At 65.0% G+C, this 40629-nt stretch carries 40 protein-coding genes and 1 pseudogene; 20 read left to right on the forward strand and 21 right to left on the reverse strand.

Features of this window, described 5'->3' with window-relative positions; all coding sequences use genetic code 11:
- From AX729_RS12150 to AX729_RS12160, 3 genes are all read left to right on the forward strand, one after another.
- The coding region (locus AX729_RS12150) for a PH domain-containing protein (protein WP_156456902.1) at positions 1-304 on the forward strand (304 nt) is incomplete at its 5' end.
- Positions 305-318: 14 nt separating this feature from the next.
- Positions 319-1086: a bifunctional 2-polyprenyl-6-hydroxyphenol methylase/3-demethylubiquinol 3-O-methyltransferase UbiG gene (gene ubiG, locus AX729_RS12155; protein WP_061023290.1), complete on the forward strand. Its 768-nt coding sequence runs from the start codon at positions 319-321 to the stop codon at positions 1084-1086.
- Positions 1087-1288: 202 nt separating this feature from the next.
- Positions 1289-2188, forward strand: a complete 900-nt coding sequence (locus AX729_RS12160; RefSeq protein ID WP_061023292.1) for an EamA family transporter — start codon at positions 1289-1291, stop codon at positions 2186-2188.
- On the opposite strand, the gene AX729_RS12165 is transcribed toward AX729_RS12160, so the two are convergent.
- From AX729_RS12165 to AX729_RS12185, 5 genes are all read right to left on the reverse strand, one after another.
- The gene (locus tag AX729_RS12165) at positions 2171-2848 is read right to left on the reverse strand and encodes a tetratricopeptide repeat protein (RefSeq protein WP_156456903.1); all 678 of its coding nucleotides are present in this window, start codon (positions 2846-2848) and stop codon (positions 2171-2173) included. The genes AX729_RS12160 and AX729_RS12165 overlap by 18 nt on opposite strands.
- Positions 2849-2959: 111 nt before the next feature.
- Positions 2960-3442, reverse strand: coding sequence for a DUF1178 family protein (locus AX729_RS12170; RefSeq protein WP_061023295.1), 483 nt, complete (start codon positions 3440-3442; stop codon positions 2960-2962).
- Positions 3439-4317 carry a carbon-nitrogen hydrolase family protein gene (locus AX729_RS12175; protein WP_061023297.1) on the reverse strand — a complete coding sequence of 293 codons (879 nt, stop codon included), beginning with the start codon at positions 4315-4317 and terminating at the stop codon, positions 3439-3441. Before AX729_RS12175 ends, AX729_RS12170 begins: the two co-directional genes overlap by 4 nt.
- Positions 4314-4589 carry a glutaredoxin 3 gene (gene grxC / locus AX729_RS12180; protein ID WP_061023354.1) on the reverse strand — a complete coding sequence of 92 codons (276 nt, stop codon included), beginning with the start codon at positions 4587-4589 and terminating at the stop codon, positions 4314-4316. The genes AX729_RS12175 and grxC overlap by 4 nt, the downstream gene beginning before the upstream one ends.
- Before the next feature lie 35 nt (positions 4590-4624).
- The gene (locus AX729_RS12185; RefSeq protein ID WP_061023299.1) at positions 4625-5434 is read right to left on the reverse strand and encodes a ComF family protein; all 810 of its coding nucleotides are present in this window, start codon (positions 5432-5434) and stop codon (positions 4625-4627) included.
- A gap of 124 nt (positions 5435-5558) precedes the next feature.
- Between AX729_RS12185 and AX729_RS12190 the strand changes: the two genes are divergently transcribed.
- A complete protein-coding gene (locus AX729_RS12190) occupies positions 5559-6407 on the forward strand; it encodes a methyltransferase domain-containing protein (protein ID WP_061023301.1) in 849 nt (282 codons plus the stop codon).
- A gap of 68 nt (positions 6408-6475) precedes the next feature.
- Here the strand turns inward: AX729_RS12190 and AX729_RS12195 are convergent, their stop codons facing one another.
- Positions 6476-6886: a (deoxy)nucleoside triphosphate pyrophosphohydrolase gene (locus AX729_RS12195; protein ID WP_061023303.1), complete on the reverse strand. Its 411-nt coding sequence runs from the start codon at positions 6884-6886 to the stop codon at positions 6476-6478.
- Between the two features lie 136 nt (positions 6887-7022).
- Between AX729_RS12195 and AX729_RS12200 the strand changes: the two genes are divergently transcribed.
- Positions 7023-8348: a TadE/TadG family type IV pilus assembly protein gene (locus AX729_RS12200; protein WP_061023306.1), complete on the forward strand. Its 1326-nt coding sequence runs from the start codon at positions 7023-7025 to the stop codon at positions 8346-8348.
- Between the two features lie 115 nt (positions 8349-8463).
- Here AX729_RS12200 and argJ read toward each other — a convergent pair whose 3' ends face one another.
- Entirely contained in the window at positions 8464-9705 is a 1242-nt protein-coding gene (argJ, locus tag AX729_RS12205; RefSeq protein WP_061023307.1) for a bifunctional glutamate N-acetyltransferase/amino-acid acetyltransferase ArgJ, read from the reverse strand.
- A gap of 102 nt (positions 9706-9807) precedes the next feature.
- Complete coding sequence (locus AX729_RS12210; RefSeq protein ID WP_061023308.1) at positions 9808-10725, reverse strand: peptidylprolyl isomerase; 918 nt, start codon at positions 10723-10725, stop codon at positions 9808-9810.
- 354 nt (positions 10726-11079) lie between these two features.
- Between AX729_RS12210 and secA the strand changes: the two genes are divergently transcribed.
- Together secA and AX729_RS12220 are read left to right on the forward strand one after the other, a co-directional pair.
- The gene (gene secA / locus AX729_RS12215; RefSeq protein ID WP_061023310.1) at positions 11080-13920 is read left to right on the forward strand and encodes a preprotein translocase subunit SecA; all 2841 of its coding nucleotides are present in this window, start codon (positions 11080-11082) and stop codon (positions 13918-13920) included.
- 283 nt (positions 13921-14203) lie between these two features.
- The gene (locus AX729_RS12220) at positions 14204-15730 is read left to right on the forward strand and encodes a sensor histidine kinase (protein ID WP_061023312.1); all 1527 of its coding nucleotides are present in this window, start codon (positions 14204-14206) and stop codon (positions 15728-15730) included.
- On the opposite strand, the gene AX729_RS12225 is transcribed toward AX729_RS12220, so the two are convergent.
- Positions 15681-16103: a response regulator gene (locus AX729_RS12225; protein ID WP_061023314.1), complete on the reverse strand. Its 423-nt coding sequence runs from the start codon at positions 16101-16103 to the stop codon at positions 15681-15683. The genes AX729_RS12220 and AX729_RS12225 overlap by 50 nt on opposite strands.
- A gap of 166 nt (positions 16104-16269) precedes the next feature.
- Positions 16270-16713: a MarR family winged helix-turn-helix transcriptional regulator gene (locus AX729_RS12230; RefSeq protein ID WP_025576502.1), complete on the reverse strand. Its 444-nt coding sequence runs from the start codon at positions 16711-16713 to the stop codon at positions 16270-16272.
- Positions 16714-16892: 179 nt separating this feature from the next.
- Here AX729_RS12230 and AX729_RS12235 point away from each other — a divergent pair, with 179 nt between their 5' ends.
- The 7 genes from AX729_RS12235 (at position 16893) to AX729_RS12265 (ending at position 24589) form a co-directional block, all read left to right on the forward strand.
- Positions 16893-18077: a substrate-binding domain-containing protein gene (locus AX729_RS12235; RefSeq protein ID WP_061023317.1), complete on the forward strand. Its 1185-nt coding sequence runs from the start codon at positions 16893-16895 to the stop codon at positions 18075-18077.
- Positions 18078-18241: 164 nt separating this feature from the next.
- On the forward strand, positions 18242-19756 hold the full coding sequence (locus AX729_RS12240) for an amidase (RefSeq protein WP_061023318.1): 1515 nt from the start codon (positions 18242-18244) through the stop codon (positions 19754-19756).
- Positions 19757-19855: 99 nt separating this feature from the next.
- Positions 19856-20713 carry a branched-chain amino acid ABC transporter permease gene (locus AX729_RS12245; RefSeq protein ID WP_061023320.1) on the forward strand — a complete coding sequence of 286 codons (858 nt, stop codon included), beginning with the start codon at positions 19856-19858 and terminating at the stop codon, positions 20711-20713.
- Between the two features lie 4 nt (positions 20714-20717).
- The gene (locus tag AX729_RS12250) at positions 20718-21935 is read left to right on the forward strand and encodes a substrate-binding protein (RefSeq protein ID WP_061023322.1); all 1218 of its coding nucleotides are present in this window, start codon (positions 20718-20720) and stop codon (positions 21933-21935) included.
- A 129-nt stretch (positions 21936-22064) separates the two neighbouring features.
- Positions 22065-23180 (forward strand): branched-chain amino acid ABC transporter permease, encoded by a 1116-nt coding sequence (locus AX729_RS12255; protein WP_061023324.1) that lies wholly within the window; start codon positions 22065-22067, stop codon positions 23178-23180.
- A complete protein-coding gene (locus AX729_RS12260) occupies positions 23167-23901 on the forward strand; it encodes an ABC transporter ATP-binding protein (RefSeq protein ID WP_061023326.1) in 735 nt (244 codons plus the stop codon). The genes AX729_RS12255 and AX729_RS12260 overlap by 14 nt, the downstream gene beginning before the upstream one ends.
- On the forward strand, positions 23894-24589 hold the full coding sequence (locus AX729_RS12265; protein ID WP_061023328.1) for a branched-chain amino acid ABC transporter ATP-binding protein: 696 nt from the start codon (positions 23894-23896) through the stop codon (positions 24587-24589). The genes AX729_RS12260 and AX729_RS12265 overlap by 8 nt, the downstream gene beginning before the upstream one ends.
- Before the next feature lie 187 nt (positions 24590-24776).
- Here AX729_RS12265 and AX729_RS12270 read toward each other — a convergent pair whose 3' ends face one another.
- The 4 genes from AX729_RS12270 to AX729_RS12285 form a co-directional block, all read right to left on the reverse strand.
- Complete coding sequence (locus AX729_RS12270) at positions 24777-26318, reverse strand: L,D-transpeptidase family protein (RefSeq protein ID WP_061023355.1); 1542 nt, start codon at positions 26316-26318, stop codon at positions 24777-24779.
- Positions 26319-26821: 503 nt separating this feature from the next.
- Positions 26822-27784, reverse strand: coding sequence for an acetyl-CoA carboxylase carboxyltransferase subunit alpha (locus AX729_RS12275; RefSeq protein ID WP_061023330.1), 963 nt, complete (start codon positions 27782-27784; stop codon positions 26822-26824).
- A gap of 288 nt (positions 27785-28072) precedes the next feature.
- Positions 28073-29029 (reverse strand): site-specific tyrosine recombinase XerD, encoded by a 957-nt coding sequence (gene xerD / locus AX729_RS12280; protein ID WP_061023332.1) that lies wholly within the window; start codon positions 29027-29029, stop codon positions 28073-28075.
- Between the two features lie 17 nt (positions 29030-29046).
- Positions 29047-29193, reverse strand: coding sequence for a hypothetical protein (locus AX729_RS12285; protein WP_035669499.1), 147 nt, complete (start codon positions 29191-29193; stop codon positions 29047-29049).
- A 147-nt stretch (positions 29194-29340) separates the two neighbouring features.
- On the opposite strand from AX729_RS12285, the gene AX729_RS12290 reads away from it, so the two are divergent.
- From AX729_RS12290 to AX729_RS12300, 3 genes are all read left to right on the forward strand, one after another.
- The gene (locus AX729_RS12290) at positions 29341-29967 is read left to right on the forward strand and encodes a shikimate kinase (protein ID WP_061023334.1); all 627 of its coding nucleotides are present in this window, start codon (positions 29341-29343) and stop codon (positions 29965-29967) included.
- Entirely contained in the window at positions 29964-31106 is a 1143-nt protein-coding gene (gene aroB / locus AX729_RS12295; protein ID WP_061023335.1) for a 3-dehydroquinate synthase, read from the forward strand. The genes AX729_RS12290 and aroB overlap by 4 nt, the downstream gene beginning before the upstream one ends.
- Before the next feature lie 67 nt (positions 31107-31173).
- On the forward strand, positions 31174-32526 hold the full coding sequence (locus tag AX729_RS12300; protein WP_061023337.1) for a hemolysin family protein: 1353 nt from the start codon (positions 31174-31176) through the stop codon (positions 32524-32526).
- A 139-nt stretch (positions 32527-32665) separates the two neighbouring features.
- Here AX729_RS12300 and AX729_RS12305 read toward each other — a convergent pair whose 3' ends face one another.
- Positions 32666-32935: a BolA family protein gene (locus tag AX729_RS12305; RefSeq protein WP_061023358.1), complete on the reverse strand. Its 270-nt coding sequence runs from the start codon at positions 32933-32935 to the stop codon at positions 32666-32668.
- 104 nt (positions 32936-33039) lie between these two features.
- Between AX729_RS12305 and AX729_RS12310 the strand changes: the two genes are divergently transcribed.
- On the forward strand, positions 33040-33675 hold the full coding sequence (locus tag AX729_RS12310; RefSeq protein WP_061023339.1) for a J domain-containing protein: 636 nt from the start codon (positions 33040-33042) through the stop codon (positions 33673-33675).
- Positions 33676-33731: 56 nt separating this feature from the next.
- Here the strand turns inward: AX729_RS12310 and AX729_RS12315 are convergent, their stop codons facing one another.
- Positions 33732-33968, reverse strand: coding sequence for a hypothetical protein (locus AX729_RS12315; RefSeq protein ID WP_061023341.1), 237 nt, complete (start codon positions 33966-33968; stop codon positions 33732-33734).
- Positions 33969-34123: 155 nt separating this feature from the next.
- The gene (locus tag AX729_RS12320) at positions 34124-35218 is read right to left on the reverse strand and encodes a citrate synthase/methylcitrate synthase (RefSeq protein ID WP_061023343.1); all 1095 of its coding nucleotides are present in this window, start codon (positions 35216-35218) and stop codon (positions 34124-34126) included.
- 73 nt (positions 35219-35291) lie between these two features.
- Here AX729_RS12320 and AX729_RS12325 point away from each other — a divergent pair, with 73 nt between their 5' ends.
- Together AX729_RS12325 and AX729_RS12330 are read left to right on the forward strand one after the other, a co-directional pair.
- Positions 35292-36521, forward strand: coding sequence for a citrate/2-methylcitrate synthase (locus tag AX729_RS12325; protein WP_061023345.1), 1230 nt, complete (start codon positions 35292-35294; stop codon positions 36519-36521).
- Between the two features lie 106 nt (positions 36522-36627).
- Complete coding sequence (locus tag AX729_RS12330) at positions 36628-37533, forward strand: LysR family transcriptional regulator (protein ID WP_061023347.1); 906 nt, start codon at positions 36628-36630, stop codon at positions 37531-37533.
- Positions 37534-37579: 46 nt separating this feature from the next.
- Here the strand turns inward: AX729_RS12330 and AX729_RS12335 are convergent, their stop codons facing one another.
- From AX729_RS12335 to AX729_RS12350, 4 genes and pseudogenes are all read right to left on the reverse strand, one after another.
- Positions 37580-38005: a putative quinol monooxygenase gene (locus AX729_RS12335; RefSeq protein WP_245325140.1), complete on the reverse strand. Its 426-nt coding sequence runs from the start codon at positions 38003-38005 to the stop codon at positions 37580-37582.
- Between the two features lie 51 nt (positions 38006-38056).
- Entirely contained in the window at positions 38057-38917 is an 861-nt protein-coding gene (locus AX729_RS12340; protein WP_061023352.1) for a VOC family protein, read from the reverse strand.
- Positions 38918-39026: 109 nt separating this feature from the next.
- On the reverse strand, positions 39027-40037 hold the full coding sequence (locus AX729_RS12345) for an aldo/keto reductase (RefSeq protein WP_061023360.1): 1011 nt from the start codon (positions 40035-40037) through the stop codon (positions 39027-39029).
- Between the two features lie 180 nt (positions 40038-40217).
- A pseudogene (locus tag AX729_RS12350) lies at positions 40218-40436 on the reverse strand (DedA family protein); the annotation flags it as partial.
- Positions 40437-40629: the final 193 nt, after the last annotated feature.

Consider the following 40629-nt stretch of genomic DNA (forward strand, 5'->3'; position numbering starts at 1 on the left):
CCTCGGCGCCGCGGGGCTCGCGGCCCTGGCAGCCTTGTACTGGACCATCAAGGGCTGGTTCCATCGCTTCACCACCGAGACCGACGTCACCAACCTCCGGGTCGTGCACAAGACCGGTTTCATAAAGCGCCGCACCTTCGAGATGGCGCTGGACAAGGTCGAGAGCGTCGATGTCGACCAGACCATTCTAGGACGTATTCTCAACTACGGCGACGTGACGATTCGCGGCGTCGGCGAGGGGATCGAGACGATCAGGACAATCTCCTCGCCGCTCGCCTTCCGTAGCTCGATCACCACGCGGTAGGACCGCGCGTAACCATGAGCATGCAGCAAAATACTTCCGCCGCCGCCCAGCCGGGCTCGACCGTCGACGCCGCCGAGATCGCGAAATTCTCGAAACTCTCGGCGGAGTGGTGGGACCCCAAGGGCAAGATGGCGCCGCTGCACCGGATCAACCCGCTGCGGCTCGGCTACATCCGCGACGCCGCCTGCCGCAAGTTCGAGCGCAACGTGCGCAGCCTCAATTGCCTCGGCGGCCTGCGCTTGCTCGACATCGGCTGCGGCGCCGGCCTGCTGTGCGAGCCGTTGTCGCGCCTGGGCGCACAGGTAATCGGCATCGATCCTTCTTCGAGCAACATCGCCGCAGCGAAGCTGCACGCCGACAAGAGCCACCTTGCGATCGACTATCGCTGCACCACGGTGGAGGAGATCGACCCGCGCGAGCGCTTCGACATCGTGCTGGCGATGGAGGTGGTCGAGCACGTCACCGATGTCGGCGTCTTCCTGAAGCGCTGCGCCTCGATGCTGAAGCCGAACGGCCTGATGGTCGTCTCGACGCTGAACCGCAACTGGAAGAGCTTCGCCCTCGCCATCGTCGGAGCCGAATACGTCCTGCGCTGGCTGCCGCGCGGCACCCACGAATGGAACAAGTTCGTCACCCCCGACGAGCTTGCAAAATATCTGCTCGACAACCGCCTCGTCATCACCGAGCAGACCGGCGTCGTCTACAGCCCGTTCGCCGACAAATGGTCCCTCTCGTCCGACATGGACGTGAATTACATGGTGGTGGCGGAAGGGATGGTGTGAGGCTGCTGTCAGCGAGATACGAACTCGTGTCTCCAGGATGGTGTCGTCCCTGCGAAAGCACTAGATACGTGCATGCCCTAGTGCGTTCGCAGGGACGACACCGAGTTTGTTGCGAGAGCATCGCCCCCATGCATCCGCGTGATTGACCTGCCTCGCCGCCAGCGGCACGTTGGCTCAGGTCCCTTCTATTGCCCCCACCCCCATGCTCACCATCGCCAGCCTCTGGATTCCCTTCACGATCATTGCCGCGCTCGGGCAGGTCGCGCGCAATGCGATGCAGCGGTCGTTGACGAAGCCGCTGGGGACCTGGGGCGCGACCAATATCCGCTTCCTGTTCGGCTTTCCGTTCTCGGTGCTGTTTCTGGGCGTGGTGCTGATCGCGACCGGGGATCATCTCGGCCAGCCGCCGGCCGTGTTCTGGCCGTGGCTGCTGCTCGGCGCGCTCAGCCAGATCGTCGCCACCGGACTGATGCTGCTCGCCATGAACGACCGCTCCTTCGTGGTGACGACGGCCTACCTGAAGACCGAGGCGATCCAGACCGCCATCTTCGGCTTCGTCTTTCTCGGCGATCACCTGACCTGGCTGAAAGTGCTGGCGATCGTGATCGCGACCGTCGGTGTCGTCATCACCGCGCTCAGGCCCGGCGGCGAGAAGAGCTTTGCCGAATTGAAGCCGACCATCACCGGGCTCGTCGCCGCGGCCGCGTTCGCGCTGTCCGCTGTCGGTTTTCGCGGCGCCATCATCAACGTACCAGGCGTCTCTTTCGTGACCTCAGCGTCGTTCACGCTGGTGCTCGGCCTTTTCGTGCAGACGCTGGTGCTGACGATCTATCTGCTCTGGCGCGCGCCAAAAGTGCTGCAGGCGATCCTCGGCCTGTGGAAGCCGTCGCTGCTCGCGGGCTTCATGGGCGCCTTCGCCTCGCAATTCTGGTTCCTGGCGTTCGCGCTGACGGCCGCCGCCAATGTCCGCACGCTCGCTCTGATCGAGGTGCTGTTCGCGCAGGCGGTGGCCTATTACTCGTTCAAGCAGCCGATCGCGCCGCGCGAACTCGCAGGCATCGCGCTGATTATCATCGGGGTGGCGCTATTGGTGGGAGTCTAAAGAGCGCGGCTCGCTATGCAGGGCCGCGCGCGCCTTCGCTCGACCTTCATAGGCAGGTGTCATGTTCGGGTCGAGCCGAATTGCTTCGTCGAAATCTCTCATTGACAGATCGTAACGTTGTGCCCGGAATTGCGCGTCTGCGCGATTTGCGTAAGCCAGGGCGTCGGCAGGCGCTAGTCTGATAGCCTCATCGAAATCCGCGATCGCACGACCAAGGTCTTTGATCAATCTATATGCTGAGCCGCGAGCAACGAACGCCTCAGGTCGCTTCGGATTGGAGAATATGGCTTCGCTATAACCGGTGATAGCCCGCTCGATATCACCCATGAAGTAGTGCTGGTGCGCGCGGCAAAGTAGAGACGGATATTTTTCCGTATCCAGACGGAAGGATTCGTCAAGGTCGGATGTTGCTCGAGCAATATCGCCCGACATCCGGTACACAAGCGCACGGTTGCAGTATGCGATTGATTTGTTCGCGGGTGCTACGTCGGGCGACTCAATCAGTTTGTTGCAAGATTCGAGTTGTCTATCAAATGTCGCCGATTTCTTCCCGGCACACCACAGCCATTCTTGCGAAAGCTCCTGCGCATGGCACGCGGCGCCCATCACGTAGCCGGTGACGATAACCGGAATTAATTCCGTTCGCAGTTTGAATGACAACTCGCCCTCCCGTTGCAGCTTTATTCAACTGCAATGCAAGCCGAGAGGCAAGCGTGACGTTCAGGTTGATCTGTGGGATATGGGGAGCGGCCCGCGCTTCACCGCGATCGCCTAGTTCCGGTCTTCCGGCAACACCGGCAGCGGCGATACCTCGATACCCTCGTCGATCAGCGACTTCGCCTCGTCGGGCGAGGCCTCGCCGTAGATCGGGCGATGCTCCTTGTCGCCGTAATGCATCGCGCGGGCTTCGTTGGCGAAGCGGTCGCCGACATTGTCGGCGGTCTTGACGATGTGGTCGCGAAGCTCCTTGAGCTTGGCGCGCAGCTCGCGCTCCTGCGCCATCAGCAGCGAGGTTGGCCCGGACGGCGCGGCCTCGGGCGCCGGCGTCGAGGCGGGCTCCGGCGGCGGCGTCGCGCGCCCGCGGCCTTTCTTGCCCACGATGCGCGGCGCCATGATCGCCTTCTCGACCTTGGCCGAGCCGCAGATCGGGCAGGTCACGAGCTTCCGCTTCACCTGCGAATCATAGGCGGACGAGCTCTGGAACCAGCTCTCGAAGGCGTGGTCCCGGTCGCAGTGCAGTGCGTAGCGGATCATGCCGATCCCCGCACGAGGTGCAGATGGTCCGGCCCGGCCTTCGGATCGGAGACGCCGAAGCGGCGGCCATGCTGGAGCGATGGGATAGCCCGACGGGCGGTCTCGACCTTGGCGGGGTCGATCTTCGCCATGATGATGCCGGGCTCGACGTCACCCTCGGCGAGAATCTCGCCCCAGGGATCGATGATCAGCGAGTGGCCATAGGTCTCGCGCTTGTTCTCGTGCAGGCCCGCCTGGGCCGCGGCGAAGACGAAGCAGCCGGTCTCGATCGCGCGTGCGCGCAGCAGCACGTGCCAATGCGCTTCGCCGGTCTTGCGGGTGAACGCAGAGGGCACGGTGATGAAGGACGCGCCGCTCTCGGCGAGCGCGCGGTAGAGTGCCGGGAAGCGCACGTCGTAACAGATCGTCAGCCCGACGCGGCCCCAGGGCAGGTCGGAGATCACGGCCGTCTCGCCCGGCTGGTAGTTGGCGGATTCGCGGTAGCTCTCGCCGTCCGGCAGCTCGATGTCGAACATGTGGATCTTGTCGTAGCTCGCGAGCACATTGCCCTCAGGCCCGATCAGGAAGGAGCGGTTGACCGCCTTCTCCGCCGAGAAGCGCAGCGCCAGCGAGCCGACATGGAGGTGAATTTTGAGCTCCGCCGCGAGCGCGCGGTAGGCTTTCAGCGAAGCGTCGTCCTCTTCGCTCTGGAGATGCTCGAACAGCGCCTTGCGGTTCAGCTGCATCATGTTGCTGACCTCGGGCGTCTGCACGTAGTCGGCGCCATTGGCCGCAGCCTGCCGGATCAGCCTCGTTGCCTGTTCGAGGCTCGGCCCGGGCATCAGGCCAGTGCGCATCTGCACCATGGCCGCGGTGAATGTGCGGTTCTCGCTCATGAGACGGCCTTGATGCTCTCGAGCATGCCGTCGAGCTTGCCCTCCCGATCGAGCGCATAGAGCTCGTCACAGCCGCCGACATGAGTGCCGCCGATCCAGATCTGCGGGAACGTCGAACCCTGGCCGGCACGACCGTACATTTCCTCGCGCCAGGAGGGGTTCTTGGCCACATCGAATTCGGTGAAGGCCGCCTTCTTGCGGGTCAGCAGCGACTTGGCGGCGGAACAATAGCCGCAGCCCGGCCTGGTGTAGATCTCGACAGCAGCAGTCATGGCGTCCAGCGCTCTCATGTCATGAAGTCATTGAATTATATGGGACGGGGGCCGCTCTCGACAACCCGGGCGAAGACCAGCACGTCGACCTGGGCCGCTTTGGCGCGCAGCAAGACCCGCGCACAGGCATCCAGCGTTGCCCCCGACGTCAGGACATCGTCGATCAGGACAATGCGACGGCCCTGGACGTCAGCCTGACGGTCGGGAGATACCTGGAATGCACCCTGCACATTGGTGGCGCGCTGAGCCCGCGACAGGCCTATCTGCTGCTCGGTCGGGCGTACCCGGCGGAGCAGCTCGCCTCGGACCTTCACCCCGCTCTGCCGCTCGATGATGCGCGCGAGCGCTCCGGACTGGTTGTAGCGCCGTCGCCAGGCCCGCCGCCAATGCAAGGGAACGGGTACCAGCATGTCGGCGCCGGCGAGCAGCTCGCCGCCCGCGCGCGCCATCCAGCGGCCCATGGCCGGCGCCAGATCGGTGCGGTCCTGGTATTTCAGCGCGTGGACCAGGGTGCGCGCGACGTCGTCATAGCGCACCGCGGCCCGCGCGCGCTGGTAGGCCGGCGGGCTCGCGATCGCCTCCATCGACAGCATGTCGGGGCCGGGGTCATAGACGAAGGGAATGCCCAGCCGCGGACAATAGGGCCGCTCGATGAACGACAGCCGCGCCCAGCACGAAGCACAAACGCCCTCGCCGTCGACCGGCTCGTGGCAGGAAACGCACTGCGTCGGCAGTGCGATGTCGAGCGCGAGCCGTGCTGCGCGCGACAGCACGTGGCGGCCAGCCGTCCACGCCACCCGCAGCGGCGCGGCGAAGGAACGGATGGGGGTGGCTTCGGCTTCCATGAGGGAAGGCTAGCGTTCCGCAATCATCCGCTCAAGCCTCCGTCTCGCGCGCCGGCCGCAGCGCTCCCGGCGATGCGAGGCATCGAGCGTTGCCAGAACCGTGGTGATCGGCGTAACCAGCAGCATGGCTCAGACCACGCAAACCCCGCCCGCCCTGTTCGATCGTGCGCTGCTGCATGCGAGGCAGCGCCGCGCGCAGGCGCTGGGTGAGGTGACATTTCTGCTCGATCGCGTCGCCGAGGACATGTCCGACCGGCTGGCTGCGGTGGTGCGCGAGTTTCACGCTCCAGCCGATCTCTGGACGCCCGGCGAGGGGCTCGCGGCGTTGCGCAAAAAGCTTCCGACCATCGCGCGGATTGCACCCGATGCGGCGGGCGCGGAGACGCTGCCCTTCGCGCCGGAAAGCCTGGATATCGTCGTTTCGGCGCTGGCGCTGCAATTCGTCAACGATCTGCCAGGCGTGCTCGCGCAAATTCGGCGCGCGCTGAAGCCGGACGGGCTGCTGCTCGCGGCGATGATCGGCGGCGACAGCCTCACCGAGCTACGGCAGGCCTTTGCCGCGGCGGAGGCCGAATGCGAGGGTGGCGTGTCGCCGCGCGTCGCGCCGTTCGCCGATTTGCGCGATATCGGCGCGCTGTTGCAGCGGGCAGGCTTCGCGCTGCCGGTCACCGATGTCGACCGCGTCGTGGTGCGCTATGCCAATGCGTTCGCGCTGATGCAGGATCTCCGCCGGATGGGCGCGGCCAATGTGCTGATCGAGCGGCGGCGAACGCCGAGCCGGCGCGCGACGATGCTGCGGATGGCCGAAATCTATGCCGAACGTTTTGCCGATCCCGACGGCCGCATCCGTGCCACCTTCGATATCATCTGGCTGTCCGGCTGGGCCCCGCATGCGAGCCAGCAGCAGCCGCTTAAGCCGGGGTCGGCCAAGGCAAGCCTGGCGGACGCGGTGAAGAAGGCGGGGGAGAGGTAGGCTGTTTCCTCCGTCATTGCTGGGACAAGCCCGGGCACGACGCTGAGAGTGAGGTGCCCGCCGGCATCTCACATCAGCAAATCAATCAAATGCGGGATCAGCGGAATGTCCGCCGGCGGCATCGGATAGTCGCGCAGCTTGTTGGCGCGGACCCAGGCGAGGTTCTGGCCCTCGCGCGGCGTCACCTGCCCCTCCCAGCGCCGGCAGATGTAGAGCGGCATCAGAAGGTGAAAGGTCTCGTAGCCGTAGCTCGCGAAAGTCAGCGGCGCGAGGCATGGCTCGGCGACGGTGATGCCGAGCTCCTCGTGGAGCTCGCGGATCAGGCTCTGCTCCGGTCGCTCGCCCGCCTCGAGCTTGCCGCCGGGAAATTCCCAGAGGCCGGCCAGCGCCTTGCCCTCGGGGCGCTGCGCGATCAGGACGCGCTTGTCGGCGTCGACGAGCGCGCAGGCCACCACCAGTGTCAGTTTCAGATCGGCCATCCGTGACTTTCGCTTGCTGAAGTCCAACCGCAACGGATTGTTAACCCCATTGCGGTCCGTGTTCTGGAGTCTCCATAAGTCATATTTAATCGACGGTTCCTAGAGTGGAACGATCAAACCACTCCGGGCCAAAGTCATGCGCGCAGCGATTTCCGCCATCATCCACCGGTTCGTCCATGACCGGCGCGGCAATATCGCGGTGATTTTCGCGCTGTCCTGCGTTCCCTTGATCAGCGCCGTCGGCTGCGCCGTCGACTATTCTCGTGCGACCCACGTCAGGTCCAAGCTTCAGGCCGCGGCCGATGCCGCCAGTGTCGGCTCGATCGCCAAGGCTTCCCCGGCCTTCAAGGCCGCCGGCGCGATGACTTCGGACGGCTCGATTGCCGTTGGCGTCACCGATGCCGAGAACATCTTCAACGCCAATCGCGCCAATCTGACCGACTACAAGCTCACCAGCCTCACGACCACGGTCGCCAAGTCCGGCTCGACCGTCACCTCGACCGTCACGTTCAGCGCCACCATCAACACCATGTTTCTCGGCCTGATCGGCAAGACCGCGCTGACCATGACCGGCACGTCGAAGGCGACGGCCAGCATGCCGCTCTATATCGATTTCTATCTGCTGCTCGACAATTCGCCGTCCATGGGCGTCGGTGCGACGCCCGCCGACGTGCAGAAGATGGTCAACAACACGTCGGACAAGTGCGCTTTCGCCTGCCACGATCTCAAGGACAAGAACAATTACTACGACCTGGCCAAGAAGCTTGGGGTGACCACCCGGATCGACGTGCTTCGGAGCGCCACGCAGTCGTTGATGGATACGGCGAGCGCCACCCAAACCTATTCGAACCAGTTCAGGATGGCGATCTACGATTTCGGCGGCTCCGCGAGCACGCTCGGCCTGCGCAGCCTGTTTTCGCTGTCGGCCTCTCTCTCCAGCGCCAAGACGGCGGCTGGCAAGATCGACCTGATGTCGGTGAACGGCCAGAACGAGAACAACGATCAGGACACCCCGTTCACCGCGGTCTTTCCGGCGATCAACGGTCAGATCAGCGCGCCCGGATCGGGCACGTCGTCCAGCCCGCTCAAATATCTGTTCTTCGTATCCGACGGGGTCGCTGACGAGAACAACACCGCGTGTCTGAAACCGCGCTCGGGCACCACGCGTTGCCAGTCGCCGCTCAATCCTGCGCTCTGCAAGACGATGAAGGATCGGGGGGTCAAGATCGCCGTGCTGTACACGACGTATCTCGCGCTGCCCACCAACACCTGGTACATGAATTGGATCAATCCGTTCAATGCCGGCCCCTATGGTCCGTCGCCGAACAGCGAGATCGCGAAGAACATGCAGAGCTGCGCCTCGACCGGGCTGTACTTCGAGGTGAGCCCGACGGAAGGCATCTCGGACGCGATGAACGCGTTGTTCAAGAAGGCGGTCGCGGACGCGAGGCTCTCGGGCTGACGGCTTTGCCGCCAGTCCGGGCGATGCCTCGGCATCGATCCCGGAATCTCGGGCCGCATGAGGTCTGGATTCCTGGAGGCTTGCTTCGCGGACCCCCGAAAGGACTGCCTGAGCCCTACGACCTGTAATCCCCGTTGATCGCGACGTATTCCTTGGTGAGATCGCAGGTCAGCACGCGATCGCGGCCCTTGCCGAGGCCGAGCGAGACCTTGATCGCGATCTCCGGCGCCTTCATCGCTTCCGACACCTGGGCTTCGTCATAGGACGGATCGCGCGCGCCGCTCTTGGCGACGCGGATGCCGTTGAAGGAGATCGAGAGCTTGTCGCGGTCGGCCGGCTCGCCGGCCTTGCCGACCGCCATCACCACGCGGCCCCAATTGGCGTCCTCGCCGGCGATCGCCGTCTTCACCAGCGGCGAGTTGGCGATCGACATCGCGATCTTGCGCGCCGAAGCCTTGGTCTTGGCGCCCTCGACCGTGATCTCGACCAGCTTGCGCGCGCCTTCGCCGTCGCGGGCCACCTGCTCGGCGAGGTTGGCGAGCACCTGGTTGAACGCCTTGACGAAGGCCTTCAGCCGGGGATCGCTGGCGCGGCTGATCTTCGGCGCGCCCTGCGCGGCGGCGGCCCCCGTCGCGAAGGCGAGCAGGGTGTCCGAGGTCGACGTGTCGCCGTCGATCGTCACCGCATTGAAAGTGTCCTCGACGCCGCTCTTGAGCAGCGCCTGCAAGGCCGCCGGCGCGATCGGGGCGTCGGTGAAGATGAACGACAGCATCGTCGCCATGTCGGGGGCGATCATGCCGGCGCCCTTGGCCATGCCGTTGATGGTGACCTTGGCCTTGCCGAGCTTGACGGTCGCGGTCGCGACTTTCGGGAACGTGTCGGTGGTCATGATCGCCTTGGCCGCGGCGAGGTAATTGCCGGGCTCGGCGGTCTCGACGAGGCGGCCGAGCACACCGTCGAACTTGGTCGCATCGAGCGGCTCGCCGATCACGCCGGTCGAGGCCAGGAAGATCTCGCTTTCGCTGCATCCGACCGCCTTGGCCGCGATCTTCGCCGTCAGCGCCGTCGAGGCGCGGCCGGTTTTGCCGGTGAAGGCGTTGGCATTGCCGGAATTGACCACCAGAGCGCGCGCCTTGCCGCCCTTCAGCCTGGCGCGGCACCATTCCACGGGGGCGGACGGGCACTTCGATTTGGTGAAGACACCGGCGACCGCGGTTCCCTTGTCCATCACCGCCAGCAGAACGTCGGTGCGGTTCTTGTAGCGGATGCCGGCTTCCGCCGTCGCAAGACGGATGCCCGCGATCACGGGCATGTCGGGAACGGTTTTGGGGGCGAGGGGAGAGACGGAGGAGGACATCGCGGGGCGCCTTGGTGAGGTCTGGACATGCAGATGGCCGGGGGATGCCCGGCCATTGCGATGCTTAGATACTCTCGGCGTCAGCGAAGTGACAGCGAATTCTTACTTCTTCGCCGGCGGCGCCATCTTGCTGTCGGACGGCTTGGCAGCGTCTGCGGGCTTGGCGTCCTTGGCCGCCGGCTGATCCAGCCGCTCGACCTTGGCTTCCGTGCGCAGCTTGGCGACATACTCGGCCTGGGCCTTGCGGGTCACGTACTGCTCGATCTGGGCCTTGACCTGCTCGAAATCAGGCGCCTTGCGGTTGCGCTTTTCCTCGACCTTGATGATGTGCCAGCCGAACTGCGACTTCACGGGATCGGAGATCTTGCCCGGCTCCAGCGCGAAAGCGACGGCCGAGAACTCCGGCACCATCTGCTCCTTCGTGAAGAAGCCGAGGTCGCCGCCATCGGCGGAGCCCGGGTCCTTGGACTTCTTCTTGGCGAGCTCGGCGAAATCGGCGCCCTTGTCGAGCTCTGCCTTCACCGCCTTGGCCTCGTCCTCGGTCTCGACGAGGATGTGGCGGGCGCGCACCTCCTGCTCGCCGGTGATCTGCTTGGAGGCCTCCTCATAGACCTTCTTCATGGCATCCGGCGTGGTGGCGGCCTTGCCCTCGCTGGCGAGCAGGCTGTCCATCAGAAGCCGGTTGCGGGCGAATGCCAGGCGCTTCTTGAATTCCTCGCTGTCGGCGATCTTCTTGTCTTCGGCAGCCTTGCTGACGATCTTCATGTCGATCAGGAAGGACAGGACGTTCTCGTCCTTGGTCGCCGGGTCCATCTGGGCGAGGCTCGGCCCGAGTTCCTCCTCGGCCATGGCGACGTCGCTCTTCTTGATCTCGGCGCCATTGACCTTCGCCAGCACCGGATCGTCGGCGGCCCGGAGCGGGCCCGCGATCGCCAGGGACAGCGCCAGAGCGAGGCAGCCAGCCAGGGCGGATGCATGGCGGAAGCGCTGGCCGGTGGTTACCGGGGACGAGGTGGTCATGGAAAATCCTTATGTTGAAGCAGGGGGGCTGCTCGAGCGGGGCGGACACTCGCCCAATTCAGGGGGGCTTGGCAACGCGAAAAGTCTGTCAAAATGATGAATTAGCCGCAATGCGGCCGCCGTTGACAAGGCTGGGGGCGGGCCATATCTCTCACCGGTCGCGCCCATGGCGATGGCGTTTATTTTGCTGCGTTTTTGGCCGTTGAACCAAGGCTTGCTCAATTCCCACCCATATGGCGGACGACCCCGCAATCCGGGCTGAAGGCGCCATCAGGCGTCACGGTGAGTTGATAGGCAGGCGGGTGACAACTTCTTGGCTGCAACGCGGTTAGATCGCGAACACAGGAACTAGGCATGATCGGCGCGCTCGCCCGCAAGTTTTTCGGCTCCGCCAACGACCGGCGGGTGAAGGGATATCAGTCCCGCGTCAACGCGATCAACGCGCTGGAGCCCGAGCTCTCCAAACTGTCCGATGAGGCGCTGAAAGCGCGCACCGCGGAATTCAAGCAGCAGCTCGCGAACGGCAAGACGCTCGACGACCTCCTCGTGCCCGCCTTCGCCACCGTGCGCGAGGCGGCCAAGCGCACGCTCGGCCAGCGCCATTTCGACGTCCAGCTGATCGGCGGCATGGTGCTGCACGAGGGCGACATCGCCGAGATGAAGACCGGCGAAGGCAAGACGCTGGTCGCAACGCTTGCGGTCTACCTCAACGCGCTCGCCGGCAAGGGCGTCCACGTCGTCACCGTCAACGACTATCTCGCCCGCCGCGACTCCGGCTGGATGGGCCAGATCTACGGCTTCCTCGGCATGACCACCGGCGTGATCGTGCACGGCCTCGACGACGCCGAGCGCAAGGCGGCTTATGCCTGCGACATCACCTACGGCACCAACAACGAATACGGCTTCGACTATCTGCGCGACAACATGAAGTACCGGCTCGAGGACATGGTCCAGCGCCCGCACTTCTTCGCCATCGTCGACGAGGTCGACTCCATCCTGATCGACGAAGCGCGCACGCCGCTGATCATCTCCGGTCCGCTCGACGACCGCTCCGATTTCTACAACACCATCGACGGCTTCCTGCCCAGGCTCGACAAGACCGACTACGACGTCGACGAGAAGCAGCGCACGGTGACGCTGACCGAAGCCGGCATGGAGAAGATCGAGACGCTGCTGCGCGATGCCGGCCAGCTCAAGGGCGAGTCGCTCTACGACGTCGAGAACGTCTCCGTCGTGCACCACATCAACCAGGCCCTGCGCGCCCACACGCTGTTCACGCGCGACAAGGACTACATCGTCCGCGACAACGAGGTCGTCATCATCGACGAGTTCACCGGACGCATGATGCCGGGCCGCCGCTATTCGGAAGGCCTGCACCAGGCGCTGGAAGCCAAGGAGCACGTCCAGGTCCAGCCCGAGAACCAGACGCTCGCCTCGATCACCTTCCAGAACTACTTCCGCATGTACGAGAAGCTGGCGGGCATGACCGGCACGGCCGCGACCGAGGCGGACGAGTTGTTCGACATCTACAAGCTCGAGGTCGTGGAGATTCCGACCAACCTGCCGGTCGCGCGCCTCGACGAGGACGACGAGGTCTACCGCACCCAGCAGGAAAAATACGGCGCCATCCTCGCCGAGATCGAACGCGCCAATTCGCGGCTCCAGCCGGTGCTGGTCGGCACGGCGTCGATCGAGAAATCGGAGGTGCTTGCCGAATTCCTGAAGAAGAACGGCTACAAGCAGATCGACTTCGGCAAGGAGAACGCGCTCGACAAGCTCTATGCCGCCGCCCGCGCCGGCAAGCCGGCGAAGCTGTTCGCTGTGCTGAACGCGCGCTTCCACGAGCAGGAAGCCTACATCGTCGCCGAAGCCGGCGTTCCCGGCGCGATCACGATCGCGACCAACATGGCCGGCCGCGGCACCGACATCAAGCTCGGCGGCTCGCTGGAGATGCGCATCCAGCAGGAAACCGCCGGCATTGAGGACGAGGCCGAGAAGGCCAGGAAGATCGAGCAGATCAAGGCCGACATCGCGCATTTCCGCGACCTCGTGCTGAAGGCCGAGGAAACCGTCGAGATCGAGCCGGCGAAGGGGTCTAAGCCCGCCAAGACTGTGAAGAAGCCGGGCGGCCTCTACATCATCGGCTCCGAGCGGCACGAATCCCGCCGCATCGACAACCAGCTGCGCGGCCGTTCCGGCCGTCAGGGCGACCCCGGCCGCTCGAAATTCTTCCTGTCGCTCGAAGACGATCTGATGCGCATCTTCGGCTCGGACCGTCTCGACAGCATGCTCCAGCGTCTCGGCCTGCAAGAGGGCGAGGCCATCATCCATCCCTGGATCAACAAGGCCCTGGAGAAGGCACAGCAGAAGGTCGAGGCGCGCAACTTCGACATCCGCAAGAACCTCCTCAAGTTCGACAATGTCCAGAACGACCAGCGCAAGGTCATCTTCGATCAGCGCGTCGAGCTGATGAAGGACGAGAGCGTCGCCGAGACCGTCACCGACATGCGCCACGCCTTCATCGACGACCTCGTCGCCAAGCACGTGCCCGAGCATGCCTATGCCGAGCAGTGGGACGTTGCGGGCCTCAAGGACGAACTGAAGCGCGTGCTGGATCTCGACCTGCCGGTCGACGAATGGGCCAAGGAAGAGGGCATCGCCGACGAGGAGCTGCTCTCCCGCATCGAGACCCGCGCCGACGAGCACATGGCCGCCAAGGTCGCGCAATGGGGTCCCGACGTGATGCGTTACGTCGAGAAGACCATCCTGCTCCAGACCCTCGATCATCTCTGGCGCGAGCACCTGATCATGCTCGACCATCTGCGCCAGGTCATTGGCCTGCGCGGCTACGGCCAGCGTGATCCCTTGCAGGAATACAAGACCGAAGCCTTCAATCTCTTCCAGGAGATGAGCGCGCATTTGCGCGAGGCGGTTACGGCGCAGCTGATGCGGGTCGAGATCGTCCCGCCGGAGCAGGAAGCTCCCGCCCTGCCGCCGATGGAAGCGCACAAGTTCGACCCGAACACCGGCGAAGACGAAATGGCGCTTGCCAGCGTCAGCCTCGGCGCCCCGGCCATGGATGCATCGCTACGCGATCCGAAGAACCCTGCCAGCTGGGGCAAGATCGGCCGCAACGAGGACTGCCCCTGCGGCTCGGGCAAGAAGTACAAGCACTGCCACGGCAGGTATGCCTAGCCGGAGTACCGGCCGGGCTGCCGGCCGGCTCGCCTTGCCCGATTCCATTGCTGCCGCGGCATCAGTGCCGCGGAACCCTTTGTAACAAATGTTGTTGTCATGGCGTGACCTTGCGGGGACGTGCGCTCGTCTCGCAAGCAAGGACAATGTCGTCCGCCGCGGCCTGACCAATTTCGACGACCGGAATGCAGGTCGGCTCAACATGGGGAGGCCCGCCACACCGCCGGCGATGACGCGATGTCGCTCGATGATGGCTGCGCTGGCGCCGGGGTTAGACCATTTCATGAGTTCCGCAGACAATCTCCCGCCGTCCAGAACCGAAATCCTCGCCGCGCACGATCTCGAAAACCTCGCCGACGAGGCGGGCTTCGACGAGCTGACGTCCTTCACGGCGGCTTTGTGCGACGTGCCGATCTGTCTCGTCAGCGTGGTGGGCGACACCATGCAGCGCTTCGTGGCCAAACACGGCCTCGACGTCTCCGAAACGCCGCGCGAATCCTCGTTCTGTGCGCATGCCATGCTGGGCTCCGACCTGATGGTCGTGCCCGATGCGACCCGGGATCCGAGGTTCGCTGAAAATCCCCTGGTGACGGGAGACCCGTTCATCAGATTCTACGCCGGCGCGCCGCTCGTGACGGAGGACGGGTTTCCGCTCGGCTCGCTCTGCGTCATCGATCGCGTGCCGAGGCCGGGCCTGACGCCGCTTCAGCAGCAGGGTCTGCGCGTCATGGCCTCCCAGGTCATGGGCGCAATGGGGCACCGCAAGACCACGCGAATCCAGCAGGCCAGCGAGGCCGTCGCAAAGCAGGCGCTGTCGGAGACCGAGCAGAAGTTTCGCATTCTGGCCGACACCATGCCCCAGATGGTGTGGTCGACCTTGCCCGACGGTCACCACGATTACTACAACGCCAGATGGTACGAATTCACGGGCGTGCCGGAGGGCTCCACCGACGGTGAGGGCTGGAACGGGATGTTCCACCCCGACGATCAGGACAAGGCCTGGGAACGCTGGCGGCATTCGCTGAGAACCGGCGAACCCTACGAGATCGAATACCGTTTGAGGAATGCCGAGGGCAATTATCGCTGGACCCTCGGACGCGCCCTGCCAATTCGCGATGCAGAAGGCAACATCACCCGCTGGTTCGGTACCTGCACCGACATTCACGAGCAGAAGCTGCTGATGGAGCAGCGCGAGATGATCAGCCAGGAGCTGAGCCATCGTATCAAGAACATCTTCTCCGTCATCAACGGGCTGATCGGCCTGTCGACGCGCACGCATCCGGAGCTCAAGGGGCTGGCGGACGAGCTGCGTTCGCGCATCATGTCGCTCGGCAAGGCGCACGACTTCGTGCGTCCGCACAGCGCCCGATCGCAGCCGACCTCGACGCAGGCAACTCTCAAGGGCCTCCTGGAGCAGCTTCTGTCGGCCTATCAGTCGGAGGCGCAGCGGGTTGCTATCACGGGCGGCGATTTTCGCATCGACGACCGTTCCGCGACGCCCCTGGCGCTGTCGTTCCACGAACTGGCGACCAATGCCGCGAAGTACGGCGCGCTCTCGAGGCTGGAGGGACGCGTCGCCATCGACATCAGCGAGACGGATGATGATGTCGTGATTGCGTGGACGGAAAGCGGCGGTCCGCAAGTCGAGGCGGCGCCGGCGGTGGAAGGCTTCGGCTCCAGGCTGATCGCCTTGAGCATGTCCAACCAGCTGGGCGGGGCGATCTCCTACGCCTGGAAACGGGAAGGGCTCCGGGCCGTGGCTACGATTCCAAAGGCCTCGATGAGCCGGCCGCTGCCGCAAAGAACGTGACGTCGGGGGAGCGGGGCTGAGCCACCTCGCCGGCGGCGTGATGAACCGCGGTCAGGATCGCTTCATCGCTGAAAGGCTTGCGGATGAATCCAATCGCGGTCTCCGCCCGGGGCGCGATCTGCGCGGGATTTGCGGTGACGTAGACGATCTTGGTTCCGTAGGTGCGTGACAGGTCGAGTGCGATCTGCGGACCGGTCGATCCGTCGCGCAGGTTGACGTCCACCAGCGCGATCTGCGCCTTGGGCCCTGCTTCCAGGGCCTCCTTGCGATCAGCAGCAATGGCAGCGACACGATAGCCCGCGTCCTCCAGGATGCGGGCAATGTCGCTGGCGACGAAGATTTCGTCTTCGACAATCAATACTGAGCGTGTCATTCGCGACCCGTGGGGTGGCTTCAAACGGACGGGGCCGCCTCGGTGGATTGGTTCCTCACGGCCGTACGCGCCCGGGATCAACCATCAGTTCCGCTTTTTGTTCCGCCCGTCGCATCGCCTGATCGGCTTCGGCCGGCGCAGCCGAGCTTCAATTCGAGCTGTCGACTCAATTCGAGCTGTCGATCAGGCTCTCCAGGAGCCGCTTCAATTCGCTCGTCGACTTGTCGCCGTAGCTCTCCAGGATGTGCTCCTCCTGGTCCACCGCGAGCGAGTTGAGCTTTTTGCACAGCACCTTGCCGCGGTCGGAGATGAACATCAGGACCTTGCGGCGGTCATTCGGATCCTGCACGCGGTACACCAGCGTGTCCGAGACCATGCGGTCGATCATCTTGGTCAATGTCGGATGGTTGAGCAGCACGGCATCTGCTAGCTCGCCCATCGAATGGCCGTTGCCGTCCGACAGCACTTTGAGGATGCGCCATTGCTCGACCGGCACGCCCTCCTTGCTCAACCGCAGTTCGAGCTGCCGGTTGATTTCGCGGTTGGCTTGCGCGAGCAGGTAGGCCAGGTGTTCGGTGATGGGGGAGTTTTCTTTCGACGGTTTTGCCACGGCTAAGACTTCATCTTGACCCAAATGAGTGAATGTCTTGCAATCAATGCTGCATCTATATGCACTTCAATTGTTGAATATTCAATGTTTTCAAAATAGGATCATTGCCCAACAAAAGGGCGGAAGCCGCGACCGCCTGCTCAATGTGCTTTCAGGTCTGGTGTCAGACAGGAGTTGGCGTGCGCGCGACGGTAAACTTCCCGGCTCACGGCGGACCGGCGTTGCCGCCGTCCCTGCTGTTCAGGAATTTGTCGTCATCGGCGGCGGACTTCGACCTGTCTCCGGTCGATGCGCATTTCATGAAGCGGCGCGGCGCGCGCAACAAGCTGCGCATCGGGAATTTCCTCACCTTCACCGGCTCGCCCGGGATCTGGGGCCCGAGTTCAACCAACAGCGCGATGCTGGCGGTCGCCGAGATCAACAAGCGCGGCGGCATTCTGGGCCGCGAGCTGGAACTGTCGTTCTACGATTCCGGCGGCCCGATCGACGAGGTGGTTCGCCGCGCCGAGCAGGCGATTGCCTTCGACGAGGTCGATCTCATCATGGGATCGCATATCAGCGCCGTCCGCGTCGCGCTGCGCAAGGTCACCGGTAACCGCATCCCCTATATCTACACCCCGGTCTATGAAGGTGGCGAGCGCACGCCGGGGGTCATGGCGATCGGCGAGACGCCGCGCTGGCAGAGCCGACCGTCGATCCATTGGCTCGCGGAGGTCAAGAAGGCGGCGCGCTGGTATCTGATCGGCAGTGATTATGTCTGGCCGTGGCAGTCGCATCGCGCCGTGAAGCGCTACATCAAGGAAGCGGGCGGCCAGGTCGTCGGCGAGGAGTTTGTCCCGGTCGGCGAGGACAATCACGAGCCGCATCTGGCGCGCATCCGCGCCGCCAAGCCGGACGTGGTGCTGATCTCCCTGATCGGCACCGACAGCATCACCTTCAACCGCGCCTTCGCCGAAGCGGGCCTTGCCACATCGACGCTGCGGCTCGGGGGCGCGATGGACGAGACCGTGCTGCTCGGCATCGGCGCCGACAACACCGAAAATCTGTTCTGCGCCTCCGGCTATTTCAACTGCATGGCGTCACGCGCCAACGACGAGTTCCTCAGCGGATACGACGCCATGTTCGGCGCCAATGCGCCGCCGGTCGGCTCGGTCGGCCAGTCGAACTATGAGGGGCTGCGCTTCCTGGAAGCGGTGGCCGGCCGGGCGGGCTCGCTGGCCTTGCGTCCGCTCCTGAAGGCCGCGCGCAACATCGTCTACTCGGCGGGCCGCGGTCCCGTGACTCTTCGCGATGGCCGCGCCGAGATGCCGATGTACCTCGCCGAAGCCGACGGTCTCGACTTCAGGATCATCAAGACGCTCTGAGCGCCCGCTGCCGATTCGCCGCAGTGGCCCTGCGAGATAATACTTGAAAAGGAAAATATTTCTGTCTCTAGTAACACCGTGAAGCCGGTTGGCCCGCGCTGTGCAGGCGAGAGCGAAAGGCTTCCGTCCACGCCAGGAATCAAGAAGCCTTCAAGGAGAGCGCCGTGACAGTTGTCCTTCCCACGCCCGACCAACTTCGCAGCGTCGCCGCGCAGTGCGGCCTTTCGCTGACCGACGACGACGTCGCCTCGTTCCGCGGCCTGATGCAGGGCTCGATCGAGGCCTACAATCTCGTTGCCACGATGCCGGACGAGGTGCCGGAGGTGAAATACCCGCGCACGCCGGGCTACCGGCCCTCAGCCGAGGAGAACCCGCGCAACGCCTGGTATCGCAAGTCGACCGTGAAGGGCGCCGCCAGCGGCAAGCTCAAGGGCAAGACCGTCGCCCTGAAGGACAACATCATGCTGGCCGGCGTGCCCATGACCAACGGCTCGTCGACGCTGGAAGGCTATGTGCCGGATTTCGACGCCACCATCGTCACGCGCATGCTGGATGCCGGCGCGGAGATCAAGGGCAAGGTGCATTGCGAGCACTTCTGCCTGTCCGGCGGCAGCCACACCGGCTCCTACGGGCCGGTGCACAATCCGCACAAGATGGGTTACTCGGCCGGCGGCTCGTCGTCGGGCTCGGGCGTCGTGGTCGCGCTCGGCGAGGTCGACATGGCGATCGGCGGCGACCAGGGCGGTTCGATCCGCATGCCGTCCTCGTTCTGTGGCATCTACGGCATGAAGCCCACCTGGGGTCTCGTGCCCTATACCGGCATCATGCCGATCGAGATCTACGTCGACCACACCGGCCCGATGACCGCGACCGTCGCCGACAACGCGCTGCTGCTCGAAGTGCTCGCCGGCGATGACGGCTACGATCCGCGCATCAAGGCGCCGAAGGTCGAGGAATACACCAAGGCGCTCGGCCAGGGCGTCAAGGGCATGAAGATCGGCATCCTGAAGGAAGGCTTCGAGCAGCCGGGCGCCGAGGCCGCAGTGAACGAAAGCGTACGTGAGGCGGCAAAGCGCTTCAAGGATCTGGGTGCCACCGTAGAGACCGTCTCGATCCCCATGCACCTCCTGGGCGGCGCGATCTGGACCCCGATCGGGACCGAAGGCCTGACCCAGACCATGATGTTCGGCGACGGCTACGGCCTCAGCCGCGGCGATCTCTATTCGACCTCGCTGATGGATTTCCATCGCGGCTGGCGCCGGCAGGCCGACTCGCTGTCGGAGACCACGAAATTGTTCATGATGCTCGGCACCTACATCAACAACAATTTCGGTCCGCGCTTCTACGGCAAGGCGCTCAACATCTCCCGCCGGCTGACCGCGGCCTACGACAAGGCGTTCAAGGATTACGATCTGCTCCTGCTGCCGACGACGCCGATGAAGGCGACCAAGCTGCCGGAGCCCAATGCCAGCCGCGAGGAATACGTCGCTCGCGCGCTGGAGATGATCTCCAACACCGCGCCGTTCGACATCACCCATCATCCGGCGATGTCGCTGCCCTGCGGCATGGTCGACGGCCTGCCGGCCGGCCTGATGCTGGTCGGCCGCATGTTCGAGGAGACGACCATCTACCGCGCCGCGCATGCCTTCGAGCAGATCGGCGACTGGAAGAAGATGTGAGAAAGGCGTCGATGCAGACGGACGGAAGACCAGAGCGTTTTCGAGCGAAGTGGATACCGGTTCGCGTGACGAGAACGCGTCAAAGCAAGAATATGGCGCATGGCTAACGCGTTCGTCGCAGCGTTCGAGATCCTGAGCTTCGGCGCGATCATCGTCCTGATCGTGCTGGGGCTCGGGATCATCGCCAGCATGATGGGCATCTTCAACTTCGCGCAGGGCGAGTTCGTCCTGCTCGGGGCCTACATCACCTATCTCGCCTATGCCAAGGGCATGCCGATCTGGACGGGCATGGTCGCAGCGCCCTTCGTGGTCGGCGCGCTCGGCTTCGTGCTGGAGGCGCTGATCATCCGCCGCTTCTATGCCGCTCCGATCGTCGCCATGCTCGGCACCTATGCGCTCGGGCTGATCATCCGCGAATCCGTGCGCGGCCTGATCGGCGGCTTCTATCTCACCGTGCCGGAGCCGATCGGCGGCTCGATCGACATCGGCTCCATCCACATCTCGGCCTGGCGATTCACCATCATCGTCGTCACGCTCCTGGTGATGGCCGGCTGTTACCTGCTGCTCTCGCGCACCAGCTTCGGCCTGCGCATGCGCGCTACGCTGGAGAACCCGTCGCTGGCGCGCGCCTCCGGCATCTCCACGCCCTTGATGTATGGCGCCACCTTCGCGTTCGGCTCCGCGCTCGCCGGGCTTGCCGGCGCGCTGATCGTGCCGGTGTTCAGCCTCTACGCCGATCTCGGCCTGCGCTTCCTGATCCAGGGCTTCGTCGCGGTCATGGTCGGCGGTGTCGGCTCCTTCATCGGCCCGGTCGCGGGCGCCGGCGTCATCGGCACGCTCAGCGCCGCGCTGCCCTGGGTGATGGCGCCCGTCGTCGCCGACGTGCTCGTCTTCGTCCTTGCCATCGTCTTCATCAAATTCCGCCCGCAGGGCATCATCGCTGGAAAAGGGGTTTAGTCACATGTTCGACCGCACTCAGCTCTCACGCCGCCGCTTTCTTTCGAATTTCGCCTTTGCCTCCGGCGCGGTTGCGACCGGCGTCGGCAGCTGGGTGATCCCGGCCGGCTGGGCCAATGCGGCGGAAGGACCGATCAAGGTCGGCATCGCCACCGACCTCACCGGCCCGATCGCCTATGCCGGCAATGCCGACGCCAATGTCGCCAAGATGGTGATCAAGGAGATCAACGCGGCCGGCGGCCTGCTCGGCCGGCCGCTCGAGCTCTACATCGAGGATACCGCGTCCAACGAATCCGTCGCCGTCGGCAACGTGCGAAAGCTGATCCAGCGCGACAAGGTCGACATGGTGCTCGGCGGCATCACCTCGTCGATGCGCAACGCGATCAAGGACCCGATCGTCGCCCGCGGCAAGACGCTCTACATCTATCCGCAGCTCTACGAAGGCAAGGAGTGCACGCCCTATCTGTTCTGCACCGGCCCGACGCCGGCGCAGCAGTGCGACGAGTTCATCCCCTGGCTGATCAAGAACGGCGGCAAGAAGTTCGCGCTGCCCAGCGCCAACTATGTCTGGCCGCACACGCTCAACGTCTACGCCCGCAAGGTGATCGAAGCCAACGGCGGCGAGGTCGTGTTCGAGGAATATTACCCGCTCGACCAGGTCGACTTCTCCTCGACCGTCAACCGCATCATCTCCAACAAGGTCGACGTCGTCTTCAACACCGTCATCCCGCCGGGCGTCGGTCCGTTTTTCAAGCAGCTCTATGAAGCGGGCTTCCTCAAGAACGGCGGGCGGCTCGCCTGCGTCTACTACGATGAGAACACGCTCAACATCAACCAGGCCGCCGAGATCGAAGGCCTCGCGAGCTGCCTCGACTATTTCAAGGTGTTGACCAAGGAAAACCCGTTCGACGCCAAGATCCAGGCGGCCTACGAGAAGGATTTCCCCGGCAACTTCCTGTTCGCCGCCGGCAGCGCCGCCACCGGCACCTATCGCGGCCTGAAGCTGTGGGAAGCCGCCGTCAAGGAAGCCGGCAAGATCGATCGCGAGTCGGTCGCCGCCGCGCTCGACCACGCCAAGATCGCCGAAGGTCCGGGCGGACCTGCCGAGATGGTGCCGGGCAAGCGGCACTGCAAGATGAAGATGTACACCGCGGTCGCCAAGGGCGGGAACTACGAGATCGTCGCCCGTAGCAACGGCCTCGTCGACCCCAAGGAATGCTGACGACAAATGCTGGGTGATCGTCAGTTTGGCTCGCATATCTGCCAGCCGAGAGACTCTCTCTTCACCTCTCCCCGTTGGGGAGAGGTGACTCACGACCAGGCGGACTGATCCCACGATGTCGAATTCGAAATGCTGAAGTCCATGGGTGCAGCTAAGCAGGCGGTCCACACCGACGTCGGGGATGACACGGACGTTCCGGTGGCCGGAGTCGGATCGACCGGGCGGTCGTCAGGCCGGAAAGTCCTGCCGATCGTGGAGGGCCTCGTGCTCCTCGCGGCGCTGTTCGCGCCGCTGCTGTTGCAGGACTATCTCACGGTGTTCGCGACGCGGGTGATCATCCTCGCGCTGTTCGCGCTGTCGTTCGACCTGGTCTGGGGCTACGCCGGCATCATGAGCTTCGGCCAGGCGCTGTTCTTCGGCTCGGCGGGCTATGGCGTCGCGCTGCTCGCGCGCGACCTCGACATCACCAACATTTTCCTGGTGCTGCCGGCAGGGACCGTCATCGGTCTCACCTTCGCGCTGCTGCTCGGCGGCTTCCTGCTGCTCGGACGGCATCCCTCCAGCGTGATCTTCGTCTCGCTCGGCACGCTCACCGGCTCCTACGCCGCCGATCGCCTCGCGCGCGGCTGGTATTATCTCGGCGGCCAGAACGGCATTCCCTCGATCGCGCCGATGTCGCTCGGCGGCTACGAATTCACGGAAGGGCCGTCCTTCTACTATCTCGTGCTCGGCATTCTCGTCGTCGTCTACCTGCTCTGCCGCTTCCTGGTGCGCTCGCAGTTCGGCCTGGCGCTGGCCGGCCTGCGCGAGAACGAGCAGCGCATCGCCTTCTTCGGCTACAAGACCCAGCATCTGAAAGCCATCATCTTCGCCATCGGCGGCGCCGTCGCCGGCCTTGCCGGCAGCCTCTATGCCTTCCACGAGGGTTTCGTCTGGCCCAACATGGTCGGCGTCGTGGTCTCGACGCAAGTGGTGCTCTACGTGCTGTTTGGCGGCTCCGGGACGCTGATCGGCGCCGTCATCGGCACGATCATCGTCGAGGGCGTCAGCTTCTGGCTGTCGGACAATTACCGCGACGTCTGGCCGATCATCCTGGGCCTGCTGCTGCTGCTCGTGATCCTGTTCCGGCCGCTCGGCCTGATCAGCTTCGTGCTCGGCGAACGCGAGCGGGTCGGCAGCTTCGGTGCCAAGGCAAAGGAGAAGGCCAAGGACAAGCCAAAGGAGAAGCGCAATGCCGCTCCTTGAAGCCGCCGGCATCAGGAAGGTCTTCGGCAAGCTTACCGCGCTCGACGGCGCGGCGCTGACCGTCGGCGAGAACGAGTTTCACGGCCTGATCGGCCCGAACGGCTCCGGCAAGAGCACGCTGATGAAGTGCATCGCCGGCGCCGAGGTGCCGACGCAGGGCAAGGTCTCCTTCGTCAACACCGACATCACCGCCTTCACGCCGACCGAGCGGGCGCGGGCCGGCATGAGTCTCAAGTTCCAGATCACCAGCGTGCTGCCGACGCTGACGCTCTACGACAACATCCTGCTGGCGCTGCAGGCGCAGTGCTCGCTGTTCGACCTCGTGTTCTCACGCACGCGCGGCGCGTTGCACGACCAGGTCATGACCATGCTGACGCAGTTCCGCCTCGCCGACCGCGCCTTCGATGCGGCCGCCGCGCTGTCGCACGGCCAGCAGCAATGGCTCGAAATCGCGATGGCGCTCGCCGGCAAGCCGAAGCTGTTGCTGCTCGACGAGCCCACCGGCGGCATGAGCCTGGAGGAGCGCCGCGTCACCGGCGAACTGCTCCAGCCGATCAAGCAGCACTGCTCGCTTGTCATCGTCGAGCACGACCTCGATTTCATCCGCGACATCTGCGATCGCCTCACCGTGCTCGACCAGGGCAAGGTGCTGGCCTCGGGCACGGTGCCCGAGATCCAGGCCAACAAAGCCGTCCAGGAGATCTATCTGCGCCGTGCCTGAATTTTTGGACATCAAGCATCTCGACGCCGGCTATGGCCGCAGCCAGGTCCTGTTCGATATCAACCTCGGCATTCCCTGGCGTGGCGGCGTCGCCGTGCTCGGGCGCAATGGTGCCGGCAAGACCACGCTGATGAAGACCATCGTCGGCGAGCTGCCGGCGTGGAAGGGCGAGGTCGCCTTCGACGGCCGCGACATCAGCCGCCGCGCGACCCAGGAGCGCGTCCGCGCCGGCATCGGCTACGTGCCGCAGGAGCATTCGGTGTTCGCGCGCCTGTCGGTGCGCGACAATCTCGCGGTCGGCTCGCTGGCGAGCAAGAAGGCCGACGCGGTCGATCACGTGCTGACCATCTTCCCCAAGCTCGGCCAGCGCCTCGACCAGCCCGCCGGCACGCTCTCCGGCGGCGAGCGCAAGATGCTCGCCATCGGCCGCGCCATGCTGGGCGATCCCAAGCTGTTGCTGCTGGACGAGCCGACCGAAGGCGTCTGGATCGGCGTCATCGAGGAGATCACCGAGCGCCTGATCGAGCTTGCGAAGACCATCGCCGTCATCATCGTCGAGCAGCACCTCGACCTCGCCTTGCGCGTCGCCGACTACGCCTACGTGCTCGACCGCGGCAGGGTCGCCCTCCAGGGGAACGCAGGCGAGGTCAGGGACAATCCGGAGCTGATGCGGTATCTGGCGCCGTAGGGCGTTGCTGCGTTCTTTGAGTGGGGGTGCAGGGCCCTCGCCCCGACCTAACCGGTCATGCCCCGCGCAGGCGGAGGCATCCAGTACGCCGCGGCGTCTCGATGAAAATCTCTGACTCTGGAATACTGGATTCCCCGCCTTCGCGGGGAATGACGGCGTGAGACCAGGATCGGGTGCCGTGCCGCCCCTACTTCACCGCCCCGAACCGGCTGTCGAACGAATTCGACTGCACCACCGGCGCGGCGCCCATGATCTGCGTGGCTTCGCTTGCACCATCGGAGACCGATGGCTTCAGCGCCGGGCGCGTCTGGGCGAGGCGCGTGTCGGGCTGCTGCTTCGCCGGCTCGGCCGGCTTGGCGGCGACGGCGGAAGGCTTCGGCGCGTCCTTCGCGGTGTCCTTGGATTTGTCGTGGCCGGGCACGAAGCGGGTGACGGCGGCCTTGAGCCTCGACGCTGCGGTCGGCGGCGTCACGGACGTCTGGGTCGGTGCGACCGACGCTGTGGCCTGCGGCGGAGGCGTGGTCGCCGTCGTCTCGGCGGTGCCGATGCCCATCTTGCGGCCGAGATTCGAGAAGAAGCCGCTGCCTGAGGATTTCTCCTGGGATTTATCTTGAGCTTTGTCCGCCGGCGCAGCCGCGGCGACGCGGGTGGTTGCGGGCGCGTTGACGGCTGCGACCGGCACGTCCTGCGGCGCCGGCGCGGACGCCACCGCGTCGAGATTGGGCTTGGGCGGATTGACGTGGCCGGGGATCGTGCCGGGCGCCTTCGCCATCGCCAGCATCTGGAGCGTGGTGCCTTCGGCGCCCTCGGACAGGCCGGTCGAGCCTTCCGGAATCTTCGCGGCGAACACCTTGTTCATGCCGCCGTCGATGCCGGTGTTCATGCGCGCCACCGGCGTGCCCTTGGCGACGAGCCTGGCGTATTCCGTTTCGTCCCTGGCCTGCTTCTCGCGGACGGCGCTCGCGATCTCCTCGGGGATCACATAGGCCGGGCACTTCGCCGAGGCGTCGAACACCAAATCGCGCTTGGCGTCGGCCGGCTTCGCGGCGTCGAAGACGTACTTCTTCTCGCAGAAATCGACCTTCGGCTCCTGCCGCGTCACCTCGAAATGATCATAGCCTTCCTTGATCATCTTCCAGAACGGCATGTTCGGATTGTTCCGGTGCCTCGCCATGTTCACCGGCGTCATCTTGAACGGATAGGCCTGGAGCTGGAACGCCTTCTGGCCGCCGAAGAAGGATTCGCGCCCCAACGAATAGATCTCCGCGATCTGCTCGTCGGTCATGGCGTAGCAGCCGCGCGAGGAGCAATCGCCATGCACCATCAGCTGCGAGCCGGTGCGCCCCAGCGCCTTGTCGAACGCGTTCGGATAGCCGGTGTTGAAGGAGAGGTAATAGGCCGACTGCGGATTCATCTGGCTCGGATTGATCGAGTAGAATCCCTCCGGCGCCTGGCGGTCGCCTTCGCGCACCTTGGGGCCGAGATCGCCCGACCAGCGGCAGATCGGATAGGTCTTGAGCAGCGCGAACTGGCCGTTGCGGGTCTGCTTCCAGATCTCGAGCTCGGCCTCCTGCTTGAACAGGCGGACCAGGATCGGCGATTGCAGATCCATGTCCTTCTCGGCCATCGCAGCGATCAGCTTCGGCGGCACCGGCTGGTTGGCCTTGGCGTTGGTCGCGAGCGAAACCTGGTCGGTGTTGCAGCCGGTCAGCAGAACGCCGGCCGTCATCAGCGCAACCGAAGCCAAGAGCGCGCGAGCAAGCGAACGAGAAATCAAGATCGACCCCACAACGTGCCGGGCAGCGCGCGAACCCCAAATCCTTTGGCGCATGATCCGACCGGCGAACCGGACCCGTCCACGGGTTTTTTCAGACCACGCTCCAGCGCTTATGCCCTGAAGCCATTGATTAAAATTCTAACCTCTGGGTCATGTGGTCGCAACCCGAGCGGGGATCACGAGGGCGTTGGCCCAAAGGTGTGGTCAACAGAGACTTAAATCAGGCCGGAACTTGGACCGCGCGGCCAAGCCATCACTGAGATCGCCGATTTGGGCAAAAAAAGGGTTAATGCGGGGTTACCGGGGGCGACACGAGAGGTCTTGTAGGGTGGGTTAGCCGAAGGCGTAACCCACCATTGTTGGCGTCCGCAGGGGCAAAAGTGGTGGGTTACGCCGGCGCCTGCGCTCCGCGCAGACACCGTCTAACCCACCCTACGGCACCCAAACTGCCCGAATCAGCCCAGTTTCCGGCCGATCTCGAGGAATTTCTGCCGCCGCTGCTTGCGGATGGCATCGCCGTCGAGGCCCCGGAGCTCGTCGAAGGCCTTGGCGATGGCCTCACCCGTCGTGGCGATCATGGCGGCGGGATCGCGATGGGCGCCGCCGACCGGCTCCTTCAGGATGGCGTCGATCACCCCGAAGCGCAGCATGTCCTGGGCGGTGATCTTCATGTTGTTGGCGGCTTCCTGCGCCTTGGTGCCGTCGCGCCAGAGGATCGAGGACGCCGCCTCCGGCGAGATCACGCTGTAGATCGCGTGCTCCAGCATCAAGACCTTGTTGGCGGTGGTGATGGCGATGGCGCCGCCCGACATGCCCTCGCCGGTGATGATGGCGACGTTCGGCACGGTCAGGGCGAGGCAGGCGTCGGTCGAGCGCGCGATCGCCTCGGCCTGTCCGCGCTCCTCTGCGCCGATGCCGGGATAGGCGCCGGCGGAATCGGCGAGCGACAGCACCGGCAGGCCGAACCGCTCGGCCATCTCCATCAGCCGCACGCATTTGCGATAACCTTCCGGCCGCGCCATGCCGAAATTGTGCCGGATCCGGCTCTCGGTGGAATCGCCCTTCTCCTGGCCCATCACGCAGATCGGCTCACCGCGGAAGCGACCGAAGCCGGCAACCAGCGCCTCGTCCTCGCCGAACTTGCGGTCGCCGGCGAGCGGGGTGAACTCGGTGATCAGGCCCTTGATGAAGTCGTTGAAATGCGGCCGCTGCGGATGCCGCGCGACCAGCGTCTTCTGCCACGGCGTCAGGTTCTGATAGAGGTCGGCCAGCGCCTGCGCCGCCTTGTCCTCGATCCGCCCGATCTCGTCGCTGATGTCAGTGCCGGACGCCGCGAGCGCCCGCAATTCATCGACCTTGGAGTCGAGCTCGGCGACGGGCTTTTCGAAGTCGAGATAGCTGCGCATCTGGTCTTGCATCAACTCAATATAGGGGGACCGGGCCTTGGAACGAAGCGAGGTTAGGGTCGCGGAAAGAAGTCTAGCGTCTTCAATGGTTTGGCTTGTGTGCTCGTGTGGCGCCAGCCAAATCAATCGTAAGGCCCCGGCTCTTTCTGCGGAGATGCGCCCGAAGTCAAGGCGGTTCGTGGGTCGCCGTAGCCCGGATGAGCGAAGCGATATCCGGGGCAGGTCGTGCCTTGGGCACAATCCCGGATGTCGCTTCGCTCATCCGGGCTACGACAGCCCCGTCCGGGGCACGAGACCCGTCTATTTCTCCGCCAGCGGGTGCAGGTCGCGCACCAGGCTTTTCAGCCGCTCCTCGACCACATGGGTGTAGATCTGGGTCGTCGAGATGTCGGTATGGCCGAGCAGGGTCTGCACGATGCGCAGATCGGCGCCGTTGTGCAGCAGGTGGCTCGCGAAGGCGTGGCGCAGCACGTGCGGGGAGACCAGGCGGGCCTGCAGCCCGGAGGCGACCGCGAGCTCCTTGAGGTCGCGGGCAAAATGCTGCCGCGTCAGATGTCCGCTCTCGCCGAAGGAGGGGAATAGCCATTTCGAGGCGGCCACGCTGTTCTTCTTGTCGGCCTTTGCCGCTTCCGTCGCGGCGAGGTAATCCGCCATCGCCTGCCGCGAGGCCTCGTTGAGCGGCACCAGGCGCTCCTTGTTGCCCTTGCCGCGCACCACGATCATGCGCGCGTCGCGCTTGGCCGCCGAGCGCGGCAGCGCCACCAGCTCGGAGACGCGCAGGCCCGTGGCATAGAGCACCTCGAGCAGGCAGTAGAGCCTGAGAGCGCGCAGCCGCTTCGAGGGCGAGGCATCCTCCGCCTCGCTCAACTCCTTGGCGCGGCGGAGCATGCGGTCGACATCGGCGATCGACAGCACCTTCGGCAGGCCGCGGCCGCGCTTGGGACCGGACAGGATCGCTGCGGGATCGTCGCCGCGGATGCGCTCGTTCAGGAGGAAGCGGTAGAGATGCCGCATCGCCGACAGGCGGCGGGCGACGCTGGTGGATTTGAAGCCGCGCGTGTCGAGATCGGCGAGATAGTCGCGCAGCGTCTGCGTTTCCGCGTCGATGAAACTGCGGCCGACGCGGCCGAGAAATTCCGAGTAGTCGCTGAGGTCGCGGCGATAGGCGTCGAGCGTGTTGGGTCCGGCGCCCTGTTCCGCCGCGAGCATGTCGAGGAACAGGCCGGTGAGCTTGGCATCTGAGGGCTTGGTGCGCATGCCCTGGAGGCTAGCTCCTATTTCTTGAGAAACTTATCCGGCGGGATCGTCACCGTCATTTCCCGCGGCTTCGGATTGACGAAGTTCGCCAGCGCGAACACCACGCCATAGACGATGCCGGCGATCACGGCGACGACCGTCAGGAAGCGGAACAGGCTGGGCATCGTTCTGGGGTCCGGGCGGGCAAATTAATCAATGGAATCATCCAACATGTTCGCCGTTTCGTGGCAAGAGTCCTCTGGCGAGGCCCCCTGCGGGGTCGTATAGGTGGCCAAAGGATGCCGCCTTTGGCGGCAGGTTGAGCGAGATTCATGTCCGACGCCGCGGTGCCAGCACAAGCGACCCCTGAGGCCGACATCCTGTCGGCGCTCGGTGCGCGCTCGATCGTGCTCGTCGGCATGATGGGGGTCGGCAAATCCACCATCGGCCGGCGGTTGGCGGCACGGCTCGGCCTGCGATTTTTCGATGCCGATGTCGAAATCGAGGTGGCCCACGCCGGCATGACCATCCCGGAAATCTTTGCGACCCATGGCGAGCCCTATTTTCGCGACGGCGAGGCCCGCGTGATCGCGCGCCTGCTCGAGGGCGGGCCGATCGTGCTGGCGACCGGCGGCGGCGCCTTCATGCGCGAGGAGACGCGCGCGCGCATCGCGGCGAAAGCCATCTCGATCTGGCTGAGGGCGGACCATGACGTCATCATGCGGCGCGTGCGGCGCCGTGCCGACCGTCCGCTGCTTCAGACCGCCGATCCCGAAGGCACCGTGACGCGCCTGCTCACCGAGCGCGAACCGGTCTATGCCAATGCCGACCTCACCATCGCCTCGCGCGACGTGCCGCACGACAAGATCGTCGAGGAATGCATCGAGGCGCTCCACGCCCATCTCTGCGGCGGACAGGCCGCCCAATCACCTGCCGACGTTGCGAGTGCCGTACGATGACTGCCCCGTTGAAACATTCCGATCCCGTCAAGGTCGACGTCGCGCTCGGCGATCGCGCCTATGACATCGTCATCGGCCGCGGCGTGCTGGCCTCGCTCGGCGAACGGGTCGCTGCCTTGCGGCCGGGCGTGCGCACTGCGATCGTCACAGATCGGACCGTCGCGAAACATTGGCTTGAGCCGACCGAGGCGTCGCTTGCAGCCAGCGGCATTCCGACCTCGCGCATCGTCGTCGAGGAAGGCGAGATCTCCAAGACATATGCCGGCCTCGAAAAGGTCAGCGAAGCCCTGATCGCCGCGAAGATCGAGCGCAATGATCTCGTCATCGCGCTCGGCGGCGGCGTGGTCGGCGATCTCGCCGGCTTTGCCGCGGCGATCCTGCGCCGCGGCGTCGATTTCGTGCAGGTGCCGACCTCGCTTCTGGCGCAGGTCGATTCATCCGTCGGCGGCAAGACCGGCATCAACTCGCCGCAGGGCAAGAACCTGCTCGGCGCCTTTCACCAGCCGGTGCTGGTCATCGCCGACACTGCCGTGCTCGACACGCTGTCGCCGCGGCAGTTCCGCGCCGGCTATGCCGAGGTCGCCAAATACGGCGTGCTCGGCGACGAGGCCTTCTTCGCCTGGCTGGAGAAGAACCATTCCGACATCTTCAAGGGCGGCTCGGCGCGCGAGCATGCGATCGCGACCTCGTGCCGCGCCAAGGCCGGTGTCGTCTCGCGCGACGAGCGCGAGACCGGCGAGCGCGCGCTGCTCAATCTCGGCCACACCTTCGGTCACGCGCTGGAAGCGGCGACGGGCTTCTCCGACCGTCTGTTCCACGGCGAGGGTGTCGCCATCGGCATGACGCTGGCGGCGCAGTTCTCGGCCAGGCTCGGCATGATCGGCGAGCGGGATGCGGCGCGTGTCGAGCGTCACCTGATCGAGGCCGGCCTGCCGACGCGCTTGCAGGACATCGCCGGCTTTGCGCAGGAGGGGCTCGCCGACGCCGACGTGCTCATGGCCCTCATGGCGCAGGACAAGAAGGTCACGCGCGGCAAGCTCACTTTCATCCTGCTGGAGGCGGTCGGCCGGGCCGTCATTGCCAAGGATGTGGAGCCGGCCCTGGTCCGCGATTTCCTGAAGTCGAAACTGTCGCAGTGATGGCGGGATTGTCCGGACGTGCCGCCCGCGAAGAGGCGCGGAAGGTCGAGGCGGACGCGAGGTAAACATGAGTTCGATCTCGATCAATCTGCTGCTGGCGGTCCTCTTGCTCGCCGCCAATGCATTCTACGTGGCAGCCGAATTTGCGCTGGTGAAGAGCCGCGGCTTCCGCGTCAAGGCGATGGTCGAGCAGAACCGCTTCGGCGCACACCTGCTGCAGAGGATGATGGGCAACATCGAAGCCTATCTCGCCTGCTGCCAGCTTGGCATCACCATGGCCTCCCTTGGTCTCGGCTGGATAGGTGAGCCGACCGTTGCCGAGCTGCTGAGCCCGATCCTCAGTCCGCTCGGATTGTCGGAGGCCACGCTGCACTTCACCTCGTTCGTGGCGGGCTTCCTGGTTTTCTCCTCGCTGCACATCGTCATCGGCGAGCAGGTGCCGAAGACGCTCGCGATCAGGGAGCCGATGCCGGTGTCGCAGTGGATCGCGTATCCGCTGCATGCCTCCTACCTGGTGTTCTATCCGCTGAGCTGGTGTCTCAACGCGGCTTCGGGCGCGATCCTGCGCCTGATCGGCGTTCAGGAGTTTTCGCAGCACGAGATCCTGACGGATTCCGAGATCGAAGGCCTGGTCGAGGAATCGGCCGTGCACGGCAAGATCGAGAGCGGCGAGGCCGAATACATTCACAATGTCTTCCGCCTTGGCGAGCTGACCGTGTCCGACGTGATGGTTCATCGCACCGCCATGGTGATGATCAACGCCGACCTGCCGCCGGAGGAGCTGGTGCGGGAGGTGCTGGCCACCGAGTACACTCGCATCCCGCTGTGGCGCGACAAGTCCGAGAACATCATCGGCATCCTGCACGCCAAGGATCTCTTGCGCGCCATTCGCGCCTCCGACGGCGATACCTCGCGCATCGACGTCACCACCATCATGCTGCCGCCCTGGTTCGTGCCGGAAATGCGGCCGATATCCCAGCAGCTCAAGGCGTTTCGCCGCCGCAAGACCCATTTCGCGCTCGTCGTCGACGAGTATGGCGAGGTCGAAGGGCTCGTCACGCTGGAAGACATTCTGGAGGAAATCGTCGGCGATATCTCCGACGAGCATGACGTGGTGGTCGCGGGCGTCCGCCGTCAGCCCGACGGCTCGGTCGTGGTCGACGGCTCGGTCCCGATCCGCGATCTCAACCGCGCGCTGGACTGGCATCTGCCCGACGAAGAGGCAACGACGGTCGCCGGCCTCGTCATTCACGAGGCGCGCTCGATCCCCGACCGCGGCCAGAGTTTTACCTTCCACGGCTTCCGCTTCCGCGTCCTCCGCCGCGAGCGCAACCGCATCACCGCGCTCCGTATTTCACCGGTGGCACGCGAGGCCGAGCTGGAGGAGGCCAAGCCGAGGCGGGCCGGGACGTCGTTTTGACGCATGGCAACTGTCATCGTCCGCGAAGGCGGACGATCCAGTACGCCGCGGCGGCTCGCTTCTAGCCGCACTGTTTCGGAGTACTGGATGCCCCGCCCCCGTGCGCAATTGCGCACTAGGCGGGGCATGACAGCCGTCATCAACCTTCCCCCGGCGCCTGCGCGTGGATCGCGAGCGCATGCACGCCGCCGGAGAGTTCCGCGGCCAGCGCCGCATTTATCATGCGATGGCGGTCGACCCGGCTCTTCCCTTTGAAGGCTTGCGACACGATATAGACGCGAAAGTGCGTCTCGCCGCCCGGCTGATGGCCGGCGTGGCCCTCATGCAAATGTGACTCGTCGACGACTTGCAGGCTTTCCGGCGTGAAAGCTTCCTGCAACTTGTTGCTGATAGTGTCTTTCATGACCATGAGTGCCATTAAGGGACGCGATCGCGGCCCGTCAACTCCCGGGCCTCACGCTAATTGCAATGTCAAGACTTGAAGGTTTTTGCATTGCGTAGTCAAAGTCAGCCATGCCGATCGATTCATCAAAGTTCTTCGACTCCATCCGCGTCAAGCCGCGCGGCAAGCAGGCGGAAGCGAAGCCGCGCGACACCGTGGTCGCCTGCGAATGGACCGGTTGCCAGAACAAGGGCAGCCACCGCGCGCCCAAGGGGCGCGAGAACCAGCGCGAATACTGGCACTTCTGTCTCGACCACGTGCGCGAGTACAACCAGAACTACAATTTCTTTTCCGGCATGAATGCCGATGCCGTCGCGCGTTACCAGAAGGATGCGCTGACCGGTCACCGTCCGACCTGGAAGATGGGCGCCAATGGCGGCGTCAAGAAGGGCGCGGAAGCCGAGATCGACGGCGCGTTCGATCCGTTCAGCATGTTCCAGGAGCTCAACGGCCGCACGGGCTGGCGGAAGGGGCCGGATGCGCCGCCCAAGGCCGAGACGCGCAAGGTGATGAACGCCGAGCGCAAGGCGCTCCAGGTCATGGGCCTCGGCCCCGGGGCCACGCTGGCCGACGTCAAGGCCAAGTACAAGGCGCTGGTGAAGCAGCATCACCCCGACGCCAATGGCGGCGACCGCTCCACCGAGGACCGCCTGATCGAGATCATCAAGGCGTACAACTATCTGAAGACGGTGGTGCGCGAGGCGTAAGGCCTCCGCGCCCGGTTTGAATGCCGTCCGCCCGGAAGCGGACGGCACCATCAACGTCACCTCACGCGACAGACACGGACGCGCTTGACGACGCGGCGTCCATGATAGCCGCGCGTGACCACGGTGCGCACGGTGCAGACCCTTCGCGGAACGTAATGATAGCGTGCGTTCACGACGTCCCCCGACACTGAAGCGTTTGGGATGGGCTGCGCCGGCAGCGCATGGGCTGGCACCATGAGTGACGACAGAGCGAGCAGCGTTCCGGCAGCGAGGGCGTAGGAGAGCTTCTTCATTACCATTCCTTTTCGTGACTGCCCCTAAAGACATTCGCAGGGGCGAGCATGAATGCACGGCCAGCGTCATTGTTCCGCTGGCCGCTGAGTCCTTCCGTCGCGTGCGCGAAAAGGCCCGAAAAAATCAACTCTGACGAGCCGGATATCTGCTGCGTCTAATCTGCAGGCATCGCCCCCACGTAAGACGAGCTCGGCCGGATCAACCGTCCGGTCCGCTGCTGCTCGCGCGCGTGTGCAGTCCAGCCTGCGGCGCGCGCCACGGCGAAGATCGGCGTGAACGCCTGTCTTGGAATTGCGAGCGCGTCGAGCAGGATCGCAGTGAAAAACTCCACATTGGTCTCCAGCGGCCGCTCCGGATTCTTCCTGCGCAGCGCCGCGCGGATATAGGCTTCGACCTCGCCGGCGAAGGGCAGATCGGCACCATCCGCCGACAGCCGCTCGATCGCGGCCTTGAGCACGTCGGCGCGCGGGTCGCGCACGCGATAGACGCGATGGCCAAAGCCCATCAGCCGTTCGCCGCGCGCGAGCGCCGCGTCCACCCACGGCTGGATGCGCTCGCTGCTGCCGATCGCATCCAGCATTTCCAGCACCGGCTCCGGCGCGCCGCCATGCAATGGACCGGTCAGTGCGCAGTAACCGGCGGTCACCGCGGCGAACAGATCGGCCTGCGTCGAGGCCACCACGCGCGTGGTGAAGGTCGAGGCATTCATGCCGTGGTCGCAGACGGTGACGAGATAGGCATCGAGTGCCATGACCTCCCGCGGCTCCGGCGCGGCGCCGCGCAGCATCCGCAGCGTATCGGCGGCATGGCTTGCATTCGGGTCGGGCGCGACCGGCTCCAGCCCCTTGGCGCGCCGGACCAGCGCGCCCGCGATCACCGGAAACGCGCCGACGATGGTCGCCTCATGCTCCAGCCCGTTCTCGGCGCGAAGCCCCGCGACCGCCGCGCGAAACCCGTCGACGATGCTCATGCCGCGCGTCGCCGGTAGCAGGTCAGGCAGCCGCGCGAAGGCGCGCTCGCGCGCGGAGCCCAGGCTCGCCCGCACATTGGCTTCGCTCAGCGTCGTCGTGCTGGCGCCGTTCCAGAGCCGGGCGGTGACGCCCTCGAAGCTCGACTGGCTCGCCAGCCGGCCGACATGCTCCCCGGCGATGATCAACTCGCCGCGCTCGCCGTCGACATGGCTCAGCACGGTCTCCGCGGCGGGAACGCCGTCGAGCCCGATCCGGCTTTTGGTCAGGTGGATGTTCATGGCCTTTCTCCTTTTCACGGCAGAAAGGTCGGGCCTCTCGACAGATTGATCAATCTTGATTACATAAATCAATATGAAAAATTCCGATGGGCTGTACCTGTCCGCCCGGGAAGCCGCCGCCGAGCTCGCGATCTCCCCGGCCACCCTCTACGCCTATGTCAGCCGTGGCCTGATCCGCTCCGAGCCGACGCCGGATTCGCGCAAGAACCGCTACCGCGCGGAGGATGTCCGGGCGCTGAAGGAGCGCCGCGTACCGTCGCCGGAGCCGCGCGGTCTGCGCAGCTTCGACGCCGATCTGCCGGTGATGGACACGGAGATCTCGACCATCACCGAGGAGGGCGCGATCTATCGCGGCGTCAATTGCGTCGACCTTTCCGAGAGCGACACGCTGGAGCACACGGCGACGCTGCTCTGGGACGTCTCCGGCGTCGATCCGTTCGATCCGGACAATCAGCCGGAGATATCCGAGGAGATGCGCACGATCGCAGCGGCCGCGCGCCGGGCGGCGCCGATCGATCGCGCCATCGCCGTGCTCGCGCTGGCCGCGAGCGCCGATCCCCGCGCCTTCACCCGTGCGCCCGATGGCCGCGCGCTGGTCGGGGCGCGCATCGTCCGTCTGCTGGTCGCGACCATGCTCAACGCCGAGCCGTCGGCCGAGCCGCTGCATCGGCAGGTCGCGAACGCCTGGGCGCCCGACAACAAGCATGCGCCCGACCTCATCCGACGCGCGCTGGTTCTGCTCGCCGACCACGAGCTCAACGCCTCGACCTTCACCGCGCGCTGCGCGGCCTCGACCGGGCTCAATCTCTACGATTCGGTCATTGCCGGATTAGCCGCGCTGAAGGGGCCGAAGCATGGCGGGGCCGGCGTGCTGGCCTCGCAGCTGGTCAAGACGCTGATCGATCGCGACGTCGAGCCGATGGTGCGCGAGCGCGTCGCGCTCGGCGAGCGTTTCGCCGGCTTCGGCCATGGCGTCTACAAGCGCGGCGATCCCCGCGCGCAGTCGCTGCTCAATGCGCTCTCCCGCGCTGGCGCACCGCGCAAATTCACCCGCGAGGTGCCGGAGCGCATCGCGGAAGCCACCGGCGAGTTCGTCAACATCGACTACGCGCTCGCCGTGCTCGTGCACGCCCTGCGCCTGCCGCCCGGCAGCGAGCTCGCCTTGTTCGCCATGGCCCGCAGCGTCGGCTGGATCGCCCACGCCAGCGAGCAATTGCAGTTCGGCAAGCTGATCAGGCCGCGGGCGCGGTATGTCGGGCCGGCGCCAGGGCGGAGGACAGGGGTTGCGGAAGCGAGGTCCTAGGGCGTTCGCTCACATGCAGGACTTCCAGCGGCGAAGCCGACGCGACTTCGCGGCTTCGTCTTGCTAGATTGCGTCGCAATCTCTGAAATCCGGGCGCAGGGGCAGAATGGACAATCGTGCAGGCGAGATGTTGGTGTTCGTACGCGTGGTGGAGGCGGGCAGCTTCTCCGAAGCTGCGCGGCTCATGCTCATGACGCCGTCCACAGTCTCGAAACTGATCGCCCGGCTGGAGGCCCGGCTCGGCGTACGCCTGATCGAAAGGTCGACGCGCCGGCTTGCGCTCACGGGCGAGGGACAGTTCTATTTTGAGCGCAGCCAGGCGCTGCTCGCTTCGCTGGATGAGACCGAGCAGCAGATCGCGCAGGGCGGCGCGGAAGCCGAAGGGATTGTCCGAGTTAACGCCTCGGTGACGTTCGGCACGGCGGCGCTCGAGCCGATCCTGCCCGCTTTCTTTCAGGCTTACCCACGCATCGTCGTCGATCTGTCGCTGTCGGACGAGGTGGTCGATCTCTATCTCGACCGCACCGATGTCGCGATCCGCGTCGGCAAGCTGGCGGATTCCAACCTGATGGCGCGCAGGATCGGCGAGACCCGGCGGCGCATCGTCGCCTCCCCCGCCTATCTCGCCCGTCACGGAACGCCGCAAACGCCGGAGGACCTCGTCCGTCACAACTGCCTGGGTTTCAACTTCCGACGCGCGATGCCGGTGTGGCCGATGCGCGAAGGCGGACGCATCGTCGAACGCATGCTCAGCGGGTCACTGCTCGCCAACAACGCTGAGACGCTTCGCCGCATGGCGATCGCCGGGGTCGGCATCGTCCGGGCGGCAGACTATCATCTGCGCGGGCCGATCGCGCGTGGCGAACTGGTCGAGCTCCTTGCTGACAGCGATATAGGTGTGACCGACGAGATCCACGCCTTATTCCGCGGCGCGCAGCTCCTGCCGGCGCGGGTGCGGGCCTTTCTCGATTTCACGGTGCCGCGCATGCAGCGCTTCCTTGCCGAAGGATAGGCAGAAGACGGCCGAGGCGTGGAGTTTGCCCCGGCCGCGCAACGTCTCAGTGCCGGTCGCCTGCCAGGATTTCCATGCGCATGACCTGGACGCCGCCCTCGGCAAGCGCCGGAAGCTTGGTGAACCAGTCCTTGACATAGGGCGTGGCGTTGTGGGCCTCGAAATCGTCCTTGGTGGCGAAGACCTCGTAGAAAACGAAGTGGCCTGGACGCTCGCGGTCCTCCTGCAGGAAATAGACGAGGTTCTTGGGATCGCTGCGCACCTGTGCGATCAGCGGCAGCGTCACCGCACGCAGCTCGGCCTCCTTGCCGGCCTTGGCACGTACTTCGGCGACGATCGAATATGCGCCGGCCGGGATTTGGGCGTAGCGGATACCGCTGGCTTCCTCAGCCGAGGCCGGAGCGGAGGTGACAATTGCGCCGGCTCCGAGCAGGACGGCGAGCACGCATGATTGTACGAATCGGAGCTTCATTTTCCAATCTTCCATTCTCAAGAGGGACATGCGGTCGTTTGACTGTCCACATCACTGTCCGGTCAGCGTCCGTTGCCGAGCGGCGTGAGCGTTGGCGAAGCGCTGCTTCACCGGTCCGAGTGCCTTCACGAATTCGAGCTGCTCGCCCTCCGGGCCCTTGCAGTAGATCAACTCCCAGCCATCCGATGGCGCGACCGTCACCTTGTTGGTGTTGGTGTTTTCGGGGGCACTCTTGCGCTCCGCCTCGGTCCGGACACGGATGATGCGGTTGGCCCGCACTTGCGTCATGCCGCGCCGCGCGGATTCCGCTTCGAGGTCGGTGATGAACTTGTTGAAGTCGACATCGTCGCGCACGTGGAAGCAGATGTGCATCATGCGCGGGTAGGCCGGGCTCATGTTCTGCACCGGCGGCGCGAAGCTGTTGGCGCTGCCCATCGGCTCCTGCGCGTTGCGATACTGCAGCAGCTCGATGACGACGTTATCGAACTGGACGAAACGTACGTCGAGCCGCTGATCGCCGTCGCGGAGGTTCGGCACGCCGATCGTCTGCGGATCGACATGCAGTTCGCCTGCGCGGATTTCCTGGTCGGCGAGCAGCGTATTCTGTACGGGATCACCCTGGAAGTCGCCGTGGCGAAACACCTCCGTACCGCCCAGCACCTCGGTGTAGAATTCGAAGGCGCGCTCCATGTTCTGCACCGTCAAGCCGAAGTGCTGAACGCCCTGCAGACGGACCGCGAGCGGACCGGCGTTGCGCTCGGCTGCCGACATTCCGTCGATTCCGCGGTTCGGGGGCGTGGCAGCTAGCGCCGGGTTCGCTGTCGCGGTTCCCGCGATCATCGCAGCGCCGGCGGTCAGCAGCATGTCGCGGCGGCTGGGATCCGCTGCACTGTCGGTTTCAAGGTCACGCATGGTTTTTCTCCTCTTGGTTGGGTCGATGTGCGCCGATTGAGGACGCAAGGGGCCGGCCGGGCGAAGCGGGGCTTCGACCGGTGAGCGTTGCTGGTGTTGAGCCCGGGGGTTAGACCGCGATAGGAAGGGGGGCGGCAGGGTTGACCAGACCCGCCGCACGTAATTCGCGCCAGAAGTCGGCGGGTATCGTCTCCTCCAGTGCTGCGCGGTCTTCTGCAATCCGGCTTGGCTGGCTAGCCCCGGGAATCACGGCCGCCACAGCGGGGTTGGCCAGCGCGAACTGGAGGCCGGCCGCCTTCATGCTGATCTGATGACGTTCGGCGATCGCCTTGATCGCTGCGACCCTGGCGATGATCGCCGCTGTTGCGGGGGCATATTCGAAGTTCGGGCCGCCAACGAGCGCGCCCGAGCTGTAGGGGCCACCGACGATAATCCCGAGCTTGCGCTCGGCCACCATCGGTATGACGCGCTGGAGCGCCCGGTCGTGGTCGAGCAGCGTATAGCGGCCGGCGAGCAGGAAGGCGTCGGGGCGCGGCTCGTCGAGTTCGAGCAGGAGTTCGATCGGTTCGACCCGGTTCACGCCCAGGCCCCAGGCCTTGATCACACCTTCGTCCCGCATCCTTTGCAGGGCCCGGAAGGCGCCTTTTCGGGCGCTTTCAAACATGCTCAGCCATTCGTCGCCGTAGAAATCCTGCGCGACGTCGTGGACGAAGGCGATGTCGATGTAATCGGTCCTGAGCCGCTTCAGGCTGTCCTCGATCGAACGATAGGTCGCGTCCTCGCTATAGTCGTTGACGACCTTGTTCGGGCGGCCATGCGCGAACACGCCGCCCTTCTCGCCATAGTCGCGCGGGCTACCCTCGATTTCGTCGAGGACGATGCGGCCGACCTTGGTGCTGATGACGTAGTTGTCGCGCGGCTTGCCGGCGAGCGCCTGCCCCATGCGTATCTCCGCGAGGCCGGCGCCGTAGAAAGGAGCATTGTCAAAATAGCGGATGCCAGCGTTCCAGGCGGCGTCGACTGTCGCCAGCGCTTCAGCCTCGGGTATGTCGCGGAACATGTTGCCAAGCGGCGCTGCACCGAAGCCAAGCTTGCTGGGCAAGATGCTGTTCAAAGCCATCGTGCGGACCTTTCCGTCGGACCTGTTCCCCGGACCCATCGTCCGGTGTCGATGGCTGAAATACATTCGGTACGGCACGCGCAGTAGCCGGACTGCGATCCCAACACCTTGGATTTGAATTCACAGGTTGAGTTGTCGGACGCCGAGCCCGCCGGGTCGATCAGGGTTCGAGCTCGTGTCCTAAGTCCGCGTCTTTGCAGCAGCAACACCGCCGCCATTTCGGCGGCGCATGATCCAGATCGCCAGCCCCAGAATGATCGCGCCGCCTATGACGGCAAGGATCCAGATGTGCTTGCCGACATGTTCGTGCAGGGCCGACACGGCCAGCACGCCCGGCGGCACGTGCGCGGGCGCCCAGGCCAGGATGGCCGGGATGTTCACCGCGTAGAATTTGGCCGGCGCCTACGCCGCGGACTCCATCCATCGCGGCGGTGGGAGATCCGGATTGAGGGGCTTCGCAAGACTCTTTCGAGGGCCCGGGCGTGTCCCCAAGAACGTCAGCTTCCCAACGCAAAAGCGGAAGCTCCCGCCTTGAAAGTGATCTTCCCCCGATAAAGTGGACGGGTTAAGCGGCTTTTAGCTCCATCTCGAT

The sequence above is a fragment of the Bradyrhizobium sp. CCH5-F6 genome (assembly GCF_001556045.1).
GTDB lineage: Bacteria > Pseudomonadota > Alphaproteobacteria > Rhizobiales > Xanthobacteraceae > Bradyrhizobium.

What these genes read in the sequence shown, in the direction of transcription:
- ubiG (WP_061023290.1), top strand. Translation starts at nt 319, where the DNA reads ATGAGCATGCAGCAAAATACTTCCGCCGCCGCCCAGCCGGGCTCGACC.
- AX729_RS12160 (WP_061023292.1), top strand. Translation starts at nt 1,289, where the DNA reads ATGCTCACCATCGCCAGCCTCTGGATTCCCTTCACGATCATTGCCGCG.
- AX729_RS12170 (WP_061023295.1), bottom strand. Translation starts at nt 3,442, where the DNA reads ATGATCCGCTACGCACTGCACTGCGACCGGGACCACGCCTTCGAGAGC.
- AX729_RS12175 (WP_061023297.1), bottom strand. Translation starts at nt 4,317, where the DNA reads ATGAGCGAGAACCGCACATTCACCGCGGCCATGGTGCAGATGCGCACT.
- grxC (WP_061023354.1), bottom strand. Translation starts at nt 4,589, where the DNA reads ATGACTGCTGCTGTCGAGATCTACACCAGGCCGGGCTGCGGCTATTGT.
- AX729_RS12185 (WP_061023299.1), bottom strand. Translation starts at nt 5,434, where the DNA reads ATGGAAGCCGAAGCCACCCCCATCCGTTCCTTCGCCGCGCCGCTGCGG.
- AX729_RS12190 (WP_061023301.1), top strand. Translation starts at nt 5,559, where the DNA reads ATGGCTCAGACCACGCAAACCCCGCCCGCCCTGTTCGATCGTGCGCTG.
- AX729_RS12195 (WP_061023303.1), bottom strand. Translation starts at nt 6,886, where the DNA reads ATGGCCGATCTGAAACTGACACTGGTGGTGGCCTGCGCGCTCGTCGAC.
- AX729_RS12200 (WP_061023306.1), top strand. Translation starts at nt 7,023, where the DNA reads ATGCGCGCAGCGATTTCCGCCATCATCCACCGGTTCGTCCATGACCGG.
- argJ (WP_061023307.1), bottom strand. Translation starts at nt 9,705, where the DNA reads ATGTCCTCCTCCGTCTCTCCCCTCGCCCCCAAAACCGTTCCCGACATG.
- AX729_RS12210 (WP_061023308.1), bottom strand. Translation starts at nt 10,725, where the DNA reads ATGACCACCTCGTCCCCGGTAACCACCGGCCAGCGCTTCCGCCATGCA.
- secA (WP_061023310.1), top strand. Translation starts at nt 11,080, where the DNA reads ATGATCGGCGCGCTCGCCCGCAAGTTTTTCGGCTCCGCCAACGACCGG.
- AX729_RS12220 (WP_061023312.1), top strand. Translation starts at nt 14,204, where the DNA reads ATGAGTTCCGCAGACAATCTCCCGCCGTCCAGAACCGAAATCCTCGCC.
- AX729_RS12225 (WP_061023314.1), bottom strand. Translation starts at nt 16,103, where the DNA reads ATGACACGCTCAGTATTGATTGTCGAAGACGAAATCTTCGTCGCCAGC.
- AX729_RS12245 (WP_061023320.1), top strand. Translation starts at nt 19,856, where the DNA reads ATGGCTAACGCGTTCGTCGCAGCGTTCGAGATCCTGAGCTTCGGCGCG.
- AX729_RS12250 (WP_061023322.1), top strand. Translation starts at nt 20,718, where the DNA reads ATGTTCGACCGCACTCAGCTCTCACGCCGCCGCTTTCTTTCGAATTTC.
- AX729_RS12255 (WP_061023324.1), top strand. Translation starts at nt 22,065, where the DNA reads ATGCTGAAGTCCATGGGTGCAGCTAAGCAGGCGGTCCACACCGACGTC.
- AX729_RS12260 (WP_061023326.1), top strand. Translation starts at nt 23,167, where the DNA reads ATGCCGCTCCTTGAAGCCGCCGGCATCAGGAAGGTCTTCGGCAAGCTT.
- AX729_RS12270 (WP_061023355.1), bottom strand. Translation starts at nt 26,318, where the DNA reads ATGACGGCCGGCGTTCTGCTGACCGGCTGCAACACCGACCAGGTTTCG.
- AX729_RS12275 (WP_061023330.1), bottom strand. Translation starts at nt 27,784, where the DNA reads ATGCAAGACCAGATGCGCAGCTATCTCGACTTCGAAAAGCCCGTCGCC.
- xerD (WP_061023332.1), bottom strand. Translation starts at nt 29,029, where the DNA reads ATGCGCACCAAGCCCTCAGATGCCAAGCTCACCGGCCTGTTCCTCGAC.
- AX729_RS12285 (WP_035669499.1), bottom strand. Translation starts at nt 29,193, where the DNA reads ATGCCCAGCCTGTTCCGCTTCCTGACGGTCGTCGCCGTGATCGCCGGC.
- AX729_RS12290 (WP_061023334.1), top strand. Translation starts at nt 29,341, where the DNA reads ATGTCCGACGCCGCGGTGCCAGCACAAGCGACCCCTGAGGCCGACATC.
- aroB (WP_061023335.1), top strand. Translation starts at nt 29,964, where the DNA reads ATGACTGCCCCGTTGAAACATTCCGATCCCGTCAAGGTCGACGTCGCG.
- AX729_RS12300 (WP_061023337.1), top strand. Translation starts at nt 31,174, where the DNA reads ATGAGTTCGATCTCGATCAATCTGCTGCTGGCGGTCCTCTTGCTCGCC.
- AX729_RS12305 (WP_061023358.1), bottom strand. Translation starts at nt 32,935, where the DNA reads ATGGTCATGAAAGACACTATCAGCAACAAGTTGCAGGAAGCTTTCACG.
- AX729_RS12310 (WP_061023339.1), top strand. Translation starts at nt 33,040, where the DNA reads ATGCCGATCGATTCATCAAAGTTCTTCGACTCCATCCGCGTCAAGCCG.
- AX729_RS12315 (WP_061023341.1), bottom strand. Translation starts at nt 33,968, where the DNA reads ATGAAGAAGCTCTCCTACGCCCTCGCTGCCGGAACGCTGCTCGCTCTG.
- AX729_RS12320 (WP_061023343.1), bottom strand. Translation starts at nt 35,218, where the DNA reads ATGAACATCCACCTGACCAAAAGCCGGATCGGGCTCGACGGCGTTCCC.
- AX729_RS12325 (WP_061023345.1), top strand. Translation starts at nt 35,292, where the DNA reads ATGAAAAATTCCGATGGGCTGTACCTGTCCGCCCGGGAAGCCGCCGCC.
- AX729_RS12330 (WP_061023347.1), top strand. Translation starts at nt 36,628, where the DNA reads ATGGACAATCGTGCAGGCGAGATGTTGGTGTTCGTACGCGTGGTGGAG.
- AX729_RS12335 (WP_245325140.1), bottom strand. Translation starts at nt 38,005, where the DNA reads ATGAAGCTCCGATTCGTACAATCATGCGTGCTCGCCGTCCTGCTCGGA.
- AX729_RS12340 (WP_061023352.1), bottom strand. Translation starts at nt 38,917, where the DNA reads ATGCGTGACCTTGAAACCGACAGTGCAGCGGATCCCAGCCGCCGCGAC.
- AX729_RS12345 (WP_061023360.1), bottom strand. Translation starts at nt 40,037, where the DNA reads ATGGCTTTGAACAGCATCTTGCCCAGCAAGCTTGGCTTCGGTGCAGCG.